We start from the raw sequence: 56,180 nt of genomic DNA, 5'->3' as shown, positions 1-56,180 counted from the left end.
CGCCGTGGCCGAAGCGGAGCCGCCCGTCGAGGCCGGCGAGCCCGAAGGTCAGGAGGACCTCGTCGAGGTGCCCGGTGCCCGGCTGGCGCACATCGACCCCCACGACATCGTTCCCAACCCGCGTCAGCCGCGCACGAATTTCGACCCCGAGCACTTCGCGGAGCTCGTGCACAGCGTGCGCGAGTTCGGCGTTCTTCAGCCCGTGGTCGTGCGGCTCAACGAGAAGGGCGACTACGAGCTCATCATGGGTGAGCGGCGCACCCGCGCCGCACGAGAGGCCGGTCTCACCTCGATCCCCGCGATCGTGCGCGACACCGCCGACGAGCACCTGCTCCGCGATGCCCTGCTCGAGAACCTGCACCGCTCGGAGCTGAACCCCCTCGAAGAGGCCTCGGCATACCAGCAGCTGCTGGAAGACTTCGGCATCACGCAGGAAGAGCTCGCGACGCGCATCGGACGCTCGCGTCCGCAGATCAGCAACACGATCCGCCTCCTCAAGCTCCCCGTGCCCGTGCAGCAGCGCGTCGCCGCGGGTGTGCTCACCGCAGGACACGCGCGCGCGATCCTGTCGCTCGAAGACGCGACGGCGATGCAGCGTTTCGCCGACAAGATCGTCAACGAGGATCTCTCGGTGCGCGCCGCGGAGGCTGCGGCGAAGCTCCCGGATGCCTCCCCCACCCGATCGGCGAAGCCGCAGGCCGGCTCGCGCCGGGCGCACCTCGATGAGGTCGCCGGACGACTGGGCGACCGGCTGAACACTCGCGTGAAGATCGCGCTGACGGCAAGAAAAGGCCAGATCAGCATCGACTTCGCGACGATTCAGGACCTCAACCGGATCCTCGCAGAACTCGGTGAGACCCAGTACGGGGCCCTCGAAGCGTCATAGCGGTCCGAGCGCAGCGGCGCGCCGCCGCAGCGCTTCGCCCTCGGCCGCGTTGCCCGGCAGCGCCGCCGCTGCGAGGAACTCGGCGGCCGCAGCATCCGTTCGTCCGAGACGCTCCAGAAGCTCCCCCCGCACCGCCGACAGGGGGCGGAAGCCCGAAAGCTCGGGGGCGAGCTCGTCCACCACGGCGAGAGCGGGCTCGGGGCCGCGCGCCATGGAGAGCGCGACGGCGCGATTGAGGCGGACGACAGCAGACGGCGCGAGCGACTCCAGACCGTCGTAGAGCCGGAGGATCTGCTCCCAGTCGGTCTCGGCGAACGTCGGGGCGATCGCATGGCACCGAGCGATCGCAGCCTGCAGCCCGTAGTAGCCGAGACCGCGGGTGGAGGACTCCGCGCGTCTCATCGCCTCGGTGCCGCGCGTGATCGCGGAACGGTCCCACCGGCGGCGATCCTGGTCCTCGAGGGTGACCGGCAGGCCGGCGTCGTCGATGCGGGCGGCGAAACGCGACGATTGGAACTCCATGAGCGCGATGAGCGACCAGATCTCGGTGTCACCCGGCTGCAGCGCAACCAGTTGGCGTCCGAGCCGCACCGCCTCGCGCGCGACGTCGGGGCGGATGAGCCCCTCCCCTGCCGCCGCCGAGTAGCCCTCGGTGAAGAGCAGGTAGATCACCTGCAGCACGCTGGCGAGCCGCGCCGGCCGCTCGGCCCGGTCGGGCACCTCGAACGGCACGCCTTCGGCGGCGAGGGTCCGCTTGGCCCGCACGATCCGCTGCTGCACTGTCGGCACGGTCATGAGCAAGGCTCGGGCGATCTGCTCGGTGGTGAGGCCGGCGACCGTGCGCAGCGTCAGCGCGAGACGCGCCTGTGCCGGAAGCACGGGGTGGCAGGCGACGAACACGAGTCGCAGCACGTCGTCGTCGATGCGGTCGGGGTCGGCGTCGTCGGGCACCGAGTCGATCGCCTCGGCCACGAGAGCCTCCGACACGAAGAGCGGCTCGCGCTGCGACATCCGTTCGCGTCGTCGCCATCCGTCGATCGCGCGCCGCTTCGCCACGGCCATGAGCCAGGCACCGGGATTGTCCGGGATGCCGCTGCCCGGCCACGTTGCGAGAGCCTCGACGAGCGCCTCCTGGGCAAGATCCTCGGCCCAGGCGAAGTCGCCGGTGTGCCGGGCCAGCGCCGAGACGATGCGAGCGGACTCGTCGCGCCACACGGCCTCGACGGCACGGCGGGCGTGGGCATCGTCGTCGGGGGTCATGCTGTCAGCGTAAACGGGTGGCCCCCGGCGTCGGGATCGCCCCGTACCCTGGATTGATGGTGAACGACGAGCAGAACCCGCGGCGACGTGCGAGCCTCGAGCTGCTCCGTGCCGAAGCCGCCGACGAGCTCTCGGTGCTGGTGCACGAGCGACTTCGCGCCGGCGAGGACCCGTGGGAGTTCATGGACGAACTGCCGTCCGTCGACGAACTCGTCGTCTACCTGCTCCGCGCCGAGAACATCGCGGCCGACGGCGGGTCGCGGCCGAATGCCAGCCGCCACTACCGGGTGTTGCGCCAGATCGCCCTGGACTATCCCCCGCTCACCCGTGCGGTGTGGGCGCTGCTCGGCGACGCGAACACGCACCGCCGGTGGGACCCGACGGTGCGTGCCGAAGCGAGCTGACGAACGCGGCTCGAGAGTCGGAGTCACGAATTGGCGGCGCGCCACTCCTTCTCCTTGGCGATCCACTCGTCGTTCTGGTCGAAGTCGCTGAGCTCGTTGACGCGACGCACCTCGAGCGCGCTGCCGGGTCCGAGCGGGCACTTGCGCGCCCAGTGCTCGGCCTCTTCGCGCGACGCCACCTCGAGGATCCAGTAGCCGGTGAAGACCTCGCGCGCCTCGGCGAACGGTCCGTCGGTCACGGCGGGCGGGACCGAGTCGAAATCGACGCGGAAGCCCTCGGAGGCATCGGAGAGCCCCTCGGCGCTCAGGAACACGCCGGCCTTCTGCAGGTCCTCGTTGTATCGACCCATTGCGGCGTACGCCTCCGCCATGTCGAAGGTCTCGGGGTCGAACGCCGCAGCAGCCTCGGCGCCCACCTGCATGATGAGCATGTAACGCATGGGATTCCCTTTCGTCGGGGCGATGATGGCCCGGTTCGAGGCCCGTTCGGCCCCTTCACCATGTGCGTCGAACAAGCCTCGCGCAAATCGACACCGCTCACGAAGAAAGTGAAGAGAATCTCGGATGCCGCCACCGGCATATTCGAGAAACAACCGGTGAAATGCGAAAACCCCGCCGAACGAGTCGGCGGGGTGTTCGAGAATGCGGGGAGGGAACTCAGCCGATGTAGGCCGCGAGATCCTGCTCGAGTGCGAACTTCGGCTTCGCGCCGATGATCGTCGTCTCGACGGCGCCCTTGTTGAACACCTTCATCGCGGGGATCGACGTGATCTGGTACTTCATCGCGAGGTCGGGGTTCTCGTCCACGTTGAGCTTGAGGATCGTGATCTTGTCGGGGTGCTCAGACTGGATCTGGTCGAGGACGGGCGAGACCATGCGACACGGGCCGCACCACTCCGCCCAGAAGTCCACGAGCACCGGTCCCTCGGCCTGGAGCACGTCCTGCTCGAACGTGGCGGAAGTCGTCGCCTTGGCGGTCATGTGTGTTTCTCCTTCTGTGGGAAGTCTGTCCACGCTCATTCAACGCGACACGCGCGAGAAGTGTTCCCGGCTTGCGCGGCGCAGGTCCTCGCGCTACGCCGCGTCGACCTTCGCGACCGGCTCCGCGCCGGGAAGCCCGTCGATCTCGGCCGCGTCGGGAGCCGGTGCCCCCGCCTCACCGAGGGCGGCGAGGAAGTGCTCCACGTCCAGGGCGGCGACGGTGCCGCTGCCCGCAGCGGTGACCGCCTGACGGTAGGTGGGGTCGATGACGTCACCGGCGGCGAACACACCGGGGATCGACGTGCGCGACGAGCGGCCGTCGACCCACACGGTTCCTTCAGGGGTGAGGTCGAGCTTGTCGTGCACGAGGTGCGTGCGGGGGTCGTTGCCGATCGCGACGAAGACGCCGTCCAGCGCGAGCTCACGACGCGAGCCGTCGACGGTGTCTTCGAGCACCACGCCGGTGACCGCTTCGTCGCCGAGGATGTCGACGACCTCGCTGTTCCACACGAACTCGATCTTGTCGTTCTTGAACGCGCGCTCCTGCATGATCTTCGAGGCGCGCAGCTCGTCACGACGGTGAATGATGTACACCTTCGACGCGAACTTGGTGAGGAACGTCGCCTCCTCCATCGCGGAGTCGCCGCCTCCCACGACCGCGATCACGCGCTCGCGGAAGAAGAACCCGTCGCACGTCGCGCAGTACGAGACGCCACGGCCCGACAGGCGGGCCTCACCCTCGATGCCGATCTTGCGGGGCGCCGAGCCGGTGGCGAACACCAGGGCGTCCGCCTCGTGCGACGCGCCGCTGCCGAGGGTGACCTTCTTGACCGGGCCGTCGATGTCGAGCGAGACGACGTCGTCGTACAGCACCTCGGCGCCGAACCGCTCGGCCTGCTCCTGCATCTTGGCCATGAGGTCGGGCCCCATGATCGCCTCGGGGAACCCGGGGAAGTTCTCGACCTCGGTGGTGTTCATCAGCTCGCCGCCGGCCTCGACCGAGCTCGCCACGACGAGCGGGCTCAGGTTGGCACGGGCGGCGTAGATCGCCGCCGTGTAGCCCGCAGGACCCGAACCGATGATGATGACCTGACGCACGTGCGCACCTTTCCTCGTGAAGCCTCGCGGAGTCTGTCATGACACACACGATGGCTCCGGATGCCTCAACACATGGTAACCGCGCGGCATTCCGCGACCCGTCCCCCGCGCCCCTTCGGGACACACGGGCCTGGGCGGGCTCAGCGTCGGCCGGGCAGGAAGCGGCGCACCAGGCCGGTGGCGACCGAGAGCTCGGGAGCGCGGAAGAGGGCGAGGATGCCGAGATACACGGCGATGACGACCGTGCCGATGATGGCGGCGCCCACGGCGCCGAGGATCTTGTCGGAAGCCGTCCAGCCGCCGACGCCGCCCAGCAGCTGGAACGTCAGCCAGCCGACGACTCCCGCGGGTATCGCCGCCAGTGCGAACCTTGCGAGCGCCCACAGCCACGATCCGACGTGGATGCTGCCCAGTCGACGATGCAGCAGCCAGGTGGCGACGATCACCTGCACGACGCTGGAGAGCGACTGCCCGAGGGCGACGACCGCGACGAGCTGCGACGCGGGAAGGATGCCGTCGTTGAACGCCCACAGGGCTCCCCACGCCGACGCGACGACGAGGGCGCACTGCAGGACGGTGAAGAGGAAGGGTGTGCGGGTGTCGTCATAGGCGTAGAACGTGCGTTGCACGACGAACAGCACCGCGAGGGGAATGAGGCCGACGAGGTAGCACAGCAGCACTCCCGCGGCGCCGACGGCTTCGGACGCGCTGCCGGTGAAGATGCGCGAGGCCGGGATCGCTGCGACCGCCATCGCCGCGGTCGCGACCACCACGAAGAAGCCGAGCGTGCGGATGCTGCGCCCGATGTCGCCCCGCACCTCATCGTCGCGTCCCGCCTTCGCGTGCTCGCTGAGCTGCGTGAAGTAGGGCGTCCCGATCGACAGCACGATGATCGAGTAGGGCAGCATGAACAGCAGCCAGGCGTTGGCGGCGACGAACATGCCCGGGTCGCCTTCCGGGACGTGCGACATCACCTGCGACTGGACGAGACCGGCGAGCTGGCCCGCCACGACCATCAGGAACGTCCAGCCGGCGAGCTTGCCGATCTGCCCGAGACCGACCCCGCGCCAGCGGAAGTCCGGGCGGATGTGGAGCCCGGTGCGTCGCCAGAACACGAAGAGGATCGCGGTCTGCGCCACGATGCCGAGCGTCGCCGTACCCGCGAGAACGGCGATCATCTCCGGCGTCCACGCCGTGGACGAGCCTGCAGGCCCGAACAGCCAGATGAAGGCGACGAAGCCCGCGATCGACACGATGTTGTTGACGATCGGAGCCCACGTGTACGGGCCGTACACCCGCCGTGCGTTCAAGGACTCGCCGACCATGGCGAACAGCCCATAGAAGAGGATCTGCGGCAGGCACCAGTAGGCGAACGCGGTGGCGAGCGCCTGCTGCGACGCGCTGAACTCCGGGGCGTACAGCGCCACGAGCAGCGGCGCCGCCAGTGTGGCGATCAGGGTCGTGCCGAGCAGCACGACAGTGCCGAGCGTGAACAGCTTCGACACGAAGGCTCGGCCGCCGTCATCGTGTGCGGCGGCCTTGACGATCTGGGGCACCACGACGGCGCTCAACAGGCCCGTCGAGATGATCGTGTAGATGTTGTTCGGCAGCTGGTTGGCCACGGTGAACGCGTTGCCGCCCGCAGTGGTCGCGCCGATGGCGGACACCAGCACCACGGAGCGAAGGAACCCGGTGAGGCGCGAGACGATCGTGCCCGCGCCGATGAGCGCGCTGGCGCGCCCGATCCCGCTCACTGCTCGTCCCCCTCGGTCACAGCGGGCACCTCGCCCTCGCCCTCAACGGCCGTCTCACCCTCGGCATCGCCCGGGGCGGCAGCATCCGTCCCCTTCCGTCGACGGCGCACGCGCAGCACGGTGCGGGCGATGCCGAACAGGAGGAGGATGCCGACGAGCACGGCGAGGGCGGCGATGCCGACGGCCTCCCAGTCGGCGTAGACGTTGACCTCGACGGATTCGGGCTCGCCGATGGCGACGAAGGCGGGGCTGCGCAGCTGCAGGGTCAGGGTGACGTCGCCGCGGCCGACGCGCGCCTGCACCGGCACCTCGACCCGCGTGTTGCTCTGCGGCGTCGCGACGATCGGGGTCTCGCCCTGCACGTCGAGGCGCAGGTTGTCGCGGGTCGTGTAGAGCACGAGGTTGACGGGGTACGGCAGGTCGTTGCGCACCCAGAACCGCAGGGCGGCGCTCGAGCCGTAGAGGTCGCTCGGGCTCGTGGGGAGCAGCGCGACGGAGTCCAGCGTGCCCGCGGTCGCGGCGCGGTGGTCGGCCAGCACGGTGGGCCAGGTGGCGTCGCCGACCCACGCGACACCGAGCAGCTGCAGGATGTCGGCGCGCTCGGGTCCGGTCAGCAGCGACGGCTGGTCGAGGATGGTCGCGAACCGCGCGAGCTCGCCTTCGTCTGCGACGAGAGCGGATGCTGCGGCCGCGCGCTCCGGGGAGGACTCGGCGTCGGTCAGCTCGACGTCGAACGCTTCGCCCGCGGCGACCGTCGCGATCGTGCGGGGCGTCACGTCGGGCGCGGAGAAGGCGGCGGAGATCGCCGCGCCGAGCGAGACCCGCGAGCGTCCGTCGCCGCGGCCGACCGTGACGAGGAGCGGTCCGTTCGTCTCGGCCGCCGCGAAGGCGAGGTAGGCGGTGGCGGTCGTCAGCGGTGCGCCGCGCAACCAGGGCTCCTCCTGCTGCGAGGCGTCGTCGAGGGCGTCGGAGACGTCGCTGTCGTAGACGAGCACCTCGCCGTCGCCGACCCGGCCGTGCGCCGACACGGTGCGTCCGTCGGAACCGGCGTCCGTCGTGGACGACGGGATGAGGGTCACCGGGGCGGTGCCGTCGTCGGTCGCGATGCCGGCGAGGCTCGAGACGATCTGGGCGTCCGCCGTGCCGTCGGCGGGCCAGTACACGCCCTGGCGCGTGGCGGGGCCCACCGCGAGCAGCGCCTCTGTGCTCGGCAGGGCGCTGTCGGGCTGGGGCGTGGGCTCGGTCGTCGGGGCGCCCGACGGGGCCGGGGTGGCTGTCGGCGTGGGAGTCGTCGCAGCGAAGTCCGACTCCGACATGTACGCGGTGAACGAGGTGGGCTGCAGCGGCCGGGGCAGGCCCGCCTGCAGCTGCGCGGTGACGTCGGCGTCGCCGAACTGCAGGGCGAACCGCGAGTTCTGGATGCTCTCCAGGCGCGTGAGCCACTCGAGCGCGGACTCGGGCGCTGACGTGCCCAGCACGCGGATCGACGCCGGCACGGCCGGGTCGACCGCGAGGATGGCCGCGGTTCCGGTGACTCCGTCGAGCTGATTGGTGAGGTCGCCGTCCGGCGCGGTGAGCTCGGCGAGCTGGTCCGCGGTGAGGAGACCGTCGCTGAGGGCGCCCGCGGTGATCGGCACGACGACGCCGATGCCGGCGTCCGTCGCCTCGGTGGGCGGGACGATCATCGTGCTCGTCGACGTGACGGTGCCGTCGGCCCCGGGGTACGACGCGGCGAGCGGGTAGACGCCGGGCGCGAGTCCCGCGAGGGCCGGGTCGTCGGCGGGGATCGTGATGCCGCGCACCTGGAACCCGCCGGGCTCGACCGCCGCGATCTCGTCGGTGCCGATCGCGTCGAGCGCCACGTCGGTGGCCGTGCCGTCGAGCCATGCCCCCAGGTCGTCGCGATCGGCGATCCGCGTGCGCCCGAGCGACAGCGTGACGGTGGCGGGCGCCGTCTCGGCGTCCGTGCCGTTCTGCATCGAGACCGACACGCTCAGCGCATCGCCCGGGTTCACGATGCCGTTCGACACGGGCGACAGGGTGAACACCGTGGTGCCCGCGGGGACGGCGGAGGTCGCGGTCGGCGACGGCGTCGGGGACGGGTCGGCCGCGATCGCCGGAGCGGGCAGCAGAAGCCCGGCGAGCACCGCCACGGCCGCCACGCCGGCGGTCACGAGGCGCGGTGCGCGGCGTGGGGCACGCCGCGGGGCTCGCGGTGAAGTCACGATCATCCTGTCGGGGGTTCGCTCCTGTGCGATGTCCTGACCGCACGATCGAGGAGATTCTACGGTCCGCGCCTCCGAGCCCGCCGGAGGGCGGGCGGCGCGGTTGAATGGAGCCGTGCTCCCCGAACCGGATACCGACCTCTGCCGTGACCTCGCCGCCGACCTGCACAGCGCAGGGTTCACCGCCGAAGCACTGCGCGACGCGTGGGGCGCCGCAGCCGACGATGCGATCGCGCGCGGCCTCCGGTCGCCGGCGTCGCGGGCCCTCGGCGACCGCGGCGACGCCCTCGCCGTGCTGGGCAGACTTCTCGTGCTCGGGATGCCGCAGGCCGCAGCATCCGTGGATCAGACCCTCTCGCGAGCCGGCGCAGCAGGGCTCGTGCGGCTGGGGCTCGCCGAGATCGACGGCGACGAGGTGCGCCCGCACGCGGTGGTGCGACCGCAGTCGTATGCCGACGCTTCGCGACCCGGCCAAGATGAGACGACGGCGCAGTGGTGGATCGCGAGCGACCTCGACGAGGCCGCACTCGGCGGGCCGCTTCCCGAGGATCACGTGCTCGGCGTCGGCGGAGCGTCGCTGACGCTCGCCGGGCTGCAGCTTCCGACCCCCGCGGAGCGCGCGCTCGACATCGGAGCGGGGTGCGGCATCCAGGCGCTCCGCGCCCGCGCGCATGTGAAGCACATCGTGGCGACCGACATCTCGCCGCGCGCGCTCTCGTTCACGCGCCTGAACGCCCTCCTCAACGGCATCGACGGCATCGAGGTGCGCCTCGGCAGCCTCTTCGAGCCGGTTGCCGGCGAGCTGTTCGACCGCGTCGTGTCGAACCCACCGTTCGTCATCACGCCGCGGGTCGCCGACGTGCCCGCCTACGAGTACCGCGACGGCGGCATGGTGGGCGACGACGTCGTGGCCGCCTTCGTGGCGGGCGTCGGCGCGCACCTCGCGCCCGGCGGGGTCGCGCAGCTGCTCGGCAACTGGGAGACGCGCGACGGCGTGCCGGGCCTCGAGCGCGTGCGCGAGTGGGTCGAGTCGTCGCCGGTGCCGCTCGACGCCTGGGTGGTCGAGCGCGAGAGCCTCGACCCGCTGTCGTACGCCGAGTTGTGGGTGCGCGACGGCGGCACGCTGCCCGGCACGCCCGGCTTCGCGAGACTCGTCGACGCGTGGCTCGACGACTTCGCGGCGCGTGCGGTGACGGAGGTCGGGTTCGGATACCTGCTGCTGCGGCGTCCGGCCGCCGGGTCTCCCACGCTCGACCGCTACGAGACCCTCCACACGGCGCTCGCGGGCGAGGGACTCGGCGCACACCTCGCGGCCGCCCTCGAGGCGCACGATCGCCTCGGCGCCCTCGACGACGCGGGGCTCGCAGCATCCGTCCTCCTCGTCGCCCCTGACGTCACCGAGGCGCGCCATCATCTGCCCGGAGCCGAGGATCCGACGGTCATCGAGCTGCGGCAGGGCGGCGGATTCGGGCGCGCGCTCGGCGTCGACCCGGGCCTCGCGGCCCTCGTCGGGGCGTGCGACGGCGACCTGCCCGTCGGCGTGCTCGTCGACGCGATCGCCGATCTGCTCGAGGTCGATGCGGCGGCACTCCGCGCGGACCTGCTGCCCCGCGTGCGCGAGCTGACGTTCACCGGCTTCCTCCGGTTCCCGTAGGGACCGCTCGGAAGGCCCCGCCCGCGCGCAGATAGGCTCGATGTCATGCTCAACATGGCCGAGGGCATCGCGCGCCTCGGCGCGCTCGCCGAGTCCCCCGTCGTCGCCACGCTCGCTCGCGCGTTCTCCGACGCCGGCTTCGACCTCGCGATCGTGGGCGGTCCGGTTCGCGACGCGCTGCTCGGCCGGCCGACGAACGACCTCGACTTCACGACGAACGCGCGCCCCGACGACATCCTCAAGATCGTCACGCCCATCTCGACCGCGCAGTGGGACATCGGCCGCGCCTTCGGCACGATCGGCGCGCGCGTGCACCGCGAGCAGGTCGAGATCACGACGTACCGCGCCGACAGTTACGACGGGGTCACGCGCAAGCCCACCGTCGAGTTCGGCGACACCATCGAAGGCGACCTCGTGCGCCGTGACTTCACCGTGAACGCGATGGCGCTGCGGGTTCCCGGGCAGACGCTGGTGGACCCCACCGGCGGCGTCGAGGACCTCGTCCGCGGCATCCTGCGCACCCCGACCGACCTCGCGGTGAGCTTCGGCGACGATCCGCTCCGGATGCTGCGGGCCGCCCGCTTCGCGTCGCAGCTCGGATTCACCGTCGACCCCGCCACCGAGGCCGCGATGGAGGAACTCCGCCGCACGCTCGAGATCGTGAGCCCCGAGCGCATCCAGGGCGAGCTCGTGAAGCTGCTGGCCACGAACGACCCGGTACGCGGCATCCGTCTGCTCGTCGAGACGGGGCTGATGGCCGAGTTCCTGCCCGAGATCCCCGCGCTGCAGCTCGAGGTCGACGAGCACCACCACCACAAGGACGTCTACGAGCACTCCCTCACGGTGCTGCGGCAGGCGATCGAACTCGAGAAGAAGCGGAATCCGGATGCCGCGCCCGACGTGGCCCTCCGGCTCGCGTCGCTGCTGCACGACATCGGCAAGCCCGCGACCCGCCGCCTCGAGCCCGGCGGCGGCGTCACGTTCTACCACCACGACCTCAAGGGCGCGCGGATGGCCCGCAAGCGCCTGCAGGAGCTGCGCTTCGACACCGCGACCATCGCCACGGTGTCTCGGCTCATCGAGCTGCACCTCCGCTTCTTCGGGTACTCCGAGGGCGCGTGGACCGACTCCGCCGTGCGGCGCTACGTGCGCGACGCCGACGCCGAACTCGATCGCCTGCACATCCTCACCCGTGCCGACGTGACCACCCGCAACGTCAAGAAGGCCACGCGTCTCGCGCGCGCCTACGACGACATCGAGCGCCGCATCGGCGAGCTCGCCGCCCAGGAGCAGCTCGACGCGATGCGCCCCGAGCTCGACGGCAACCGCATCCAGGAGGTGCTGGAGCTGAAGCCCGGCCGCGAGGTGGGCGAGGCGTACAAGTTCCTCCTCGACCTGCGCCTCGACGAGGGCATCGTCGGTGAAGAAGAGGCCGAGCGCCGCCTGCGGGAGTGGTGGGCCGCCCGCGCCTGATCGCGCGCGCACCTACACTGGACCCACGCTCCACCGACGTCGATCGGAGCCGCCGTGTCATCATCCTGGTCGCAGCGCCGCGAGGTGTCGCCCGAGACCTCCCGCCTGCTGATCGAGCGCGCCCACGAGGAGCTCGTCGCCGGCAACACCGCCGACGAGCGGCTGCGCGACGTCCGGCTGCTCGTGCGGGACTCGTGGCGCCGCTCCCTCGACAGCTTCGTCGGAGCCGAGGCGCTTCCGCCCCTCGACCTCACGGCCGAGGAGCTCGAGGCGTACCGTCGCGCCCACCCGCTCGCCGCGGTGATCGACATGGTGCGCGGCCTCCTGCTTCCGGGCGAGGCATCCGAATCCGGCGTCGTCGTCGCGGTGGGTGACGCCGCCGGACGCCTGCTGTGGGTCGAGGGCGACCGGAACGTGCGCCGGCTGACCGGAGACATGGGGTTCGTCGAGGGCGCGAACTGGTCCGAGGACGCCGTCGGCACCGCCGCCCCGGGCACCGCGATCGCCCTCGACCGGTCGGTGCAGATCACCGGCGCCGAGCACTTCAACCGGCTCGTGCAGCCGTGGTCGTGCAGCGCCGCTCCGGTGCACGACCCCGAGACGCGGCGCATCCTCGGCGTGATCGACGTGACCGGCGGCCTCGAAGCCGTCACCCCTCAGGCGCAGCTGCTGGTGGAGGCCACGGCCCGGGCGATCGAAGGCGAGCTCCTGGTGACGCGGCTCCGTGCCCGCGCCGAGCCGCCGCGACCCGCCCGTCGCGCGCCCGCCCGGCGCGTGGAGCCCACGCGCGCGACGTTGCGGGTTCTCGGCCGCGACCGGGCGCAGCTCGAGGTCACCGGCGAGGGGTTCGAGTCGGTGTCCGAGCTCGGCCCGCGCCATGCCGAGCTGCTGCTCATGCTCGCCGTGCACCGCCAGGGCCTGTCGGCCGAGCGGCTCGGCGACCTCGTGTACGGCGAGGCGGCCGGGGACGCGGCATCCGTCACCCTCCGCGCCGAGATGGTGCGCCTGCGCAAGGCGCTGACGACGGCCGCCCCGGCGCTCGTGCCCGAGTCGCGGCCGTACCGCCTCGGCGTCGAGGTCGAGACCGACGCGCACCAGGTGCTGTCGCTGCTGGATCGCGGCGCGCACCGCGTCGCGCTCGCGGCCTACCGCGGCGACGTGCTGCCCGACTCGGTGGCGCCGGGGGTCGAGGAGTTCCGCGACACGGTCCGCGTGGCGCTGCGCGAAGCACTCATGGCCGAGGCATCCGTCGACGTGCTCCTGGCATATGCGGAGACGGATGCCGCATCCGACGACGTCGAGCTGCTCCGGCTGTGCCTCTCGATGCTGCCGGCGCGCTCGCCCCGCCGCGCCGGCCTCGTCACCCGCATCGAGAGGCTCGAAGCCGACGCCTGAAGCCGGTCGCAACGTTGTGCAACGTTGCCCCGCCTACCTTCGATGGCACGCGACGAGGACCGTCGCGAAGCGTCGAAGGAGACCAGCAATGACCATCGTCGAAGAGGGCGTCTCGAGCGTCTACGCCGCACCCGGGCAGCGAGGATCGATCGCCGACTACCGTCCCCGCTTCGGCCACTACATCGGCGGCGAGTTCGTCGAGCCGATAAAGGGCCAGTACTTCGAGAACATCACGCCCGTCACCGGCAAGCCCTTCACCGAGGTCGGCCGCGGCACCGTCGAAGACGTCGATCGGGCGGTGGAGGTCGCATGGAAGGCCTTCGAGTCGTGGAAGCGCACGACTCCCGCCGAGCGCAGCGTGATCCTCAACAAGATCGCCGACCGCATCGAGCAGAACCTCGAGCGGATCGCCGTCGCCGAGACGTGGGAGAACGGCAAGCCCGTCCGCGAGACGCTGGCCGCCGACATCCCGCTCGCCGTCGACCACTTCCGCTACTTCGCCGGCGTGCTGCGCGGCCAGGAGGGCTCGCTCAGCCAGCTCGACGAGGACACCGTGGCGTACCACTTCCACGAGCCGCTGGGCGTCGTCGGCCAGATCATCCCGTGGAACTTCCCGATCCTCATGGCCACGTGGAAGCTCGCGCCGGCGCTCGCCGCGGGCAACTGCGTGGTGCTGAAGCCCGCGGAGCAGACGCCCGCGTCGATCCTGTACCTCTTCGAGATCATCGGCGACCTGCTGCCGGCCGGCGTCGTCAACATCGTCAACGGGTTCGGCATCGAAGCGGGCGCGCCGCTCGCGCAGCACAAGCGCATCCGCAAGGTCGCGTTCACGGGCGAGACCACGACCGGCCGCCTCATCATGCAGTACGCGTCGCAGAACCTCATCCCCGTGACACTCGAGCTCGGGGGCAAGAGCGCCAACGTCTTCTTCGAAGACGTCGCACGCTCCACCGACGACGCCTACTACGACAAGGCGCTCGAGGGCTTCACGCTGTTCGCCCTGAATCAGGGCGAGGTCTGCACGTGCCCGTCGCGGGCCCTCATCCAGCGGTCGATCTACGACGGCTTCCTCGGCGACGCCCTCGATCGCGTCGGCAAGATCGTGCAGGGCAACCCGCTCGACCCGGCGACGATGATCGGGGCGCAGGCGTCCAACGACCAGCTCGAGAAGATCCTGTCGTACATCGAGATCGGCAAGGCCGGCGGCGCGAAGCTGCTGGCGGGCGGTGAGCGCGCCGACCTCGGCGGCGAGCTGTCGGGCGGCTACTACGTCACGCCGACGGTGTTCGAGGGCACGAACGACATGCGCATCTTCCAGGAGGAGATCTTCGGACCCGTGGTCTCGGTCACGTCGTTCGACGACTTCGACGACGCCATCTCGATCGCCAACGACACGCTGTACGGCCTCGGCGCCGGCGTCTGGAGCCGCTCCGGCGACACCGCGTACCGCGCCGGTCGCGCGATCGAGGCCGGCCGCGTCTGGACGAACACGTACCACCAGTACCCCGCGCACGCCGCGTTCGGCGGCTACAAGCAGTCCGGCATCGGTCGCGAGAACCACCTCAAGATGCTCGACCACTACCAGCAGACGAAGAACCTGCTGGTGTCGTACGCCGACGGAGCCATGGGCTTCTTCTGATCCGGCCCTCCCCACAGGACCCGGGCGGAGGGAGCCCCACACCCTCCGCCCGGGTCGCATCACACCCCGAGGAGAACGCGATGGCCGAGACCCGCACCTACTCACGCGTGGCGGTGACGGATGCTGCGGCCGCCCTCCTGCGGCAGCTCACGACGCAGCACGGCACGCTGATGTTCCACCAGTCCGGTGGCTGCTGCGACGGCAGCGCACCCATGTGCTACCCGGTGGGGATGTTCCTCACCGGGCCCTCGGACGTGCGCCTCGGGGACCTGGACGTGGGCCTCGACGATCCGGTGGAGGTCTTCATCTCCGAGGCCCAGTTTGAGTACTGGAAGTACACCCACCTCACCATCGACGTGGTGCCCGGCCGGGGGGCGGGCTTCAGCGTGGAGGGTCCGACCGGCAACCGGTTCATCATCCGCAGCCGCATGCTCGACGAGGAGGAGCTCGTGCACTTCGGCCTGTCACCGAGCGCTTCGCCCGGCTGACCCGCGTTCACATCACCCGCTCGCACCGAGATCACCCGTTGCGCACGCGAACAACGGGTGATCTCGGCGAGATCACCCGTTGTGGACGCGGCTCAGGCGCTGTCGCGGATGTCGCGAGCGAAGCCCTCGGCGTGGGCGCGCAGCGCCTCGATGCGCCGCTGACGCGCGGCCATCACATCGAAGCCGAGGTACGCCGGCGGCATCGGCCGCCGGGCGTTCACCGAGCACTCGAACCTCTCGCACAGCAGGGTGCCGACGGTGTCGCCGTTGCGGCCGGCCTTGCCGGCGCGCTTCGCACCGAAGAGCACGACGTCGTTGGGCAGGGTGACGTCCTCGCACCACGAGCACTGCGCGCGGGTGCGCGTGCGCTGCTCGGTCTGGCGCAGCAGGATGCCGACGGCCTCGCCGTCGACCGGCACCACGATGAAGCCGGCGAGCGGCTGCTTCGGGTCGCGCCAGCCGAAGTAGTCGAGACCGTCCCAGCCCACCTGGGCGAGGTCCGGAACGATGACGGCGTTCCGCTCGCGCAGCGAAGCGTTGACGAAGGACGCGCGGATGTCCTTCTCGGAGAAGGCGTGCATGATTCCTCTTTCATAGAGCACAGTTCACAGGGGTCGCCGAAGGGTCGGCGAAGATCCGGATGCCGCGGACCGACCGGTCCGTGGAGAGCCGAGCCGCGTCGCAGCGGGCCTCAGGCCCGGCGACGCGCGCGGCTACCTCCTCTCGGCGCGTGGAGCGCCGAGTACCCCCTCACGCCCGCGGGGCGTCGTGAACGTCGAATGCACGCCCGACAGCATACGCTCGTCGGCCTGCACGCCGGCCTCGCGCTCAGCGGAGGAACGCCGGCCCGATCTGGGTGAAGATCCAGAACAGCACCACCACTCCGCCGACGATGACCGAGACCCACGGCACGCCGCGCTGCAGGCGTCGGCCCTCCGGGGCGACGCCGGGCGGCGGGCGCAGCGCATCGAGCGGCGGATGGAACGGCACGGATGCTGCGCCTCCCTGCCCTGCGCCGACGCCGGCCGCTGCGGAACCGAGGGGCGCAGCATCCGTCATCGAAGCGGCAGCGGCTGCGGCCAGCCGCTCGTCGCGCCACCGCGCCCACTGCGCGAACTTGTCGAGGAGGGCCCCCACGACCGAGAACAGCCACGCCCACGTCTGCGGGTCGAGGGTGGAGAAGTCGCGCTTGGCGTAGAGGAAGAGCCAGTCGTCGACGATCTCGACGTCGAGCGCGGCGGCGTTGTCGATGAAGCGCGCCATGATGTCGGGAGTGAAGAGGTACAGCGCGTCGCGCTCGTAGTCGGCGGGGCAGTACAGCGAGAAGTACTCGTCGAAGTCGCCCTCGAGGCTCAGGCGCTGATCCTTGTCGAACGTGAGCGGCAGGTTCGAGCCGAACAGCCCGTTGTTGCTCGTCGCGTCGAGCACGATGTGGGGCAGGGGCGTGTCGAGCTTCACGGCGACGTAGCCCCACTGGTGGGTCTGCCGGTTCTTGCCCGAGCCGGTCGTGTACCGGTAGTTCGCGAACTCCACGAAGCGCGGGCGGTCGCCGCGCACGAGGTCGATCGACTGGCGACTGCTGCCGATCGAGAAGATCATCCCCGGAAGCCCGGGTGCGTCGAGCCGGGGCTCGTATTGCATCGCATTCGCGCGCGCGAAGCGGTCGAGACGGTACATGCGCTCGCTGCTGCTGCTCGCGCTCCGCACGAACAGGGTGATGCCCACCGCCGCGATGATGCCGATGACAACGAGTGGCAGGAAGCCGAACAGGACGGCGAGCCCTCCGCCGTCGGCCCGCGCGGTCGCGGCGCCGACGAGGCTCGTGACGAGCGTGATCGTGACGGAGCCGAACATCACGATCACCACGAACGCGATGACGATGACGACGAGCACCCCGAACACGGGCGAGCCCGTGATGCGCCCCGTGCGCCGCAGCTCCTGCACGAAGGCGCGCGCGGCGCCCGGCGAGACGGGCTCCACCAGCGGGCGCGCGTCGAACGGGTACGACGCCGGCGCTGCGGGAAGACTCACGCGACCACGCTACCCGCGCCCGTCCGCGGCGGCGTGGGGGGTATCGGGGAGAATCGACGCAGACGCGCGTGAGCGCGCACCGACGCGAGGAGGCGCCGTGCCCGATGTCCGCCGTGACCCCGACGATCTTGCCGCACTGCGCGAGGCCTCCGACATCCTCGGCATCGACGGCCTGCTGAGCGCCGACGAGCGCGCGACCCGCGACCGCGTGCGCGCGTTCGTCGACGCCGAACTCCGCCCGCACATCGCGGACTGGTTCGACCGTGCGCACTTCCCCGTCGAGCTCGCGCCGGCGCTCGGACGCCTCGGCGTGCTCGGCATGGAGCTGGAGGGGTACGGATGCCCCGGCCGCAGCGCCGTCGAGTACGGCCTGGCTGCGCTCGAACTCGAGGCCGGCGACTCGGGCATCCGCACCTTCGTCTCGGTGCAGGGATCGCTCGCGATGGGCTCGATCCATCGTTGGGGCAGCGAGGCGCAGAAGCAGGAGTGGCTGCCGCGAATGGCGGCGGGAGAGGTGATCGGCGCGTTCGGGCTCACCGAGCCGGGTGCCGGGTCCGACCCGTCGAGCATGACGACGTTCGCCCGGCGCGACGCCGGCGACTGGGTGATCACGGGAGCGAAGCGCTGGATCGGCCTCGCCTCGATCGCGCAGCTCGCCGTGGTCTGGGCGCAGACCGACGACGGCGTCCGCGGCTTCATCGTCCCGACCGACGCCCCCGGGTTCGGGATCACGGTGCTCGAGCCGAAGGGCTCGATGCGGGCGTCGGTCCAGACGGCGCTGCACCTCGACGCGGTGAGGGTGCCGGCATCCGCCCTCCTTCCCGGAGCGCGAGGATTGCGCGGACCGTTCTCCGCCCTCAACGATGCGCGGTACGGCATCGTGTGGGGCGCGATCGGCGCCGGTCGCGACAGTTATGAGGCGGCCGTGCGCCATGCCCTCCGGCGAGAGCAGTTCGGGCAGCCGATCGCCGGATTCCAGCTCACGCAGCGCAAGCTCGTCGACATGGTCGTCGAGTTGCAGAAAGGCGCCCTGCTGGCGCTCCAGATCGGACGCGCGAAGGATGCCGGCACTCTGACGCCCACCCAGATCTCCCTCGGCAAGCTCAACAACGTGCGCGAGGCGATCGAGATCGCGCGCGAGGCCCGCACGATCCTGGGCGGCGACGGCGTGCTGCTGGAGAACTCGCCGATCCGCCACGCGGCCAACCTCGAGTCGGTGCGCACCTATGAGGGCACCGACGAGGTGCACACCCTCATCCTCGGGCAGCACCTCACCGGACTCGGCGCGTTCCGATGACGGATTCCGAGGAACGCTCGACCGGCCCGCTCGCGGGCGTCGTCGTCGCGGACTTCTCGCGCGTGCTGGCGGGGCCGTACTGCACGATGCTGCTGGCCGACCTCGGTGCGACCGTCGTCAAGGTCGAAGGCCCCGCGGGCGACGAGACGCGGCACTGGATGCCGCCGTCGCACGACGGTGACGCGACCTACTACCTGGCGATCAACCGCGGCAAGCGGGCGATCACCCTCGACTTCGACGTTCCCGATGACCTCGCCCTCGCCCGCGCACTCGCCCACCGCGCCGACGTCGTGATCGCGAACTTCAAGCCCGGCGGGCTCGACCGGTTCGGCCTCGACTTCGACAGCGTGCACGCCGTCAATCCCCGAGCCGTGTACGTCTCGATCACCGGCTTCGGCGCCGACTCGGCGCTCCCCGGCTACGACGTGCTCGCCCAGGCGCTGTCGGGGCTGATGAGCGTGACCGGCGCGCCTGGCGGCGAGCCCACGAAGGCCGGGGTCGCGATCGTCGACGTCGTGACCGGCCTCCACGCGGGTCTCGGCGCGCTCGCCGCACTCCGTCACCGCGACACCACCGGCGAGGGCCAGCACGTCGAGGTCAACCTGCTGTCGTCGGCGCTGTCGGCGCTCGTGAACCAGTCGGGGGCGTACGCGATCGCCGGCGTCGTCCCCGAGCGGCTCGGCAACGACCACCCGAGCGTGTACCCCTATGGTCCGTTCGCGACGGCCGACGGCGAACTCGTGCTCGCGGTCGGCAACGACGGCCAGTTCCAGCGTCTGTGCCGGGTGCTTCAGATCCCGGATGCTGCCACCGACCCCCGCTTCCTCCGCAACGCCGATCGCAGCACGGGTCGCGAAGCCCTGCGCCCCGTGCTCGTCCGGGCGCTCGCGGCCCGTCCGGCGACGGAATGGGAGGCGCTGCTCACGGCGGCCGGCGTCCCCTGCGCCCCGATCCTCACGATGGACGCCGCGTTCGACCGCGCCCGTGCGCTCGGCCTCGACCCCGTCGCCCACGCCGGCGACGCGCAGGTGCCGGGGGTGCGGCATCCGATCTCCCTCTCCGCCACGCCGCCCGCCTACCCGCTCGCGCCGCCGGCACCCGACGCCGATCGGGCCTGGGTTCGGCGTCTGCTCGGCGATCCGGTACCATAGGAGGGTTGTCCGTGTGAGTGCGCGCCTGCGCGCCGGCGGATGACGTGCAACACACCCTCCTGCTGCCGGGAAATGCCCGACAGCCGTTCTAGTCCGAAGGAGGTGGGTTAGTGACGCACCAGTACGAGCTCATGGTCATCCTGAACCCCGAGATCGACGAGCGCCAGGTCGGCGCCAACCTCGACAAGTTCCTGAAGGTCATCACGACCGACGGCGGCACCATCGAGAACATCGACATCTGGGGCAAGCGCCGCCTTGCCTACGAGATCCAGAAGAAGAACGAGGGCATCTACGCCGTCGTCAACTTCACCGCCACGGCTGAGACCACGCAGGAGCTCGACCGCCAGCTGAACCTGAGCGAGCAGATCATGCGTACCAAGGTCCTCCGCGCCGAGGAAGCGATCGCCATGATCGCCTCGGAGAAGCAGCGTGCCGACGAGCGCGCCGCCCGCAAGACCGCCAAGGCTGCGAAGGCGTAAGGACGATGGCCGGCGAGACGATCATCACCGTCGTGGGCAACCTCACGGCTGATCCCGAACTGCGGTACACGCAGAACGGTCTCCCCGTCGCGAACTTCACGATCGCGTCGACGCCTCGCAACTTCGACCGTCAGGCGAACGAGTGGAAGGACGGCGAAGCGCTGTTCCTCCGCGCGAGCGTGTGGCGCGAGTTCGCCGAGCACGTGGCCGGCTCGCTGACGAAGGGCATGCGGGTCATCGCGACCGGCCGCCTCAAGCAGCGCAGCTACCAGGACCGCGAAGGCAACAACCGCACCGCGATCGAGCTCGAGGTCGACGAGATCGGCCCGTCGCTGCGCTACGCGACCGCTCAGGTCACCCGCGCCGCGGGCGGCTCCGGCGGTGGCGGCGGCAGCTTCGGCGGTGGCGGCGGTCAGTCGCGTCCGCAGGTCGCCGACGAGCCGTGGTCGACCCCCGGTTCGCAGAACGCCGGCGGCGCCGGCGGCGGCGACGCGTGGGCTGCCCCGGGCGCCTACGGCGACGACACCCCGTTCTGATCGGTCAGATCTCAGCAACAGATTCCGGATGCCCCGTGACGAGGCATCCGATCAGCAAAACGTAAAGGAAACACCATGGCTGGAAAGGCAACCGGCGACCGCCGGAAGCCGCGGAAGGGCGCGAAGAACGCGGCCCCCGCGAAGGCGATCCGTGTCGGCGTCATCGACTACAAGGACGTCGCCACCCTCCGCAAGTTCATCTCGGAGCGCGGGAAGATCCGCGCCCGTCGTATCACCGGTGTCTCGGTGCAGGAGCAGCGTCTGATCGCCAAGGCGATCAAGAACGCGCGCGAAATGGCGCTCCTGCCTTACGCCGGCGCTGGCCGCTAAGGAGTACCCACATGGCAAAGCTCATTCTCACGAACGAGGTCGCCGGGCTCGGAAGCGCCGGTGACGTGGTCGAGGTCAAGAACGGGTACGCCCGCAACTACCTCATCCCCCAGGGCTTCGCGGTCGCGTGGACCCGCGGTGGCGAGAAGCAGGTGGCATCGATCCGCGCCGCCCGCGAGGCGCGCGCGATCCACGACCACGAAGAGGCCGTGGCCCTGAAGAACAACCTCGAGACCAACAAGGTCCGCCTGGCCGTCAAGGCCGGTGCCGAGGGTCGCCTGTTCGGCGCGGTCAAGACGACCGACGTGGCCGAGGCCGTCAAGGCCGCCGGTCTCGGCGAGCTCGACAAGCGCAAGATCCACATCACCTCCCCGATCAAGTCGGTGGGCGAGCACGAGGCGACAGTTCGTCTGCGTGACGACCTCACCGCCGTGATCACCCTGCAGGTGGTCGCCGCCAAGTAACACCTGGCGCGCACGAACGGATGCCGCAGACCTTCGGGTCTGCGGCATCCGTCGTTTCCGCGTCAGAGCCCGTACCGTTCTCAGGATCGGCGTCGCGGAGGGGCGGGTCCGAGCCGGAATCACGGGCATCGGCCGCCGCATACGGCCGAGCCGTCCTGAGAACGGAACACGGCGGACGGGTCAGAGCCAGCCGTTCTCCTGCGCGAGGCGTGCGGCGTCGGCGCGGTTGCGGGCTCCGGTCTTGCCGATCGCGGCGGAGAGGTGGTTCCGGACCGTCCCTTCGGACAGGTGCAGGAGGCGGGCGATGTCGGCGATCGAGCCGCCGGTCTGCGCCGCCGACAGCACGTCGGTCTCCCGCTCGGTGAGCGGTGACTCGCCCTGGGCGAGCGAATCCGCCGCGAGGACGGGATCGACGACGCGCAGCCCCTGGGCGACGCGGCGCACGGCGTCGGCGAGCTGGGCGGCGGGGGTGTCCTTCACCACGAAGCCCGATGCGCCGGCCCGCATGGCGCGCGTGAGGTAGCCGGGCCGGCCGAACGTCGTCACGATGAGCACGCGGCACGCCGGGAGCGCCGCACGCAGAGCCGCACCCGCCGCGATGCCGTCGAGCCCGGGCATCTCGATGTCGAGGATCGCGACGTCGGGGCGCGATCCGAGCGCCGCGTCGACGACCTCATCGCCGCGGCCGACCTCGGCGACGACCTCGATGTCGGACTCGAGCCCGAGCAGGGCCGACAGGGCGCCGCGCACGAGGGCCTGGTCGTCGGCGATCAGGAGCCGGATCACAGCGTCACCCGCAAGCTGAAGCCGCCGAGGTCGCTGCGCCCGACAGCCAGGCGTCCGCCGGCGGCCTCGACACGCTCGCGCAGGCCGCTCAGCCCCGACGAGCCGGCCGCGGTGTCCGACGGCCCGGCGCCGTCGTCGGCGATCTCCACCTCGTGGGTCCCCAGCGTCACGCGGCAGACCGACGCGCCGGAGTGCCGCACGACGTTCGTGACGCCCTCGCGCACGACCCACCCCGCGAGTTCGCGGCGAACCGGGGGCACAGCATCCGTCGACGAAGGCAGCTGGGCAGCGATGCCCGCGGCCTCCAGTGCCGCCCGGGCTGCGGCGAGCTCGCCGCTCACGTTGACGGACCGCACCCCGGCGACGGTCGCCCGCACGTCGGCGAGGGCGCCTCGGGCGAGCGACTCCACCTCGGCGATCTCGGCCTTGGCGCGCTGCGGGTCGACGTCGACGAGCCGGCCCGCCAGCTCGGCCTTCACGGTCACGACGGTGAGCGAGTGGCCGAGGATGTCATGGATGTCGCGTGCCACCCGCCCGCGCTCACGCTCCACGGCCAGGGCCTCGAGCTGCTTCTGCGCGTGGCGCAGCTGACTCATCGCGGCCGTGGTGCGGGCGAAGGATGCCAGCATGATCGAGATCGAGACGATGATCGCGGGAACCCAGAGCACGTTCGCGTCCCAGCCCTCGCTCAGGCCGCCGGTCACGAGAGCGAGCGCTCCGAGGCCGAGAATCGTCGGCCACGTCCAGCGCCAGGGGAAGACGCACATGCCGAACGTGACGCCGACATAGGTCCAGGTGGCGGCGATTCCCCAGCCGAGCCAGGGGAACAGGGTGAACGACAGGGCGAACAGGCCGATACACACCGCGAGCCGGCCGCGGGTGCGCAGCGTCCAGGCGACGGGCGCCGACACGAGGAACGCGACCGCGAACACGACGACCACGACCACCCCGATCGTCGCCGTCGCGGCGGAGGGTGACTGCGTGAGAACCCCCCGCACGATGTCGGCGAGCCACAGCAGGGCGACACCGGCACCGATGTACCAGCCGGCGGCCTGTCGTGACCACAGAGCGCGTGGCAGAGTGCCGCTCGCGCGGATCGTCGCGTCGAGACGCCGTGCCGGCCCTCCCTGAGGACCGGCATCGAAGCCGTCGTCACGCCGCGTCGCGTGCATGGCACTCACCCTAGGGCCCTCAGACGCGCTTGGTGTCGCGGCGGAAGGCCCACGCCGCACCCGCGATGAAGATCCCGAACCAGGCGACGGCGTTCACGAACCAGAGCAGGTCGACTCCCGCACCGGTGAGCGGCGCCCGCGCGATCTGACTGATGCCGTACACCGGCGTGAACTGCGCGATCACCTGGACGAAATCGGGCATCGCGCGGAGCGGGGTGAACAGCCCGCCGAGGAACGACAGCAGCACGATCGCGAGGCTCGTGATCTGCGCCGCGCCCTCGCCCGGCACGAGGTAGCCCATCATGAGGCCGAGCGTCGTGAAGACGGCGCTCGCGAGCAGCCAGGCGGCCAGTCCGGTCGCGATCCACTGCGCGGCCGAGAGCTGGATGCCGCTGAGCGACCCAGCCAGGTAGGTTCCGACGACGGCGAGGAGGCCCAGCAGCATGCCGGCGATCGTCTTGACGATCACGTTCACCAGCGGATTCAGCGGGGTGAGTCGCAGCTGGCGGCTCCATCCCTGCGCCCTCTCGATCGCGATGGCCGCACCGGTCTGCGTGGCCGACATCATGGCGCCGTACATCGCCATCGACACCATGATGTAGGCGGCCACCGACGGCCCGCCCTGCGAGAGCGGCGTGGCCGTGAGCGGCTGGTCGCGCAGCGGCAGCCCGATGATGACGAACATCACGATGGGGAACGCGACGATGAAGAGCAGGACGCGGCGGCCCCGGAGCTTGCGCTTGAGCTCGATGCCCAGGTAGGTGAGCGTGAAGCCGCCGAGCGGGGGGATCCGTCGCTCGAGCGATACCCGGTCGGTCTGCGTGGCAGTGGTCATGATGCCGTTCCTTCGGAGGTGAGGGCGAGGAAGACGCTCTCGAGTGTCTGTGCGGCGATCTCGATGTCGCGCGCATCGGTGCGGGTCAGCAGGTGCCGGGTGACGGCATCCGAGTCCCGCGTGAAGATGCTGAGCCGGTCGCCCAGCGCCTCGACGCTGTCGACGCCGGGAAGCGCCGCCAGCGCGGCCGGATCCGCATGGGTGACCGTCGCGGTCACGGTGCGGCCCGACACCATGTTCTTGATGGCGGCGGTCGGCCCGTCGGCGACGATGCGCCCCCGGCTCATCAGCACGATCCGGTCGGCGTACTCGTCGGCCTCGTCGAGGTGGTGCGTCGCGAACAGCACGGTGCGACCGCGCGCGGCGTCGGCCCGGATGGCGTGCCAGAACGAGCGCCGGCCTTCGACATCCATGCCGGTGGTCGGCTCGTCGAGGATCAGCACGCCCGGGTCTGAGAGCAGCGCCATCGCGAAGCGCAGGCGCTGCTGCTGCCCGCCCGAGCAGAGGCCGACCCGACGGGCTGCGATCTCGGCGATGCCGGCGCGCTGCAGCACTTCGTCGACGGGTCGGGTGTCGGCGAACAGGCTGGCCGTCAGATCGAGCGTCTCGCGGACCGAGAGGTCCTTGAGCAGTCCGCCCGTCTGCAGCACCGCCGACACGAGGCCGTGCGCGATGGCCGCTCGCGGCGACTCGCCGAACACGCGCACCGCTCCGGAGTCGGGCTCCGACAGGCCGAGCAGCAGGTCGATCGTCGTGGTCTTGCCCGCGCCGTTCGGCCCGAGGAACGCGACGATCTCGCCGGGGTTCACGCGGAGCGTCACCCCGTCGACCGCGTGCACCTTGCCGAATGACTTGCGCAGGTCGGTCGCGACGATGGCGAGAGGAACGGCGGATGCGGCGACCGCCGCCGGCGCCGGCCGGGCGAGGGGTTGTGTGGTTTCCATGCCCTCAGCGTCGCGCCGGCGGGGTACGCGACCCTCACACAGGCGTCACGATGTGCCCGTGACAAACGTCACGGGTCAGAAGATCCAGTTCGCGCCGGCCGCGACCGGCCAGGACCACGCGACCGAGGCCGCGCGCAGAGCGTCGGGCGCGCGGACCTCGATGAGCCCCGCCTGCGCGAGCGCCGCGAGCGAGATCGACCCGAGGTGCGCGGCGCCGAGCTCGCGGATGTCGAGAACGAGGTCGGGTTCGGAATCGGATGCTGCCACCTCCGCGTGCTCCCACGCCCGGGCCCGCACGCGCCAGCGGCCGGCGTTCGCGGGCAGCATCGCGTCGGTCACCTCGAGCACGACGTCGACGTCGCCGGCGAACCGGCGTTCCGCGAGCGCGGTGGACAGGTCGAGGATGCGGATCCATGAGTTGTCCTGGTAGTCGGGGACTGCCGGCCGGATGTCGACGAGCAGCGACACGATCGGGTCGTCGACGGGCAGATTCGAGATCTTGACGCGGCTGGTGAGGTCGAGATCGAGCAGCACCGACCACATGCGGTGCGCCGCGGCCGCGGTGAGTGCGACCGCTTCCCGTACGTGCACGGTGCCTTCGGCGCCGGCGCGCTCCCACGACGTCGCACGACGGAACGTCGCGTACGCGAGCGTGTTGTCGGCCGCGTCGCGCACGAGCAGGAGCCGCAGCGACTCCTTTCCGCCGCGGTACGAGGGCGGGTCGGCCTCGCGCGCGGTGCGCTGCTCGGGCGTCTCGCGCGTCGCCCACCCCGGGCGGCCGAGCCCGGCGGGCTGCCGCGCGTAGCCGCGATGGATCGAGGCCAGGAGGTCGCCGTGGGCCTCAGCATCCCATTCCTCCAACTCGACCTCGAGCTCGGACGCCCCAGTCACCGGGCGCAGGGCAGCGCCGCGCGGAATCGTGAGGTTCAGCTGCGTCGCGGCCATGCCGTACCCGAAGCGGCCGTAGATCGGGGTCTCGGCGGCCATCAGGCCCGAGATCGCCTCGCCGTTCGCGAGGCAGTCGGCGAAATGGTGCTCGACCATGCCGCGGAGGATGCCGCGGCGCCGGTGCCCGGGGTGCACGCCGACCCAGGTGAGCCAGCCGCACGCGACCTCAGCGCCGGGGACCGGGTAGGCGCGCAGCGGATACGCGCCGTGGAAGCCGGCGAGCACCTCGTCGTCATCTACGCGGGCGACACCATACGTGCGATCCCAGCTGAGCGGGCTCGGCAGTTCGCGCAGCGCCTCGACCGAGCGTTCGGTGGGGAACGCCCATGTGTCCAGGCGCAGGACGTCTTCAAGCCGGTCGGCGTCGACGGCGGTGAGGCGGTAGGGCTCGGGAAGCGGCATCCCTCCACTCTGGCGAGGAGGGCACGGACGCGCAACGCGCCGGCGTGACGAGTCGGATGCCGCGAGCCCCCCGGTCGCGGCATCCGCTCGTGGCATCTCCGGGTGCGGTGCCCCGATCCAGGCACTGCCGGGAAACCGCACGGCGGAGATGGCTTGTGGGGCCCCCGATCGCGAGACCCGACGCCAGGCAGAGCCGGCGCTCGCGATCGGGGGCGTTCAGGGCGGGAGGGCCGCTGGGGTTCGGCCCTCCCGCGTGCTCACGCGGGTCGGGGTGAAGGACGCCTGGGGAACGTCGACTCGCCCGGTCGACTCACGCGGAGCGCCGCCGCGACGCGCGTGCGATGGCGCCCGCTGCGAACAGCGAGAGCCCGAGCAGCAGGAACGGCATCACACCCGTCCCTCCCGTCGCGGCGAGCTGAGTGGCGGTGCCGGCCGCAGCCGCCGAGCCGGTGACGGTGGCCGCCGCGGCGGTCGTGCCGTCCGTGCCGTCGTCACCGGGCGTCCCGTTGTTCCCCGGAGTGGTGGGGTTCGTCGGGTCCGTCGGATCGGTCGGGTCCGTCGGATCGGTCGGGTCCGTCGGGTCGGTGGGATCGGTCGGGTCCGTCGGATCGGTCGGGTCCGTGGGGTCCGTCGGATCGGTCGGGTCCGTGGGGTCCGTCGGCACCACGGCGTCGACCGTGGTGCTGTCGCCGATCACCGAGACCGCGTTGCCGCCGATCGTGACGGGCAGCGAGATCGGCGCGAGGATCTGCGTGCCGCCGAGGATCGAGTCCGAACCGCTGGTGGTTGCGGTGGTGCCGCCCGTGCCGGCGCCGGGTGCCGCGACGGCGCCGGTCGACTCGCTGTCACCGACACCCGAGATCGCGTTGCCGACGACCGTGACGGGCGCGGCGATCGGTGCGAGCACCTGGGTGCCGCCGAGGAGCGAGTCCCCGCCGTCGGTCCAGACGTCACCGCCGGTCGAGCCCGCCGAGGGTGCCGTGGCGGCGTCTTCGCTCGAGCTGTCGCCGAGGACGGAGACGGCGTTGCCGACCGCGGTGATCGGGGCGGTGACGGGTGCGAGCACCTGGGTGCCGCCGAGGACCGAGTCCTCGCCGCCCGTCGTGCCCGTGGCCCCGCCGCTAGCGGAGCCCGCCGCCGGAGCCGTGGTGGCAGCATCCGCCGACTCACTGTCGCCGATCACGGAGATCGCGTTGCCCGCGACGGTGACCGGCGCGGTGACGGGTGCGAGCACCTGGGTGCCGCCGAGGACCGAGTCCCCGCCGTCGGTCCAGGCGTCGGCCCCGGCGGCGGAACCCGAAGAGGGCGCTGTGGTCGCGCCTTCGCTCGAGCTGTCGCCGACCACCGAGATCGCGTTGCCCGACAGGGTCACCGGCGCGGCGACCGAGACGACCCCTTGCGTGCCCGAGAGCACGCCGTCCTCGCCCGACGTCTCGGCAGCCGGGGCCGGGGCGGGAGCGGGAGCGGCGGTGGAGGCATCCATCGATGAACTGTCGCCGACGACAGCGACCGAGTTGCCGCTGACCGTGATCGGGACGTCCACCGACACGAGCGCCTGCGAGCCCGAGCCGACGCCGTCGGCACCACTGGTGGACGCGGCGGCCGGAGCCGATGCCGGAGCGGGAGCAGCGGTCGTCGCGCCGCTCGACGAGGAGTCGCCGAGGACGGAGAGCGACGTGCCGCTCACCGTGACCGGGACGGTGATGTCGATGACGGCCTGGCTGCCCGAGAGCAGTCCGTCGTCACCGGTGGTCTCGGCCGCGTTGGCGACCGTCGCGCCGAGCAGCGTGATGCCGCCGGCCAGGAGCGTGCCCCAGAGGGCGCGCTTGTAGAAAGTGCGCATGATGTTCCCCTTTTGTGGATTGATCGGTTCTCAGCGCGGGAAGGAGTCGCGCTGTTCAGCGCGGAGGGCGCGCTGATGCTCTGGCGCCCAGGCTCGGATGAGCAGGGCGGCCGAGGCCCGATCAGTCGGGGGAGACGTCGGTGGATCCGGCAGGCGCCGGCGGGGCGTGCTCGTCCTCCGGTCCGGCACGGCGCACCCAGGCACGGTGTGCGGCGAGCGGAAGGAGGGCAGCGAGCGCCCAGGCGCCGGGACCCGCACCACCGGGTCCCGCGGAAGACAACGACAGGCAGAGTCCGCCTGCAGAGGCGAGGAGTCCGCCCGCGACGAGCGCGGCGGACGAGACGACGACGGCGGCACGCGTGGCCGCTTCGGAGACGGATGCTGCGGCCCAGTGGCCGAACGCACGCGCTGTCGTCGTGAAGAGGGTGGCGGCGGCATCCGTCTGCGCGGTGAGGAGCGCGACGGCGCTCGGCACCGACGAGTCGACGGTGCTGCCGAGGAGGTCGGGAAGCTGCGGAACCACGGGGAGAGCAGGCAGTCCCGGGCCCGTTGCCGGCGGCTGACCGATGGTCGCGCCCGTCTCGTCGACGGCGCCGACGAGACCGCCGACCGTCTCGTCGACCGTGCCGCCGAGGTCGGTGACGGCGTCGTCGAGACCGGTGCCCGAGACGATTCCGCCGACGACCGGCACCTCGGTGACGAGCTCGACGACCGGCTCGGCGATGTCGCTCACGACCCCGCCCGAGACGACTTCTGTGACCGGCTGGGTCACCGTCGTGACGACGGTGCCGACGGTCTGCACGACCTGGCTCACCGGCTGCTGCACGGGAGCGGGAGTCGTGGCGACAACGGTGTTGACGGCTTCGGCGACGCCGGTCGTGACGGTCGAAACGGTGCCGGTGACGGTCGACGCGGTCGTGTCGACCAGCGATGTCACTGCTCCGAGGGCACCCCCGAGTGCTCCTGCGTCATCGGCTTCGTCGGCGTGCGCCTGTCCGAGGCCGAGGCCGAGGACCAGCGAGACGACGATCCAGGCGAACGCGGTCCCGACCCCGATGAGGGCCAGCCGCACGATCCTCGGCAGCTGCGAGGTTGCGATCTCCACGTTCACCTCCCACGACGAAAGAGCCGCACGTTCCGGACGGATCGTGCGTGAGGGTGCCTGGAGTTGAGAGAGTACTCCCTCGCGATTCGCTCTGTCCAGACCCCTGTGGACGGTGAGTCCCGTTGTCCCGACTGGCGAGCGCCGGCGACGGCGAACGGCGCGCAATTGTGCACAGGACAGTGTTCGCGTCCAAACCTTCAACCCCGACTTCAACCACATCTCTCTCCACAGGGTGTGAATTACGCAGCACCTGGTCAGATGCAATTTCGGGGACATAACCCCCAGAAAGGGGGTGAGTTCTCCACAGGGGTTGCTCACAGGTGTGACGGCGTTTCTCCCCCGCTCTCCACAAAGTTATCCACAGGGTGTGTTGCGACTGTCGGAGCCCATCCTTAGCGTGGGGTGCGGCCCATTCGGGCGTCGCGCCTCCGTGCTGGGTTCGGTGACGCGACGGCGGCCGGAAGCGCACGACAGAGCAGGTGGGGAAGGCGGGATGCCGTGGCATCCCGCTATTCGCTCGTGCCCAGGCACGCCGACTCGGCGAGCCGTCAGGATGCCGCCGAGAGAGCTCGGATGATGTGAACAAACGGTAGGGAGGACGCGCAGCCTATGTCGATCGCCGACATCTCCGAAGAGCGCATGGGGGGTCCTCGCGACTTCGAGCGCACTCCCCCGCACGACCTGCTCGCCGAGCAGAGCGCGCTGGGCGGAATGCTGCTCTCGAAGGACGCCGTCGCCGACGTCATCGAGACGCTGCGCGGCACCGACTTCTACGTGCCCAAGCACGAGCTGATCTTCGAGGCGATCCTCACCCTCTACTCGCACGGCGAGCCGACGGATGTCGTGGCCGTCACCGACGAGCTCATCAAGACGGGCGAGCTGCAGCGCGCCGGCGGCGCCGACTACCTGCACACGCTCACCTCGATCGTGCCGACCGCCGCCAACGCCGGCTACTACGCCTCGATCGTGTCGGAGCGTGCGCTGCTGCGCCGGCTCGTCGACGCCGGAACCCGCATCGTGCAGATGGGGTACTCGGGTCAGGGCGAGGCGCTCGACCTCGTCAACAACGCCCAGGCCGAGATCTACTCGGTGACGGGTGCGGAGCAGGCCGAGGACTACGTGCCGCTCACCATCGCGGTCGACGCCGCCGTGGAAGAGATCGAGGCCGCGCGCGGTCGCGACGGCCAGATGACCGGCATCCCGACCGGCTTCTCGGGACTCGATGCGCTGACCAACGGCCTGCACCCCGGCCAGATGATCATCATCGCGGCGCGACCCGCGATGGGTAAGTCGACGCTCGCGCTCGACTTCGCGCGCTCCGCGGCGATCAAGGCCAACATGCCGACGATCTTCTTCTCGCTCGAGATGGGGCGCAGCGAGATCGCGATGCGCCTGCTGAGCGCCGAGGGCGCGATCCCGCTGCAGTCGATGCGCAAGGGCACGCTCGACTCGCGCGACTGGACCACCGTCGCCGCGACCCGCGGCCGCATCAACGACGCGCCGCTCTACATCGACGACAGCCCCAACATGACGCTCGTCGAGATCCGCGCGAAGTGCCGCCGCCTCAAGCAGCGCGCGGGCCTCAAGCTCGTCGTCATCGACTACCTGCAGCTCATGACCTCGGGCAAGCGCGTCGAGTCGCGTCAGCAGGAGGTCTCGGAGTTCTCGCGCGCGCTCAAGCTCCTCGCGAAGGAGCTGGGCGTGCCGGTCATCGCACTCTCGCAGCTGAACCGTGGTGCCGAGCAGCGCGCCGACAAGAAGCCGGCGCTGAGCGACCTGCGTGAGTCGGGCTCGATCGAGCAGGACGCCGACATGGTGGTGCTCCTGCACCGCGAGGCCGCCTACGAGAAGGATTCCCCGCGCGCCGGCGAGGCCGATCTCATCGTCGCCAAGCACCGCAACGGCCCGACCGACACGATCACGGTGGCGTTCCAGGGCCACTTCTCCCGGTTCACCGACATGGCCCCGGGGGACTTCGGGTAATCCGGGTCTGGAGGTTTACACGGCAGAGCCGAGGCGGCGCACCGGATAGCGCAGGTGAAGCACCCGAAGACTGGTCCTGGCGCCGCAGGCCGGAGTGATGGTGCAATCGGCGCATGGGGGAAAGTCGTGTGACGTTCATCGACCGATCGCGGCCCTGGCGCGCGGCGATCGCCGGCCTCGGGGGACTGTGGTCGCTCGTGATCCTGCCGTTCCCGGCGACGGACTTCGGAGTGACGCTTTGGAGCTGGGTCTTCCGCTACCGTGCGTACTTCTGGGCACGCGAAGCGGTCCACGATCCGTACATCGTCTTCGGGGCGCTCGCGGCGGTTTCCTTTCTGGCGATCGGACTCGCGCTGCTCCCGGACCTGCGGAGAGCGGGATGGGGCGGAGCTGTCATGGCATGGCTGGTCATCGCCGGGGCGCCGGTCACCGCGCTCAGCTACCTCAACACCCCCACCGAAGCGCCGCTGCACTTCCTGTGGGGCGCAGAGGCGTTCGTCCTCATCGCCGTCGGGCTCGCCGGTGTGGTCGCCGCCGTGACGGCCGGATCACGCTGGCGTCTGTGGGTGCGGATCGTGCTGGGACTGACCCTGCCGCTCCTCGTCGCGGGCACGATTGCCACGGGTTACTGGCCGCACGGCCCTCTCGTGGTGCTCGCCGTCGAGGCGATCGCGGTCATCCTTGCTGCGCCGAAGGCTGCGGAATGGGCGGAGGCAGCACCCGAAGCACGACCGGCGCCTGAGACCGCGCGTGAGTAGGATCTCGCCATGACCACCTCCGGCCGGCACTTTCCCGTCTGCATCCGGCGTGCGACGCTCGGACTGCGGCGCCTTGCGACGCAGCGATGAAACTGCTCCTCACCTCCGGCGGAGTCACGAACGACAGCATCCGCTCCGCGCTCGTCGAACTGCTCGGCAAGCCGATCGAAGAATCGAGCGCCCTCCTCGTGCCGACGGCGCAGTGGGGGCAGCCGATGTGCTCGCCCGAGAGCGTCTGGCGCTCCGTAGCCGGCCGGTGGGACGGCGAAGTCGGTCTCGTCGATCTGGGATGGAAGTCGGTCGGGGTTCTCGAGCTCACGGCGCTGCCGACCATCGGCGAAGACCGCTGGGTCCCCTGGGTCCGCGAGGCCGACGTTCTGCTCGTCGACGGCGGCGAAGCCGTCTATCTCGCGCACTGGATGCGGGAGTCGGGCCTCGCCGACCTGCTCCCGTCGCTCGATGACACCGTCTGGATCGGCGTTAGCGCAGGGAGCATGGTGATGACGCCGCGGGTCGGCCCGGAGTTCGTCGATTGGCGACCCGGTGGCACCGACGAGACACTCGGAGTCGTCGACTTCTCGATCTTCCCGCACCTGGATTACCCCGGCTGGTCGTCCAACACGACCGAGAGCGCGCGGCTCTGGGCTACGAACATCCCGGGTCGCGCCTATGCCATCGACGACCAGACCGCGATCTCTGTCGTCGACGGCACGGTGGACGTCATCTCCGAAGGCAACTGGGAGTACTTCGACTGAAGCGGCCGACCGGGTAACCCCGCCTGCTCCCTCGCTCAGTTGGGAAGCGCCTCAGTCGTTCCCGTTCCCGTTGCCGTTCCCATTCCCGTTCCCGGGGCCGCTGTTGTCCGCCGGCTGTTCGGGGGCGGGAGCCGGCCCGGGGGCCGGGGCTTGGCGCGGCGGCGGCGCGGCGCGCCGCACCAGGTTGGCGGGCGGAGCGGGGAAACCGCCGCCCGGGTAGAGCTGGTTGGCCGCGGCCTGGATGTCGCGCGTCATCGGCAGGCGGATGGTCGACAGCGCCCTGCCGTTGTAGAACGACCGGAACACGTCGCCGAACCCGGTCGTGTTCCCGACCCACACCGCGGTCGTCACACGGGTGCTCGACTCGACGAGCCACGTCTGGATGTTCTCGTGCGTTCCCGTCTTGCCCATCACCGGCGTGCCGTCGTTCGGGTTGCCGCCCGACCCGGTGCCTCCGGGGCGCATGACGCCCTGCAGTGCGAACGCCGTCGCGGCTGCCACTTCGGGGCTGATGACCTGCGCGCACCGGTCGCCCGGCACCGGAAGCTCGGTGCCGTCGGCATTGACCACGCGCTCGATCACGCGAGGTTTGCAGTAGACGCCGTTGTTCGCGACAGTCGCGAACGCCCCGGCCAGGGCGACGGGCGCGATGTTCTTGGTGCCGATGATCGACGCGGAGCCGTCGAGGTTCACCGGCGCGCCGTCGCCGAGAGTGACGCCCATGCGGGCCGCGACTTGTTCGATGTCGCAGAGGTCGAGCTGCTCCGCCATGCCGAGGAAGCCGCTGTTGAGAGATTGCGCCGTGAACTGCATGGGCGTCCCCACGTACCCGGGCGCACCCCCGAAGTTGCGCACGACGTGGTTCTCGCGGTTGACCCAGGTTCCCCCGCAGCGATCGCGGAGGCGCGGAATGGCCCGCAGGGTTCCGTTGACGGAGTCGGACAGGGTGTGCCCCGTCTCGAGCCAGTCGACCAGGGTGAACAGCTTGAACGTCGATCCGGTCGGGAATCCCGTGGAGACACCGTGCATCATGTCCCCCGCGTAGACCAGCGACGTGTACGCCGGGTCGGTGAGAGCGAGATCGCGGTCTTCCGTGAACCGGTTGTTCTGGCTGATCGCGAGGATGCGGCCGGTGGGGGCCTCGATGCTCACCGATGCCGAACCGAACGACATCGCTGCCACGGTTTCGGGGGCGTAGCGGTGCATCGCATCCTGCGACGCGTTCTGCAGCTGCCAGTCCAGCGTCGTGTAGATGTTCAGGCCTTCGCGCGTCAGCGACTTCTGCCGGTCTTCCGAGGTCTCACCGAACGCGCTCGCGTAGTCGGGGTCCAGTCGCACGGTGTTCACCACGTACTGGCAGAAGAAGGGGGCGGCGCTGGACCCGCACCTCGTGGGCGGCGGCTGAAGCGCCGGGGTGATCGGCTCGATCGCCGCGGCGACATACTGTTCGGCGGTGATGCGGCCGTCTTCGCGCATCCGGTCGAGCACGTACAGCTGCCGGCCCTTGGTCGCGCTGTAGGCGTCACCGGCGGCGAGGTACTGCTCCTGCGTGATCGACCCGTCGGCGAGGAGGGTGTCCAGGCCCGCGAGTGTGCCGGGGGTGACGTCATCGACCAGCCCGTCGGCGGCCTTGTTGTACCGGGTGCCGTCGGCCCCGAAGATCGAGCCCGCGGACCGGTCGATGCGGAACGTGTTCGGGTTCTGCACGATGCCCGCGAGCGTCGCCGCCTGCGTCAGAGTGAGGTTCGATGCCGTGGTGCTGAAGTAGTAGCGTGCCGCCGCTTCGATCCCGTAGGTCGTGCCGCCGAAGTTCGCGATGTTCAGGTAACCCAGGAGGATGTCGTTCTTCGAGTACTTCTGCTCGAGCTGGACGGCGAAGCGGATCTCCTGGAGCTTGCGCTCATATCCCTCGACACCGTCCGCCTGCGTCGCGTCTCTCCAGCACTCCTGCAGCACCTGGTCGCGACTCATCTTCACCACGGCGGCGCCGTTCTCGTCGAGGACGGCCTCTCCGGCTTCGTTCGTCTCGTACACCGTCTCCGCGTCGCGTTCGCAGCGCTGCACCAGCACGTTCTTCACGTACTGCTGGCTGATCGAGGAACCGCCCTGGGTCTGACCGCCCTGGGCGTTCTTGATGAGAGCACGGGTCGTTCCGAGGATGTCTACCCCGCCGTGCTGGTAGTACCGGGGATCCTCGGAGGCCAGGATGGCGTCGTACATGACGAGCGAGACCTGGTCGAACTCGACGGGCTCGCGATTCTGGTCGTAGAACGAGGTCAGCTCGACGTCCTGCCCGCTGGCGGGGTCGCGGGCGTAGATCGTGGTCGGCAGCATCAGCTGGTCGATCTCGAGGTAGCTGGGCATGCCGTCGAACAGCGACACTGCGGAACTGGCCGCGTGCCCTGAGATGGCGATGGCCGGGGCGAGCGGGGCGACCACGAGCACGCCGGCGACGACACTCAGCACCAGCAGTCCCATGAGACCGCCCAGCACCCCGGCGAAAGTGCGCCGGTAAGGCGGCAGGGACGAGTCCTCTGCCGAGACCTCTCGCGACCGCTTCATGCTGCTTCCCTCCGCGGTTGGAGGAATCATGTCACGACCCGTCGCGATTGCGCGACGGGTTCCGCAACCTCGTATCGGCGCATAGGGTCGGGCACGCAGCATCCGTTCGAGAACGAGTCAGGCGCGAACGCGCCGAACCGGACACGAAGGAGAGTCCCATGCAGACCCTGACGGTCGACTTCATCATCTCGCTCGACGGCTACGGCGCCGCGGAGGGGTGGCCCGGCTTCTGGGGGATGGAGGGCCCGGAGTATCTGCGCTGGCTCGCGGAGTCGCCCGAAAAGGACGATCCGCTCCTCATGGGCGCGACGACGTACCGCCTCATGTCGGAGCTCACCGCCGGCGGCGAGGAGGGCACCGACATGCTCGGGGGCATCGAGAAGTACGTCTTCTCGTCGACCCTCGAGGAGCCGCTCGCGTGGGAGAACTCCACGCTGGTCCGCGAGGACGCGGTGGAGTTCGTGCGCCGGCTGAAGGAGGAGTCCGACCGTGCGCTGCGCACCCTCGGCAGCGTCGCGCTCTGCCGGTCGCTGCTCTACGCCGGGCTCGTCGATCGCTACCGCGTCGGCGTGTTCCCGGTGATCACCGGAGCGACCGGACAGGACCGCATCTTCGACGGCTACCCCGACGTCCGGCTGGATCTGGTGGAGTCGCGCACATTCGACGGGCGCATCCAGCTGCTCGAGTACGTCCCGACGGTGCTCGACGGCCCGCCCGGGGCGTGATCGGGCACACCTGAGCGGGGGACGGATGCTGCGGCCGCAGCATCCGTGCCATCACATCGTGCGCGCGTGCTCGACGAACGCATCGAGCGTGGTGCGCAGCGCGGGGGAGTCCTCCTGCGAACGGCGATGGACCGCGAGCACGTCGCGGGTCGACGCCGGCGCGACGGTCGGGATCGCGACCAGATCGGGTCCGAGGTCGCCGCGGCCCAGGCGCGGCACGAGCGCGACCGCGCGGCCGGCGCGCGCGAATTCGAGGTGGTTCTGGAACTCCATCGACTCGTGCACGATGCGGGGCGCGTTCGGGACGCCGTCGAAGAGCCGGCGCAGCCACTGCCGGCAGATGGTGGCCTCGAACGTCGCGACCCACGTCTCCCCCGCGAGCTCCTCGGGGTGCAGCTCTGCGCGACCGGCGAGCGGGTGGTCGCGATGCAGGATGACGTCGGCGACATCCGTGAACAGCGGGGTCGTGACCAGGTGGTCGGGCATCGCGAGGGCGACCCCGCCCCACCGGTGGACGATCCCGAGGTCGCGCTGGCCCGACGCGACGAGGGCGATCGTCTCCCACGGCTCGCTCTCGCGCAGCGGCAGCGAGAGATCGGGGTGGCGCTCGGCCAGCTCGCTCAGCACCGGGATGACCAGTCCGCGCACCACGGTCGAGAACGCGGCGAGCCTCATCTCGCCCACCACCCGGTCGTCGATCCCGGCGGTGAGCTGCAGATCCGCGCGGAGCCGCTCGAGGTCGGCGAGGATCGGCGTCGACGCGACGACGAGGCGCGTGCCCGCCTCGGTGAGGATCACTCCGCGCCCAGCACGTTCGAGGAGGGCGATGCCGGTCTCGCGCTCGAGGCGCTTGACCTGCTGCGACACCGCGGACGGCGTGTAGCCGAGGCTCGTCGCCGCGGCGACCACGCTGCCCTGCGTGGCGACCGCGCGAAGGGAGAGCACCGCTTCGAGGTCGATCATGAAGCAACGCTACATCGTTTCATGGAGAAAGCATCGCTGGTGCTTCATCCATCGTTCGGGTGGAGTGGAACTCGTGAACAGACGCGACATGATGCTGGCGGCGGCCGTGGCATCGCTCTGGGGGTTCAACTTCGTCGTGATCGACTGGGGGATGACGGGCGTGCCGCCGCTGCTGTTCGTCGCGATCCGCTTCCTGGTGGTCGCCCTCGCGGTCTTCGTCGTCCCGCGGCCCCGCACCTCCTGGCGCACGGTGATCGGCGTGGGCCTGTTCATGAGCCTCGGACAGTTCGGGCTGCTCTACACCTCGATGGCGCTGGGTCTGCAACCGGGGCTCGCCGCGCTCGTGCTGCAGGCGCAGGCGGTGTTCACGATCCTCATCGCCGCCGCGGTGCTGCGGGAACGCCCCACCGTGCCGCAGATCGCCGGCGTCGCACTCGGTGTGGTCGGGCTCGCCATCGTCGCGACCGGCCGCGGGGGTGATGCCCCCGCCCTCGCCGTGGCGTTGGCGCTCGCGGCGGCGTTCTCGTGGGGCATCGGCAATGTGATCTCCCGTCGTGCCGGGGCCGTCGGCGGGCCGGGTCGCCTGGGCTCGCTGTCGCTCACCGCATGGTCGGCGCTCGTGGTGCCCGTCCCGGCGTTGATGCTCTCGTTCCTCGTCGAGGGTCCGTCCGCGATCGCCGCGGGCATCGCCGCCTTCGGATGGCAGTCGCTGCTGTCGACGCTCTACACCGCGGTGCTGTGCACGATCATCGGCTACTCGATCTGGAACGGCCTGCTGGCTCGGAACCCGTCCGCGGCCGTCGTGCCGTGGGTGCTGCTCGCACCGGTCGTGGCGATGGCCGCGGCCGCGCTCCTCCTCGGCCAGTTCCCCACGCCCGCGGAGCTCGTCGGCGGCGTCCTCCTCGTCGGGGGCGTGCTCGTCACGGGGCTGCGCCGTATATCGATTCGCCGGAAGGTTTTGCGCAAGAACTTGACATGAGGATGGCGCTGCCGAATCGATTCGATACACTGGCCCGTGCCACTCGGCACCTCTCCGTCGCCTGCGGGCGCGGCATCCGTCCCCTCCTCGTCTTCTCGTTCGAGAGCCGCCCTCATGACCACCGCCCTGACGACGGGCCGCCCGTGGCGCGTCATCGTCCTGTTCTCCGTCCCGCTGCTCATCGGCAACGTGGTGCAGCAGCTGTACCACTTCGTCGACGCCGTCGTCGTGGGGCGCCATCTCGGCGTCGACGCGCTCGCCGCGGTGGGCGCGACGGGCAGCATGCTGTTCCTGCTGCTCGGGTTCGCGTGGGGTCTCACGTCGGGCTTCGCGATCCCGACGGCGCAGGCGTTCGGGGCGCGGGACTACGCGGCGGTGCGGCGCTCCGTCGCGGCGGGCACGATCCTCACCGGCATCTGCACCCTGCTGCTCACCGTGGGCGCGCCGCTGCTCACCGCGCCCCTGCTCGAGCTGCTGCAGACCCCCGCCGAGCTGATGGACGACGCCATCGTCTTCGCGCAGATCAGCTTCCTCGGGGCCGGCGCGATGATGTTCTTCAACTACCTGTCGGCGATCATCCGCGCGATCGGCGACTCGCGCACGCCGCTCGTGTTCCTCACGCTGGCGTGCGCGCTCAATGTCGTGCTCGTCATCGTCATGGTCGGCCCGTTCGGCTGGGGCGTGGGCGGCGCGGCGCTCGCGACGGTGGTGTCGCAGGCGATCTCGGTGCTGCTCTGCCTCGAGTTCGTACGGCGACGGATGCCGGTGCTCCACGTCCGCCGCAGCGACTGGCGTATCAGCCGGGCCGAGCTCGCGGAGCACCTCCGCCTGGGGCTGCCGATGGGCTTCCAGGCATCGATCATCGCGATCGGAACCCTCTCGGTGCAGGTCGCGCTGAACGAGCTCGGGGCGGACGCGGTCGCCGCGTACACCGCGGCCTCCCGGGTCGACGGTCTCGCAGTGGCTCTCCTGCAGTCGCTCGGCCTCGCCGTGTCGATGTTCGTCGCCCAGAACCACGGCGGCGGCCGGCCCGACCGCATCCGCCGCGGGGTGATCCAGGCGACGTGGATGTCGGTGGGCGCCGCCATCGTGCTCGGCGCCCTGCTCATCGCCTTCGGTGCGATGACGGTGCAGCTGTTCATCGACGAGGGGTCGGCCGAAGTCGTCGACCTCGCCGCGCAGATGCTCGCCATCAACGGCGCGACCTACTGGATCCTCGGCATCCTGTTCGTCCTCCGTGGTGCGCTGCAGGGACTCGGCCACACTCTCATCCCCACCGTGACCGGCGTGATCGAACTCGTGATGCGCGTCGGCGCCGCGGTCGTGCTGGGCAGCATCTTCGGCTTCATCGGCGTCGCGGCGAGCAACCCGCTCGCGTGGCTCGGCGCCGTGGTCGTGCTCGTGCCCGCGTACATGGTGGCGCACCGGCAGCTCGCCAACGCCCCGGTCACGCCCATGGTCGCGACACCCACCACCCCCATCGCCGTCATCGGGCCCACCGACGGCTCCATGGTCGTCGACGCGATCGTCACGCAGCCCATCGTGCTGCCGACCGTCGCGCAGGGCGGCGCGCCCCGGCGCCCGCGCCGGTTCCGGTCCGCGCCGTCCCGCGACAAGCGCCGCACGCGCGGCTGACTGGCCGGGTGGTGAGCCGGGTGCGAGCCGCAGCATCCGTCCCTCCCATCGCCGCAGTCGGCCCGTGCGGTCGCGTCGGCCGTGTGATGCGACCTTACGGGCCGACTGGCCGGGTGGTGAGCCGGGTGCGAGCCGCAGCATCCGTCCCTCCCGCCGCCCGAGTCGGCCCGTGCGGTCGCGTCGGCCGCGTGATGCGACATTTCGGGCCGACTGCGCTGCGTCGGTACGGCCGGCTGCCCGGGGCGTGGCGAGAGGATGATCGGCCGGCGCCTGAGATCGGCTGGTGTCGTATTATCTGCGTATGGGTGCAGATAAGCAGGGATGCGGATACGCGGTCGACAGCCCGTTCGTCGAACTCGCTGTCGAGGTCTTCGCGATGCTCGCCGACGCCACGCGGGTGCGGATCGTGCTCGCGCTCCAGGACTCGGGCGAACTGTCCGTGAATCACCTCGCCGACATCGTCGACAAGTCGCCCGCGGCGGTGTCGCAGCACCTCGCCAAGCTCCGGCTCGCCCGCATCGTCTCGACCCGCCAGGAGGGCCAACGGGTGTTCTACCGCCTCGAGAACGAGCACGCCTCGCGACTGGTCGCCGACGCGATCTACCAGGCCGAGCACTCACTGGGCGGGACGCCGCGCCACCACCGCGCCGAGAAGGGCGCCGAATGAGCGCGCAGACCGCCGGACATCACTCCCACGACCAGGACCGGCATCACGCCGAGCACGGGCATCCGCACGAGCACGGCCACCCGCACGAGCGCGGCTACCCGCACGACCACAGCCACGACCACGGCGGCCACGACCACTCACACCCCGGCGGATTCCGCGGCGTGCTCCACGAGCTGTTCGTGCCGCACTCGCACGATGCCGCGGACTCGATCGACGACGCGATGGAGGCGCACTCCGCCGGTATCCGCGCCCTCAAGATCAGCCTCGTGATCCTCCTCGCGACGACGGCGGTCCAGGCGGTCGTCGTCGCGTTCAGCGGTTCAGTCGCGCTCCTCGCCGACACCGTGCACAACCTCTCCGACGCTCTCACGGCGGTCCCGCTGTGGATCGCGTTCGTCCTCGGCCGCCGCGTGGCGTCCCGCCGCTACACCTACGGACTGGGTCGCGCCGAAGACCTCGCGGGCCTGTTCATCGTGTTCGTCGTGGCGCTGTCAGCGATCGTCGCGGCGTGGCAGGCCATCGACCGCATCCTGCACCCGCAGCCCCTCGAGAATCTCGGGTGGGTCATCGCCGCCGGCGTCATCGGCTTCGCGGGGAACGAGGCGGTCGCGGTCTACCGCATCCGCGTCGGCAAGCGCATCGGCTCTGCCGCGCTCGTCGCCGACGGCGTGCACGCCCGCACCGACGGCTTCACCTCGCTCGCGGTCGTGCTCGGCGGCATCGGCGTGCTCCTCGGCTTCCCGCTCGCCGACCCGATCGTGGGGCTCATCATCGCGGCCGCGATCTTCGTGCTCCTCATCGGCACGGTCCGCAGTGTCGGCAGGCGCCTCCTCGACGGCGTGGAGCCCGAGCTCGTCGATCGGGCCGAGCACGCGCTCGAGCACGTCGACGGACTCGCGCGGATCGATCGCGTCCGCCTCCGCTGGGTCGGCCACCGGCTCCAGGGCGACGCGCTCGTCATCGCTGCGGCGGACACGGATGCTGCGGCCCTTGCCGCTGCGGCGGAATCCAGCATCCGCGCCCACCTGGGAAACGTCGACGACTTCACGGTCACCGTCCGTCCAGCCACCGGCGTCGGCGGCCCGGCATAGGCTCGGAGCCATGTCCGTGACGACGCGCCGCATGCAGGATCTGACCATCGACGACCACTTCCTCACGGTCCCCCTGGCGTGGGGCGATCCGGCGGACGCCCGCACGATCGACATCCACGCGGCAGCCGTCACGCGCGAGGGCGGCGAGAACCTGCCGTACCTCGTGTTCCTCCAGGGTGGTCCGGGCCACGAAGCGCCGCGAGCGTTCCACTCGCCTTCGGGGCCGTCGTGGCTCGATGCAGCGCTCGAGCACTACCGCGTCGTGCTGCTCGACCAGCGCGGCACGGGGCTCTCGACGCCCGTCGGCGACGACGACCTCGAGCGCGACACGTCCGAGCTCGCCGAGTACATCACCCACCTGCGCGCCGACGCGATCGTGCGCGACTGCGAGGCGGTGCGCCAGCACCTCGGCGCCGAGCGGTGGAGCGTGCTGGGGCAGTCGTTCGGCGGGTTCACCACGCTGGCGTATCTCTCGACGGATGCTGCGTCCCTCGCGCACGTCTACATCACCGGCGGCCTGAGCGCCGTGGGTCGCCATCCCGACGACGTCTACGCCCTCACCTACGACAAGATGCGCGACGAGTCGGAGAAGTACTATCGCCGCTTCCCCGCGCATCGCGATGCCATGCGGCGGGTCGTCGACCTCGCGGTCGATGGTGAGCTCGTGCTCCCGGGCGGCGAGGTCGCCTCGGTCTCGCGCGTGCGATCGATGGGGTCGGCGCTCGGCACCAACGACGGCTGGCAGAAGGTGTGGGGCCTGCTCGAGCGCGACCCGCGCTCCAACGCGTTCCGCCACGACCTCGCCGCGGCGATGCCGTTCGACACGCGCAACCCGCTGTACTACGTGTTCCACGAGTCCAGCTACGCCGACGGCCACGCCACACGCTGGTCCGCCGAGCGCACCGAGCCCGCCGACTTCCGCGAAGACCCGACGCTCTTCACCGGCGAGCACGTGCGCCGGGAGTGGCTCGACACCGTGCCCGGGTTCCAGCCGTGGCGCGACGTGACCCTGGCGCTCGCCGAGTTCGAGTGGCCGTCGCTCTACGACGCCGGCGCGCTCGCCGCGTCCGACGCGCGCGGCGCCGCCGCCGTGTACGTCAACGACGTGTACGTGCCGTTCGAGTTCTCGATGGACACCGCGCGCCTGCTCCCGGGCGTCACCCCGTGGATCACGAGCGAGCACGAGCACAACGGCCTCCGCGCCGGCGACGTGCTCTCGCGCCTCATCGACCTCGCCCACGCCCGCCGCGTGCGCTGACGCTCGGGGAAGACGGATGCCGCGGACCGCGGCATCCGTCCCCTCCACGTGCATCGGCGCGGTGTCAGCTCTCGCGGACGAGCTCGGGGAGCTGCCACGTCTTGTCGAACCAGGGCTCGAGCGGGCCGTAGAGACGCAGCATCGGGAACCACGACTTGCCGGGGATCGTCGGGATCCAGTTCGACTCCTTGCCCTCCGGAGCCGTCGGCGAGAACCACAGGATGTATGAGCCGTCGTCCTCGGCCTGCACCGTGCCCGACAGGCTCGCGAGCGCGGGGTACGCCGTCGATTGCAGGAGCGACCGGGTCTGCGTGTCGTAGAGGTCGATTGCCCAGAAGTTCTTCGCCGGCGGATCCGCAGGAATGCGGAGCGAGTACGTGCCGGCACCGTCGAGCACGTGGCCGTCGGCGTCCTCCGCCGTGTACGCGTAGGCGGAGCCGGCGCCCACCTGCGCGTGCGCCATCGCCGGAGTGATCACGGTGGCGAAGTAATGGAACTGCGTGCGGGCGTCGAGGTTGCGGGCGCCGCCCCGCAGGAATTCGTAGCTGCCGCCGATGAACGCGTTCTTCCACGACGAGCCCTCCCAGAAGAAGGCGCCGGGATCGCGCGGCTTGTAGACGAGCGTGCGCGAGATGGCCGCACCGATGCGGGCGGCGTCGTCGAGGATCGCGCGCAGCCGGCCGTCGGGCTCGAACGAGGCGCCGTGCTCGATGCCGATCGCCGCGAGCGTGCCCGCACGTTCAGGGTCGAGTGCCGAGGTCGGCTCCTCGGAGACGAGCTGCGCGAGCTCCTCGAAGAACGTGAAGTCGTTCGCGTGCACGGTGTTCTGCAGGACGGGCGCGATGTTCAGGAAGGTGTTCTCCCGGGGCGAGCCGGCCTCGCTCAGCGGGTAGATGCGCGTCTGCTTCATCGCGGGGACGCCGCCGAGGGTGCGCAGCACGACCCAGTTCGTGTACGTCGGCGACTCGTAAGTGAAGTAGCCGTCGGGGCGCTCGCCGTCGTAGCCCGGTGGCAGGAACAGGTACTTTCCGCCGGCGCCCTGGTCAGGACCGGCGATGCCCATGTCGGCGACGTACCGGAACCAGAAGTCGTCGACGACGCACAGCGACTGCGGCGGTGCCTCGATGACCGTCGGCCCCCAGGCCTTCAGGTCGAGGAACGTCGTGCCGTACGTCGTCTCGGTGTTGGGCGTCAGGAAGATGCCGCCCGAGTTCGCACGCGGGTCGGTGTACCCGATCTTGTCGGGCGCGTCGACGCCCGCCGTCCGCAGACCCTTGCGCATCGCGACGAGCGAGGCACCGGGTACCGCGGTGAGGAACGCGTCGATGCCGCGCAGCAGGTCGAGCGCGTCGAAGATCGTCTGCACCGAGTCGGTCTTCGGCACGCCGTCGAAGAACTCGAGATCGCCGAACGGCGTCTTCAGCAGATCGGGCGTGGAGAGGTGCGTCACCTCCTCCGCAAGCTGCTCCTTCGTCAGTCCCGCCCCCGGGGCGCCGTCGATCGCCATGCTTATCCCTTCATCGGAAACGCTGCCCCCCGGCAGCGTCCACCCTCCGCATTGTGCCAGGTGGCGGTGTCGCGGAATGCGAAGGGCGGAGGATGCGGCAGCATCCCCCGCCCGGATCGGCGATGTCGTACGAGCTCAGCCCGCGAGCGTCACCGTGTCGATGGTCACCGCGGCGATGCCGGGGTGATCGCTGAAGACGCCGTCCATGCCGGCGGCGACGAACACGCGGATCTCGCCGTCCAGGTCGCCGTAGGCGGCCGGGTCGACGCTCGAGCGGAAGTCCAGCGGCAAGAACTGGTTCTCGGCGCGGAACGTCCAACCGTGCACGGTCAGCCCGGCGGCGTGCGCGTCGGCGATGACCGCGGTGGGCGTGCCCAGGCGGCCGTCGGCGGTGCGCGGGATCATGACGGACTTCTCGAGGCCCACGCCGTCGGCATAGGTCGCGATCTCGCTGAGGCCGGCCGGCGTCACGAGGTCCTTGTAGGTGCGCGTGTCACCGGCGAGCGTGAAGTCGTACGGGCGGCCCGACCCGTTCACGAGCTGCGCGAGCGTGACATCGGTCATGCCGTCCAAGTCACGCAGGTTCGCGGTCTCGAAGCTCTGCAGGATCACCGGCGCGTTCGCGCGGTCGAGTCCGTTCGCCTGCAGGGCCGCGACGAGCGGCTCCTCGAGCGACAGCCCGATCGCGTCGAAGTACGACGGATGCTTCGTCTCGGGGTACACGCCGACGGGCCGGCCGTCGCAGCTCACCGAGTGGCGGGCGAGGTCCATGACCTCGTCGAGAGTCGGGATGACGTAGAGCCCGTCGAACGCCGTGTTCGCCGGACGCACCTGCGGCAGCCGCTCCTTGGCGCGGAGCGTCCGGAGCTCGGCGAACGTGAAGTCCTCGGTGAACCAGCCGGTGATCGAGGTGCCGTCGATGAGCTTCGTGGTCTTGCGCGCCGCGAACTCGGGTCGGGTCGCGACATCCGTGGTGCCACTGATCTCGTTCTCGTGACGGGCGACGAGCACGCCGTCCTTCGTCGACACGACGTCGGGCTCGATGTAGTCGGCGCACTGCACGATCGCCGTCTCGTACGCCGCGAGCGTGTGCTCGGGACGCGAGCCGCTCGCGCCGCGGTGACCGATGAGGCTGACCGTCGACGGCTCGATCTTCGTCTTGTCGAGGTCGATGATCGCGAACTCGGTGTCGTCGGGCGTGCCGGGGATGCGCGCGTCGTTGCCGGGGTAGTTGTTGTCGTTGCCGATGAGCAGGCTGCCGTCCTTCAGCTGCACGACGGTCTCGAACGACTGCACGGGCAGCGAGTAGATCTCGCCGGTGCCGTAGCCGTCGCCCGCGCCGATGCCGCTCGGGTTGGCGATGCGGAGGGCGTCGAGCACGAGGGTCTTCTCGAGGTAGCCCTCGGCGTCGGTGCGGCGCAGGTCCACCTCGTACACGCGCTTGGTGACGGACTGCTCGCCCTCGAGGTCGTCGCGCTCGATGAGCAGCAGCACGTCATTGCGCACGGTGAACGCGTCGCCGATCACGTTCGGCTCCTGGTCGGTCTGGTAGCTCCATGTGCGACCGGTGTAGGCGCCGGCGCGCGTGTCGAACTCGAGGATCTCGCGGCGACGGAGGTCGCTGTCGTCCGCGTACGAGCCCTCGACGACCGGGTAGAGGTAGCGACCGTTCACCGAGGCGGCGAGTGCCTCGAAGCCGCGGCTGGCGCGCACGCGCGGGGTCTCGCCGGGCTGCAGGTACGGGTTCTGCGGCGACTTCGCGCCGTCGAGCGAGTACGGCTTCTCGAGCAGCGTGCCCTCGGCGTCGAAGTGCAGCAGGAACGGGCCGAACTCCTCGCCGACCCAGAACGTGCCGTCCTTCGCCTTGACGACCGACTCGATGTCGAAGTCGCCGCCGGTGAGAAGGCGCTCGGAGGTGCCGTCGTTCACGATCGGGAAGTCGAGCACGTTGTTGCGGTCGTTGTACGACACGAACCGCTCGATCTGGATCTCGCCGGCGCCGCCGGCGGCCGTCTGCCAGGCGGGGCGCACGAGGTAGTTGCGCAGCAGGAAGTCGGCCGAATTGCCCTTGGCGCCGAAGCCGTTGTCGGGCTGCGCCCAGAACGTGCCGTCGCCGTTGTCGATCGCGGCAGAGAAGCCGGGGATGACCTGGCCGTCCCACGGCCCGGTGCGGCCGTTGGCCGAACTGGCGAGCGCGCCCGACGCCGGGCCCGGCTCGAGGTGGTCGGCCGACAGCGTGGCGCGCGCGACCAGCGTCGGTACGTGGGTCTGCACGTACGGCGACTGCGAGTTCGCGGATGCGGCGGCGATCGGCTGGGCGGAGGCGGCCGTGGCGGGGAGGAGGGCGACGGCGATGGCCGTCGCTGCTGCCGCGGCGAGAAGGCGCGGCAGGACGCGTCGCGTGGGGATTCGACTCATGCCTCGACGCAACCGGTGCCGATCAGCCGCACGCTGACGAGCGGGCGACCGACCCGCGACGGCCCGATGAACGGGCGGCGAGCGGCGGGTGAGAACGGTCTCATGACCCGCCAGGAAGATGGATGCCGCCGCACAACCCCTGATCAGAGGCCTGCGCCATCCCGGTCAGAGCGCAGCGAGCAACGCCGCGAGCGGCGGCGGCACTCGCTCGAGCGGCACAGCCTCGGCGAGCAGCCGCGCATAGCGCGCCTTGTTTCCGCTGCGTCCGCCGAAGAAGCGCGCGAGCTGTGCCTCGACCGGGCGGTCGCGCTGGAACGGCTGCCGCTGCAGGCTCCGGAACGAGTCGAGCTCGCCCTGCTCGGCGATCACCGCCTCGACTCCTTCGATCCCGAGTGCGCGCACGAACTCCGCCTCGAGGTCGGGGTCGCACACGAAGACCGTCTCGAGTACCCGCTCGAAGTCAGCGCGCTCCCCCACGTCGACGAGTCCGACGAGTCGTTCCCCGGCGAGCTCTGCGATCACCCGGCGAGCGCCCTTGGACCCGCCGACGACGCGGATCCGCGGCATCCGTATCCCCGTCCGCGACGCGAGGGTCTCCAGAGCGATCCGGTCGCTCTCGCCCTCGACCAGCACGACGGTCATGCTGCCTCGGCTTCGGCACGCTCCTCGTCGAGGATCTCGAGCAGGCGGGGCGCGAGCGAGGCGGTGCCGGCGACAAGTCTCGACACGACCCACTCCGGGGCGCCGGCGGGGACCGGCAGGGCGACCAATCCCCGTGCCTGTGGCTTGTTCGCGACATGCTGCGGCACGATCGCGACGCCGAGTCCGCGCACCACGAGGTCGAGGAGGGTGTGAACGTCGTCGACACTGCAGCGCACGCGCCGCTCGACGCCGTGCCGCTGGAACGCGTCGTCGTTGATGGTGCGCAGGGCCCACGCCGGGCGGAAGTCCACGAAGTCGGCGTCGCGGAGGTCCTTCCAGCGCGAGACCGGGCGCTCGGCCAGCGCGTGGCCGGGCGGGACGAGCAGCACGAGCGGAATCCGCGCGAGCTCCGCGACGGCCGGCGCCGGCGTCGGGTCGGCGCTCGCCACGAAGGCGACGTCGAGCTCGCCGGCCGTGATGTGGTCGACCAGCTGGTGCGACCCCGCCTGCACGAACTGGATGTCCACGGCGGGGTGGCGGCGGTGGAAGCGCTCGAGAAGCAGATTCACGTCGATGGCGCCCAGGCACTGCTCGGCTCCGACACGCAGCGACCCGGCGAGCTGGTGCGAGGCGCGGATGACGGCGTCGCGCCCTGCAGCCGCCTGGGCGAGGATCTCGCGGGCGTGCGGCAGGAGCGCGAGGGCCGCCGGCGTCGGCTCGACCGAGCGGGTGGTCCGCTCGAACAGCTTCGCGTCGAGCTCCTGCTCGAGGCGGCGGATCGCGGCCGACAGCCCCGACTGCGAGACGCGGCACCGTTCCGCGGCGCGCGTGAAGTGCCGCTCCTCGGCGAGGGTGACCAGGTACTCCAGCTGGCGGTGCTCCATGACGCCTCCTGTCTCACCGAGCCGCGGGCCGCGGCATCCATTCGTTCTGCTTCTCAATCGCAGAATATACAGTTGTTGGACTTCTTTGTGGGCGATGCCTAACGTGGAGCGGGCAGTACCGCCCCTACCCGAGAGCGAACCCATGAAGACCATCGAACTCAGCGGCATCGAGCGTCCGGCACCCAACGTCGTGCTCGGCCTCATGCGCATCCAGGACCTCGACGACGACGCGGTGCGCACGCTCGTCCGCACCGCGCGCGACGCGGGCATCGACTTCTTCGACCACGCCGACATCTACGGCAGCTCCCTCCACGGCTGTGAGCTCCGCTTCGCCGAGGCGATGCGGCTGTCGCCCTCAGAGCGGGCGCAGATCACGATCCAGACGAAGGCCGGCATCGTGGGCGACGGGCCGTACTTCGACTTCTCGTACGAGCACATCGTCGAGTCGGTGGAGGGATCGCTGCGCGCCCTCGACACCGACTACATCGACATCCTGCTGCTGCACCGCCCCGACGCTCTCGTCGAGCCCGACGAGGTCGCGCGGGCGTTCGACGAGCTCGAGGCCGCGGGCAAGGTGCGGGCGTTCGGCGTCTCGAACCACACGCCGCGCCAGATCGACCTGCTGAAGAAGTCGGTGCGTCAGCCGATCGTCGCGAACCAGATCCAGCTGTCGATCACCCACTCCCCGGCCATCGCGCAGGGTGTCGCGGCGAACATGCAGGGCGAGGAGCAGTCCCTGACGCTCGACGGCGGCGGGATCATCGACTATTGCCGCCTGCATGACATCGCGGTGCAGGCGTGGTCGCCGTTCCAGGCGGGCTTCTTCACCGGCGTGTTCCTCGACTCGCCCGACTACCCCGAGCTCAACGCCGTGATCGACCGGCTGGCTGCGACCTACGACGTGCCGCCCATCGCGATCGCGGTGGCGTGGATCACGCGCCATCCCGCGCGCATGCAGGTGGTGCTCGGCACGACGAACCCCGAGCGGGTGAGTGGAGCCGCCGAGGGCTCCGACATCCCTCTCACGCGCGCCGAGTGGTACGAGCTGTTCCGGGCCGCGGGCTACCGCGTTCCCTGACGGGCCCCCGGGCCCATCGAGGCAAGGCGTTTCCGCCGAGACCGAGGACACGACCCTCGGTCTCGGCGGGAATCCCCTGGTTCGCGGTCGAGAGCGGGCGGGCCTACTGCCGGGAGAACTCCGAAGCGCGCTGGATCTGGTCGAGTGTCGGGGTGACGCCGGTGTACCGCTCGAACTGGCGGGCCGCCTGCAGCGCGATCACCTCGGCACCCGTGATCACCGGGATGCTGCTGCTCCGCGCCGCCTGGATCAGCGGCGTCTCGGCGGGGTAGGCGACGACGTCGAACACCGTCTGCGCCGCCTCGACGTGCTCTCGGGAGAACGACAGGGCGTCGGCATCCGCACCCGCCATCCCGAGCGGGGTGACGTTGACCAGCACCGCGTGCCCGGGGGCGGGATCCGTCGTGACGCTGCGGTAGCCGTACTTCGACGCGATCTGCTCTCCCGCCTCGGCGTTGCGGGCGACCACGGTCACGTCGTCGAAACCCGCACCGCGGAACGCGGCCACGACCGCCTTGCCCATGCCGCCGGATCCGCGCACCAGCACCGGAAGGGCGGGGTCGATCGCGTGACGCTCGAGCAGCTCGGCGACGGCCTCGTAGTCGGTGTTCGAGGCGATGAGCCGCCCGTTGTCGTTCACGATCGTGTTCACCGACTCGATCGCGGCGGCGGACGGCTCGATCTCGTCGACGAGCGGAATCACCGCCTCTTTGAACGGCATCGACACCGAGCAGCCGCGGATGCCGAGCGCCCGCACCCCGCCGATCGCGGCCTCGATGTCGTGGGTCGTGAACGCCTTGTAGATGAAGTTCAGCCCGAGCTCGTCGTAGAGGAAATTGTGGAATCGCGTTCCGATGTTCGACGGACGTGCGGCAAGGGAGATGCAGAGGACCATGTCCTTGTTCAGAATGGGCACGGTGCCATTGTGCCGCGCCGCCGATGTCGGAGCCCCCGACGATGATGCGAGCGGCGAAACCGCACGCGCGCCGCCCGACCTCGAAGGAGAGCACAGGATGACCGCCATCGAATACCGCCGGCTCGAACCCGTCACCGTCTACGCGGCCTCGGGCGTGGCGCCCGGCGGCGAGGACGTGCCCGCCGTGGTCGACCGGATCCTGCCGCCGCTGCACGACGCCCTCGAGGCCGCGGGCGTCGAGTACCGCGAGCCCGGCACGTTCTGGTACGAGTCGCTCGACGGCGGCGACCTGCGTGTGTGGGTGTCGTGGATCGCCGGCGACGAGCCGGCCGAGGGTGACGGCTGGCAGGTCGTGGAGCTGCCCGCCGCCGCGCGCGCCGCCGTCACGACCTACCGGGGCGAGATGAGCGGCATCGGCGACGCGTGGGGCGCGTTCATGCAGGCCGTCGCGGCCGACGGCGGCGAGTTCGACGGACCCTGCCGCGAGGTGTACCTCCAGGCGGACGGACCGCAGTCGACCTGGGTGACCGAGCTGCAGCAGCCTGTCGCCTGACGCGTAGGACCGACAGGGAGACGGCTGCCGCGACGCGCGGCAGCCGTTCCCCCGGCCGGCGCGCACGACGACGCCCCGGGTCCGCCGGGAGCCCGGGGCGTCGTCGCCGATTCGTCAGCGGTCGTCGGTGAACGCGTCCTTGATGTCGTCGCCGGCCTTCTTGATCTTGGCGCTGGCCTGATCGGCCACGCCCTCGGCCTGCAGCTTCTCGTTGTCGGTCGCGTCGCCGACCTTCTCCTTCACCTTGCCCTTCAGGTCCTCGGCATTGTGCTTGATGTCGTCATCCAGACCCATTTTCGGATCCCCTTCTCTTCGTGGTCTTTCGTGAGGCGAGGCTCATGCCCCGAACGTAGGCGGCGGACCGCAGGTCGCTCAGCCGGTTGCCATTCGGTGCGCAGCGGCGTAACCTGTGCCGCCTTCCGCCCGGGCGGAAAGGACTGGGGAGCGCTTCCCGGGCCGCCGGTGCGGATCCGCGCGCGGGTGCGGGAGCAGAATGGCGATATGGATGCCGTCGCCCCGATCCTGCGCACCGAGATGCCGTCGCCGAGCTACATCATGTCGGCCGAGGGATATCAGCTCGCCACGTATGCGTGGGGCGAGCCGGACGCCGAGACCGTGCTGTGCGTGCACGGCTTCGCGTCGAGCTGCCGCGACAACTGGGTCGAGACCGGCTGGGTGCGCATGCTCACGAACGCCGGTTACCGCGTGATCGGCGTCGATCAGCGCGGCCATGGCGCGAGCGACAAGCCCGACGACCCGCTCGCCTACTCGATGGGCTCGTTCGTCGCCGATCTCATCGCCGTGCTCGACACCTATCTCGTGGATGCCGTCCGCTACGTCGGCTACTCCCTGGGCGCCCGCGTCGGATGGCAGCTCGCGGTCGACGCGCCCGAGCACGTGAGCCGCGCAGTGCTGGGCGGCATCCCCGACGGCCGCCCGCTCGGCCGGCTGCGCATCGATCAGGCGCGCGCGTATGCCGAACAGGGCATACCCGTCGAGGATCCCGTCACCCAGAACTACGTGAAGCTCGCCGAGCGGGTGCCCGACAACGACCTGCGCGCCCTCATCGCACTCGCCGAGGGCATGCGATTCGGAGACGCCGACCCCGATCCCGAGCGGCCACCGCGGCAGGGGGTGCTGTTCGCCACAGGATCGGAGGACGCGATCCTCGAGCGCTCGCGAACCCTCGCCGCGACGGCGCCGAACGGCACATTCCTCGAGATCCCGGGGCGCCACCACTTCAACGCCCCGGGGTCGCGGGTGTTCCGCGAGGCGGCCCAGGAGTTCCTCGCGACGGAAGGGACGGCACGATGACGCACACGATCCGCGTCGTCTACTGCACGCAGTGCGCGTGGATGCTCCGCGCGGCATGGATCGCGCAGGAGCTCCTCACCACCTTCCAGGACGAGCTCATGGGCGGCGGCGCGACCCTCGAGCCCGGCACCGGCGGGATCTTCGAGGTCTACGCCGACGGCGAGCTCGTGTGGTCGCGCAAGGCCGACGGCGGCTTCCCCGACATCGTCGCGCTCAAGCGCCGCGTGCGAGACCGCATCGCCCCCGGCCGCACCCTCGGTCACGCCGACCGCGCGGCCGCGACGCCGACCGACCCCGACCGCTGACCCGCGCACAGCGGCGGGGCGCAGCATCCATCATTCGAAGGATGCCGCGCCCCGAAGTGCGTCGCTCGTACCGGGGTCAGGCGACCGCTGTCGCGACGAGCTCGCTGATCTTCTTCTCGACCGCGGGGGTCCAGCCGAGCACGGCGAAGCCGGTCGACCAGATGTCGCCGTCGTCGAGGTGGGCGGGCTCGTCGAAGTTGATCGTGGCGTAGCGGGTCTTGAACTTCGAGGCGGGCTGGGTGAAGACCACGACCTTGCCGTTCGCGTTCGCGTAGGCGGGGAAGCCGTAGAACGTCTTGGGTACGAGGTCGGGGGCGACCTCGCCGACCACCTTGTGCAGGCCCTCGGCGATCTCCTTGTCGGTGCCGTCGAGCTTCGCGATCGCCTCGAGCACCTGCTTCGTGCCCGCCTCGCGGCTCTTGCCCGCCTTGGCCTGGTCGCGCAGTTCCTTCGCGCGCTGCTTGACCGCCTCGCGCTCCTCCTGCGACAGGCCGTCCGATGTCGTCTTCGCCATGATGCTCCTCCTCACGCTGGTGGGCGCCTTCGCGTCCCGTGATCCTCACGCTACCCACGCGGTTTCGGCGGCGCTTCTCCATTCCTGCTTGATCGTGGCGGGGCGGCACGACACAGGGGCGAGGCATCCGCCCCGCCCCTGCTCCCGCGTCACCCCCGCGGCGTCACTCGAACTGCATCACGATGCGGCCGTCGATCTTGCCGTGCTCCATGCGCTCGAAGATGTCGTTGATGTTGTCGATCGACTCGACCGCGACGGTCGGGTGGATCTGGCCGCGCGCGTAGAAGTCGAGCGCCTCGATCATGTCCTGCCGCGTGCCGACGATGGATCCGCGGATCGTGATCGCGCGGAGGACGATGTCGAAGATGTCGGCAGGGAAGTCCCCCGGCGGGAGGCCGTTGAACACGATGGTCGCGCCGCGACGGGCGACGCCGAGGGCCTGGCCGAAGGCCTTCGGGTGCACCGCGGTGACGAGCACGCCGTGCGCGCCGCCCGTGCGCTCCTGGACGACCGCGGCGGGATCCTGCGTGAGCGCGTTGACCGTGAGCTCGGCGCCGTGCTGACGGGCGAGCTCGAGCTTCGCGTCGTCGATGTCGACGGCGGCGACGCGCAGGCCCATGGCGCGGGCGTACTGCACCGCGATGTGGCCGAGACCGCCGATGCCCGAGATCACGACCCACTCGCCGGGGCGGGCCTCGGTCATCTTGAGCCCCTTGTAGACGGTGACGCCCGCGCAGAGGATCGGGGCGACCTCGACGGGGTCCGCGCCGTCCGGGATCCGGGCGGCGAAGCGCTCGTCGACGAGCATGTACTGGCCGAAGCTGCCGTCGACGGAGTAGCCACCGTTCTGCTGGTCGGGGCACAGCGTCTCCCACCCGGTGCGGCAGAACTCGCAGACGCCGCAGGCACTCCACAGCCACGCGTTGCCGACGAGGTCGCCGATCGCGAGCGAGGTGACGCCGTCGCCGAGGGCCACGACGCGGCCGTAGCCCTCATGGCCGGGGATGAGGTCGGATTTCGGCGCCACCGGCCAGTCGCCACGGGCGGCGTGGAGGTCGGTGTGGCAGACGCCGGTGGTCAGCACCTTGACCAGCGCCTGGCCGGGACCGGGGGTGGGGATGGGCACGTCGCGCACTTCGAGCGGCCGGTCGGGCGCGGTGACCACAGCTGCGCGCATCGTGCCGGTGGGGGTCGCGGCGCCGTGTGCTGCGTGCGAGTCGGTCAGGATCGTCATCGATATCACTTCCCTGGGGCGGGCGTTCGCCGCCCTCTGATCCGACGGTAGGCGCGGGCACGTTGCACGACGTTGCGGTCCGGGGCCCGCGGCGGTTCCCTCCCTTGAACGCGGTCGTCCGCCCCTCTAGCGTGAGGTGTCACCCGACCGGCAGGAGCACCCCATGACCTCGCCCAGCGCCCCCGAGCAGATGCACGCGATCTCGGCCGACACCCGTCACACTGTCGAGGACGTGCTCGAGTACGCGCGGCGCCGGGCGCTGTACGAGAACGTGCCGCTCGACAAGCCGATGACCCCGCGCGACCTGGAGCGCCTGGCGTCCGGTTCGATCACGCCCGAGGGCATCGGCTCGCGGCGTGCGATCGCCCTCTTCGAGAACGTCCTCGCGCCCGCGTGCGTGTCGACCGACCACCCCGGGTACCTGTCGTTCATCCCCTCGGCACCGAGCAAGGCCTCGCTCGCGTTCGACGTCGTGGTGTCGGCATCCGCCATCTACGGCGGCTCGTGGATGGAGGGCGCGGGGGCGGTGTACGCAGAGAACGAGGTGCTGCACTGGCTTGCGAAGGAGTTCGGCCTGCCCGCCGGCGCGGGGGGAGTGTTCGTGCAGGGCGGCACGATCGGCAACCTCTCGGCCCTCGTGACGGCACGGGATGCTGCGCGCCGCCGCGCGGCGGACGAGGGGCGCCAGGTCCCGCCCCGGTGGGTGGTCGTATGCAGCGCAGAGGCGCACTCGTCCATCGCGTCGGCCGCCGCGGTCATGGACGTCGACGTCAGGACGGCCGAGGTCGATGCGGACGGACGCCTGCACGGCGACGCCGTGGCGCGCGTGCTCGACGAGCACGGCGACGCGGTGTTCGCGGTGGTCGCCACCGGCGGCACCACCAACTTCGGCATCGTCGACGACATCGCGAGCGTCGGGGCGGTCGCGCGCGAGCGCGGCATCTGGTTCCACGTCGACGGCGCCTACGGACTCGCGGCGATGCTCGTCGAGAGCATGCGACCCGCCTTCGCGGGCGTCGAGCTCGCGGACTCGGTCATCGTCGACCCGCACAAGTGGCTGTTCGCCCCCTTCGACGCGTGCGCGCTCATCTATCGCGAGCCCGCCCTCGGGCTGTCGGCCCACACGCAGAAGGCCGAGTACCTCGACACCCTCACCGGCAAGCCCGACTGGAACCCGTCCGACCTCGCGATCCAGCTCACCCGCCGCGCGCGCGGCCTGCCGCTGTGGTTCTCGCTCGCCACGCACGGCACCGCGCAGTACCGGGCGACGATCGAGTACGGCATCGACCTCGCCCGGCGGATCGCCGGCGAGATCGAGTCCCGCGACGGGCTGTCGCTCGTGCGCGACCCGCAGCTGTCGGTCGTGGTGTTCCGCCGTGAGGGCTGGACGCTCGCCGAGTACGAGGCGTGGTCGGCCCGCCTCCTCGACGACCAGCAGGGCTTCGTCGTGCCGAGCTCGCACGCCGGCGAGCCCGTGCTGCGGTTCGCGATCATCTCGCCGCTGACCACGTTCGAGCTGCTGACCGCGATCCTCGACACCCTGGAGTGAAAGGGCGGATCGTGCCCGGAAGCTCCCAGGCGCGACGCACGTAGACTGGAGGCATCCGTTCCCACATCTGGGAACCCTCCGCTCCGCAGGAACACCGTGACCTCAGCCGCTTCCCGCACGTTCGCCGTGCGCCACGTGCAGCTCGCACGCGCCGCGTTCGCGGCGCTCGCCGCGCTCATGATCACGTTCTCTCCCGACCACTCCGCCCTGGTCGGCAGCTCGGTGTTCAGCGGCTTCACGATCGCGACCGGACTCGTGCTGCTGCTCGCGGTGTGGCTGGTCTACCCGAAGGGACTCCGCTGGCCGTCGG

Annotated in this window: 53 protein-coding genes (2 of these 53 running past the window's edge); 28 read left to right on the top strand and 25 right to left on the bottom strand. The window is 70.7% G+C overall.

Annotation, left to right across the window (positions count from 1 at the left end; all coding sequences use genetic code 11):
- Nucleotides 1-886, top strand: partial view of a ParB/RepB/Spo0J family partition protein gene (locus ACVN90_RS20880; RefSeq protein ID WP_475100109.1) — the 3' portion only. It extends 104 nt beyond the left edge of the window; the window shows 886 of its 990 coding nt (coding positions 105-990); its start codon lies beyond the left edge, outside the window; the stop codon is at nt 884-886.
- On the opposite strand, the gene ACVN90_RS20875 is transcribed toward ACVN90_RS20880, so the two are convergent.
- The gene (locus ACVN90_RS20875; protein WP_475100108.1) at nt 881-2,146 is read right to left on the bottom strand and encodes an RNA polymerase sigma factor; all 1,266 of its coding nucleotides are present in this window, start codon (nt 2,144-2,146) and stop codon (nt 881-883) included. The genes ACVN90_RS20880 and ACVN90_RS20875 overlap by 6 nt on opposite strands.
- Before the next feature lie 56 nt (nt 2,147-2,202).
- Here ACVN90_RS20875 and ACVN90_RS20870 point away from each other — a divergent pair, with 56 nt between their 5' ends.
- Nucleotides 2,203-2,550: a tryptophan synthase subunit alpha gene (locus tag ACVN90_RS20870; protein ID WP_475100107.1), complete on the top strand. Its 348-nt coding sequence runs from the start codon at nt 2,203-2,205 to the stop codon at nt 2,548-2,550.
- 23 nt (nt 2,551-2,573) lie between these two features.
- On the opposite strand, the gene ACVN90_RS20865 is transcribed toward ACVN90_RS20870, so the two are convergent.
- The 5 genes from ACVN90_RS20865 to ACVN90_RS20845 form a co-directional block, all read right to left on the bottom strand.
- Nucleotides 2,574-2,990 carry a YciI family protein gene (locus tag ACVN90_RS20865; RefSeq protein WP_475100106.1) on the bottom strand — a complete coding sequence of 139 codons (417 nt, stop codon included), beginning with the start codon at nt 2,988-2,990 and terminating at the stop codon, nt 2,574-2,576.
- 217 nt (nt 2,991-3,207) lie between these two features.
- A complete protein-coding gene (trxA, locus tag ACVN90_RS20860; RefSeq protein ID WP_045301944.1) occupies nt 3,208-3,531 on the bottom strand; it encodes a thioredoxin in 324 nt (107 codons plus the stop codon).
- A gap of 93 nt (nt 3,532-3,624) precedes the next feature.
- Nucleotides 3,625-4,629, bottom strand: a complete 1,005-nt coding sequence (trxB, locus tag ACVN90_RS20855) for a thioredoxin-disulfide reductase (protein WP_475100105.1) — start codon at nt 4,627-4,629, stop codon at nt 3,625-3,627.
- Between the two features lie 140 nt (nt 4,630-4,769).
- On the bottom strand, nt 4,770-6,383 hold the full coding sequence (gene murJ / locus ACVN90_RS20850; protein ID WP_475100104.1) for a murein biosynthesis integral membrane protein MurJ: 1,614 nt from the start codon (nt 6,381-6,383) through the stop codon (nt 4,770-4,772).
- Nucleotides 6,380-8,608, bottom strand: coding sequence for a DUF6049 family protein (locus tag ACVN90_RS20845; protein WP_475100103.1), 2,229 nt, complete (start codon nt 8,606-8,608; stop codon nt 6,380-6,382). The genes murJ and ACVN90_RS20845 overlap by 4 nt, the downstream gene beginning before the upstream one ends.
- Nucleotides 8,609-8,723: 115 nt before the next feature.
- On the opposite strand from ACVN90_RS20845, the gene ACVN90_RS20840 reads away from it, so the two are divergent.
- From ACVN90_RS20840 to ACVN90_RS20820, 5 genes are all read left to right on the top strand, one after another.
- Entirely contained in the window at nt 8,724-10,262 is a 1,539-nt protein-coding gene (locus ACVN90_RS20840) for a DUF7059 domain-containing protein (protein WP_475100102.1), read from the top strand.
- Between the two features lie 45 nt (nt 10,263-10,307).
- A complete protein-coding gene (locus tag ACVN90_RS20835; protein WP_475100101.1) occupies nt 10,308-11,735 on the top strand; it encodes a CCA tRNA nucleotidyltransferase in 1,428 nt (475 codons plus the stop codon).
- Nucleotides 11,736-11,789: 54 nt separating this feature from the next.
- The gene (locus ACVN90_RS20830) at nt 11,790-13,130 is read left to right on the top strand and encodes a GAF domain-containing protein (RefSeq protein WP_475100100.1); all 1,341 of its coding nucleotides are present in this window, start codon (nt 11,790-11,792) and stop codon (nt 13,128-13,130) included.
- Between the two features lie 88 nt (nt 13,131-13,218).
- Entirely contained in the window at nt 13,219-14,769 is a 1,551-nt protein-coding gene (gene exaC / locus ACVN90_RS20825; protein ID WP_475100099.1) for an acetaldehyde dehydrogenase ExaC, read from the top strand.
- A gap of 80 nt (nt 14,770-14,849) precedes the next feature.
- The gene (locus ACVN90_RS20820; protein WP_475100098.1) at nt 14,850-15,257 is read left to right on the top strand and encodes a DUF779 domain-containing protein; all 408 of its coding nucleotides are present in this window, start codon (nt 14,850-14,852) and stop codon (nt 15,255-15,257) included.
- 92 nt (nt 15,258-15,349) lie between these two features.
- On the opposite strand, the gene ACVN90_RS20815 is transcribed toward ACVN90_RS20820, so the two are convergent.
- Together ACVN90_RS20815 and ACVN90_RS20810 are read right to left on the bottom strand one after the other, a co-directional pair.
- Nucleotides 15,350-15,838, bottom strand: a complete 489-nt coding sequence (locus tag ACVN90_RS20815; protein ID WP_475100097.1) for an FBP domain-containing protein — start codon at nt 15,836-15,838, stop codon at nt 15,350-15,352.
- Nucleotides 15,839-16,085: 247 nt separating this feature from the next.
- Nucleotides 16,086-17,288, bottom strand: coding sequence for a hypothetical protein (locus ACVN90_RS20810; protein WP_475100096.1), 1,203 nt, complete (start codon nt 17,286-17,288; stop codon nt 16,086-16,088).
- A gap of 97 nt (nt 17,289-17,385) precedes the next feature.
- On the opposite strand from ACVN90_RS20810, the gene ACVN90_RS20805 reads away from it, so the two are divergent.
- The 6 genes from ACVN90_RS20805 to rplI all read left to right on the top strand — a co-directional run bounded on the left by ACVN90_RS20805 (nt 17,386) and on the right by rplI (nt 21,545).
- Nucleotides 17,386-18,585 (top strand): acyl-CoA dehydrogenase family protein, encoded by a 1,200-nt coding sequence (locus tag ACVN90_RS20805; RefSeq protein ID WP_475100095.1) that lies wholly within the window; start codon nt 17,386-17,388, stop codon nt 18,583-18,585.
- A complete protein-coding gene (locus ACVN90_RS20800; protein WP_475100094.1) occupies nt 18,582-19,736 on the top strand; it encodes a CaiB/BaiF CoA transferase family protein in 1,155 nt (384 codons plus the stop codon). Before ACVN90_RS20805 ends, ACVN90_RS20800 begins: the two co-directional genes overlap by 4 nt.
- Before the next feature lie 110 nt (nt 19,737-19,846).
- Nucleotides 19,847-20,215 carry a 30S ribosomal protein S6 gene (gene rpsF, locus ACVN90_RS20795; protein ID WP_018173635.1) on the top strand — a complete coding sequence of 123 codons (369 nt, stop codon included), beginning with the start codon at nt 19,847-19,849 and terminating at the stop codon, nt 20,213-20,215.
- 5 nt (nt 20,216-20,220) lie between these two features.
- Nucleotides 20,221-20,751 carry a single-stranded DNA-binding protein gene (locus tag ACVN90_RS20790; protein ID WP_116195174.1) on the top strand — a complete coding sequence of 177 codons (531 nt, stop codon included), beginning with the start codon at nt 20,221-20,223 and terminating at the stop codon, nt 20,749-20,751.
- A gap of 75 nt (nt 20,752-20,826) precedes the next feature.
- Nucleotides 20,827-21,081 carry a 30S ribosomal protein S18 gene (gene rpsR, locus ACVN90_RS20785; RefSeq protein WP_005054609.1) on the top strand — a complete coding sequence of 85 codons (255 nt, stop codon included), beginning with the start codon at nt 20,827-20,829 and terminating at the stop codon, nt 21,079-21,081.
- Nucleotides 21,082-21,092: 11 nt separating this feature from the next.
- Nucleotides 21,093-21,545 (top strand): 50S ribosomal protein L9, encoded by a 453-nt coding sequence (gene rplI / locus ACVN90_RS20780; protein WP_116195175.1) that lies wholly within the window; start codon nt 21,093-21,095, stop codon nt 21,543-21,545.
- Between the two features lie 180 nt (nt 21,546-21,725).
- Here rplI and ACVN90_RS20775 read toward each other — a convergent pair whose 3' ends face one another.
- The 7 genes from ACVN90_RS20775 to ACVN90_RS20745 all read right to left on the bottom strand — a co-directional run bounded on the left by ACVN90_RS20775 (nt 21,726) and on the right by ACVN90_RS20745 (nt 29,580).
- A complete protein-coding gene (locus ACVN90_RS20775; RefSeq protein ID WP_475100093.1) occupies nt 21,726-22,331 on the bottom strand; it encodes a response regulator transcription factor in 606 nt (201 codons plus the stop codon).
- Nucleotides 22,328-23,503: a sensor histidine kinase gene (locus ACVN90_RS20770; RefSeq protein ID WP_475100092.1), complete on the bottom strand. Its 1,176-nt coding sequence runs from the start codon at nt 23,501-23,503 to the stop codon at nt 22,328-22,330. Before ACVN90_RS20770 ends, ACVN90_RS20775 begins: the two co-directional genes overlap by 4 nt.
- A 19-nt stretch (nt 23,504-23,522) precedes the next feature.
- Nucleotides 23,523-24,338, bottom strand: a complete 816-nt coding sequence (locus tag ACVN90_RS20765) for an ABC transporter permease (RefSeq protein ID WP_475100091.1) — start codon at nt 24,336-24,338, stop codon at nt 23,523-23,525.
- On the bottom strand, nt 24,335-25,282 hold the full coding sequence (locus ACVN90_RS20760) for an ABC transporter ATP-binding protein (RefSeq protein WP_475100090.1): 948 nt from the start codon (nt 25,280-25,282) through the stop codon (nt 24,335-24,337). Before ACVN90_RS20760 ends, ACVN90_RS20765 begins: the two co-directional genes overlap by 4 nt.
- 75 nt (nt 25,283-25,357) lie before the next feature.
- Nucleotides 25,358-26,632 carry a GNAT family N-acetyltransferase gene (locus ACVN90_RS20755; RefSeq protein WP_475100089.1) on the bottom strand — a complete coding sequence of 425 codons (1,275 nt, stop codon included), beginning with the start codon at nt 26,630-26,632 and terminating at the stop codon, nt 25,358-25,360.
- Nucleotides 26,633-26,942: 310 nt separating this feature from the next.
- The gene (locus ACVN90_RS20750) at nt 26,943-28,475 is read right to left on the bottom strand and encodes a chaplin family protein (RefSeq protein WP_475100088.1); all 1,533 of its coding nucleotides are present in this window, start codon (nt 28,473-28,475) and stop codon (nt 26,943-26,945) included.
- A 121-nt stretch (nt 28,476-28,596) separates the two neighbouring features.
- Nucleotides 28,597-29,580: a hypothetical protein gene (locus tag ACVN90_RS20745; RefSeq protein WP_475100087.1), complete on the bottom strand. Its 984-nt coding sequence runs from the start codon at nt 29,578-29,580 to the stop codon at nt 28,597-28,599.
- A gap of 609 nt (nt 29,581-30,189) precedes the next feature.
- On the opposite strand from ACVN90_RS20745, the gene dnaB reads away from it, so the two are divergent.
- From dnaB to ACVN90_RS20730, 3 genes are all read left to right on the top strand, one after another.
- Entirely contained in the window at nt 30,190-31,563 is a 1,374-nt protein-coding gene (gene dnaB / locus ACVN90_RS20740) for a replicative DNA helicase (protein ID WP_056365645.1), read from the top strand.
- Between the two features lie 113 nt (nt 31,564-31,676).
- Entirely contained in the window at nt 31,677-32,321 is a 645-nt protein-coding gene (locus ACVN90_RS20735) for a hypothetical protein (protein WP_475100086.1), read from the top strand.
- Between the two features lie 86 nt (nt 32,322-32,407).
- Nucleotides 32,408-33,076, top strand: a complete 669-nt coding sequence (locus ACVN90_RS20730) for a Type 1 glutamine amidotransferase-like domain-containing protein (protein WP_475100085.1) — start codon at nt 32,408-32,410, stop codon at nt 33,074-33,076.
- A gap of 51 nt (nt 33,077-33,127) precedes the next feature.
- On the opposite strand, the gene ACVN90_RS20725 is transcribed toward ACVN90_RS20730, so the two are convergent.
- Complete coding sequence (locus ACVN90_RS20725) at nt 33,128-35,638, bottom strand: transglycosylase domain-containing protein (protein ID WP_475100084.1); 2,511 nt, start codon at nt 35,636-35,638, stop codon at nt 33,128-33,130.
- A 158-nt stretch (nt 35,639-35,796) separates the two neighbouring features.
- Here ACVN90_RS20725 and ACVN90_RS20720 point away from each other — a divergent pair, with 158 nt between their 5' ends.
- Nucleotides 35,797-36,363, top strand: coding sequence for a dihydrofolate reductase family protein (locus ACVN90_RS20720; RefSeq protein ID WP_475100083.1), 567 nt, complete (start codon nt 35,797-35,799; stop codon nt 36,361-36,363).
- 51 nt (nt 36,364-36,414) lie between these two features.
- On the opposite strand, the gene ACVN90_RS20715 is transcribed toward ACVN90_RS20720, so the two are convergent.
- Nucleotides 36,415-37,326, bottom strand: coding sequence for a LysR family transcriptional regulator (locus ACVN90_RS20715; RefSeq protein ID WP_475100082.1), 912 nt, complete (start codon nt 37,324-37,326; stop codon nt 36,415-36,417).
- A gap of 73 nt (nt 37,327-37,399) precedes the next feature.
- Here ACVN90_RS20715 and ACVN90_RS20710 point away from each other — a divergent pair, with 73 nt between their 5' ends.
- From ACVN90_RS20710 to ACVN90_RS20690, 5 genes are all read left to right on the top strand, one after another.
- A complete protein-coding gene (locus ACVN90_RS20710; RefSeq protein ID WP_475100081.1) occupies nt 37,400-38,305 on the top strand; it encodes an EamA family transporter in 906 nt (301 codons plus the stop codon).
- Between the two features lie 114 nt (nt 38,306-38,419).
- Nucleotides 38,420-39,940, top strand: a complete 1,521-nt coding sequence (locus ACVN90_RS20705; RefSeq protein ID WP_475100080.1) for an MATE family efflux transporter — start codon at nt 38,420-38,422, stop codon at nt 39,938-39,940.
- Nucleotides 39,941-40,241: 301 nt separating this feature from the next.
- A complete protein-coding gene (locus ACVN90_RS20700; RefSeq protein ID WP_475100079.1) occupies nt 40,242-40,607 on the top strand; it encodes an ArsR/SmtB family transcription factor in 366 nt (121 codons plus the stop codon).
- Nucleotides 40,604-41,698 (top strand): cation diffusion facilitator family transporter, encoded by a 1,095-nt coding sequence (locus ACVN90_RS20695; RefSeq protein ID WP_475100078.1) that lies wholly within the window; start codon nt 40,604-40,606, stop codon nt 41,696-41,698. The genes ACVN90_RS20700 and ACVN90_RS20695 overlap by 4 nt, the downstream gene beginning before the upstream one ends.
- A gap of 10 nt (nt 41,699-41,708) precedes the next feature.
- On the top strand, nt 41,709-42,956 hold the full coding sequence (locus tag ACVN90_RS20690) for an alpha/beta fold hydrolase (protein WP_475100077.1): 1,248 nt from the start codon (nt 41,709-41,711) through the stop codon (nt 42,954-42,956).
- A gap of 64 nt (nt 42,957-43,020) precedes the next feature.
- On the opposite strand, the gene ACVN90_RS20685 is transcribed toward ACVN90_RS20690, so the two are convergent.
- From ACVN90_RS20685 to ACVN90_RS20670, 4 genes are all read right to left on the bottom strand, one after another.
- A complete protein-coding gene (locus tag ACVN90_RS20685) occupies nt 43,021-44,463 on the bottom strand; it encodes a DUF1254 domain-containing protein (protein ID WP_475100076.1) in 1,443 nt (480 codons plus the stop codon).
- Between the two features lie 135 nt (nt 44,464-44,598).
- Nucleotides 44,599-46,881 (bottom strand): esterase-like activity of phytase family protein, encoded by a 2,283-nt coding sequence (locus ACVN90_RS20680; protein WP_475100075.1) that lies wholly within the window; start codon nt 46,879-46,881, stop codon nt 44,599-44,601.
- 165 nt (nt 46,882-47,046) lie between these two features.
- On the bottom strand, nt 47,047-47,523 hold the full coding sequence (locus tag ACVN90_RS20675; protein WP_475100074.1) for an ATP-dependent endonuclease: 477 nt from the start codon (nt 47,521-47,523) through the stop codon (nt 47,047-47,049).
- Nucleotides 47,520-48,407: a LysR family transcriptional regulator gene (locus ACVN90_RS20670; RefSeq protein ID WP_475100073.1), complete on the bottom strand. Its 888-nt coding sequence runs from the start codon at nt 48,405-48,407 to the stop codon at nt 47,520-47,522. Before ACVN90_RS20670 ends, ACVN90_RS20675 begins: the two co-directional genes overlap by 4 nt.
- Before the next feature lie 142 nt (nt 48,408-48,549).
- Between ACVN90_RS20670 and ACVN90_RS20665 the strand changes: the two genes are divergently transcribed.
- Nucleotides 48,550-49,485, top strand: a complete 936-nt coding sequence (locus tag ACVN90_RS20665) for an aldo/keto reductase (protein WP_475100072.1) — start codon at nt 48,550-48,552, stop codon at nt 49,483-49,485.
- Nucleotides 49,486-49,588: 103 nt separating this feature from the next.
- Here the strand turns inward: ACVN90_RS20665 and ACVN90_RS20660 are convergent, their stop codons facing one another.
- On the bottom strand, nt 49,589-50,401 hold the full coding sequence (locus ACVN90_RS20660; RefSeq protein ID WP_475100071.1) for a shikimate 5-dehydrogenase: 813 nt from the start codon (nt 50,399-50,401) through the stop codon (nt 49,589-49,591).
- A gap of 97 nt (nt 50,402-50,498) precedes the next feature.
- Between ACVN90_RS20660 and ACVN90_RS20655 the strand changes: the two genes are divergently transcribed.
- Nucleotides 50,499-50,954 carry a GyrI-like domain-containing protein gene (locus ACVN90_RS20655; RefSeq protein WP_475100070.1) on the top strand — a complete coding sequence of 152 codons (456 nt, stop codon included), beginning with the start codon at nt 50,499-50,501 and terminating at the stop codon, nt 50,952-50,954.
- A 114-nt stretch (nt 50,955-51,068) separates the two neighbouring features.
- Here the strand turns inward: ACVN90_RS20655 and ACVN90_RS20650 are convergent, their stop codons facing one another.
- Nucleotides 51,069-51,248, bottom strand: a complete 180-nt coding sequence (locus ACVN90_RS20650) for a CsbD family protein (RefSeq protein WP_475100069.1) — start codon at nt 51,246-51,248, stop codon at nt 51,069-51,071.
- Nucleotides 51,249-51,455: 207 nt separating this feature from the next.
- Between ACVN90_RS20650 and ACVN90_RS20645 the strand changes: the two genes are divergently transcribed.
- Nucleotides 51,456-52,268 (top strand): alpha/beta fold hydrolase, encoded by an 813-nt coding sequence (locus ACVN90_RS20645; protein ID WP_475100068.1) that lies wholly within the window; start codon nt 51,456-51,458, stop codon nt 52,266-52,268.
- Entirely contained in the window at nt 52,265-52,573 is a 309-nt protein-coding gene (locus ACVN90_RS20640) for an Rdx family protein (RefSeq protein ID WP_475100067.1), read from the top strand. The genes ACVN90_RS20645 and ACVN90_RS20640 overlap by 4 nt, the downstream gene beginning before the upstream one ends.
- A gap of 76 nt (nt 52,574-52,649) precedes the next feature.
- Here ACVN90_RS20640 and ACVN90_RS20635 read toward each other — a convergent pair whose 3' ends face one another.
- Nucleotides 52,650-53,087 (bottom strand): hypothetical protein, encoded by a 438-nt coding sequence (locus ACVN90_RS20635; protein WP_475100066.1) that lies wholly within the window; start codon nt 53,085-53,087, stop codon nt 52,650-52,652.
- A gap of 163 nt (nt 53,088-53,250) precedes the next feature.
- Nucleotides 53,251-54,321 carry an alcohol dehydrogenase AdhP gene (gene adhP / locus ACVN90_RS20630; protein WP_475100065.1) on the bottom strand — a complete coding sequence of 357 codons (1,071 nt, stop codon included), beginning with the start codon at nt 54,319-54,321 and terminating at the stop codon, nt 53,251-53,253.
- Nucleotides 54,322-54,484: 163 nt separating this feature from the next.
- Here adhP and ACVN90_RS20625 point away from each other — a divergent pair, with 163 nt between their 5' ends.
- Nucleotides 54,485-55,870 (top strand): pyridoxal phosphate-dependent decarboxylase family protein, encoded by a 1,386-nt coding sequence (locus ACVN90_RS20625; protein WP_475100064.1) that lies wholly within the window; start codon nt 54,485-54,487, stop codon nt 55,868-55,870.
- A 96-nt stretch (nt 55,871-55,966) separates the two neighbouring features.
- Nucleotides 55,967-56,180, top strand: the beginning of a protein-coding gene (locus ACVN90_RS20620; protein ID WP_475100063.1) for an acyl-CoA synthetase. Its footprint extends 515 nt past the window's final position; 214 of the gene's 729 nt are visible here — the first part of the coding sequence; it begins with the start codon at nt 55,967-55,969; its stop codon lies off the right edge, out of view.

It is taken from the genome of Microbacterium sp. F01 (assembly GCF_056156365.1).
This window is presented reverse-complemented; position numbering and strand designations above follow the sequence as displayed.

Bases quoted from the DNA above. Each gene is read 5' to 3' on its own strand.
- ACVN90_RS20875 (WP_475100108.1), bottom strand. From the start codon at position 2,146: ATGACCCCCGACGACGATGCCCACGCCCGCCGTGCCGTCGAGGCCGTG.
- ACVN90_RS20870 (WP_475100107.1), top strand. From the start codon at position 2,203: ATGGTGAACGACGAGCAGAACCCGCGGCGACGTGCGAGCCTCGAGCTG.
- ACVN90_RS20865 (WP_475100106.1), bottom strand. From the start codon at position 2,990: ATGCGTTACATGCTCATCATGCAGGTGGGCGCCGAGGCTGCTGCGGCG.
- trxA (WP_045301944.1), bottom strand. From the start codon at position 3,531: ATGACCGCCAAGGCGACGACTTCCGCCACGTTCGAGCAGGACGTGCTC.
- ACVN90_RS20835 (WP_475100101.1), top strand. From the start codon at position 10,308: ATGCTCAACATGGCCGAGGGCATCGCGCGCCTCGGCGCGCTCGCCGAG.
- exaC (WP_475100099.1), top strand. From the start codon at position 13,219: ATGACCATCGTCGAAGAGGGCGTCTCGAGCGTCTACGCCGCACCCGGG.
- ACVN90_RS20820 (WP_475100098.1), top strand. From the start codon at position 14,850: ATGGCCGAGACCCGCACCTACTCACGCGTGGCGGTGACGGATGCTGCG.
- ACVN90_RS20815 (WP_475100097.1), bottom strand. From the start codon at position 15,838: ATGCACGCCTTCTCCGAGAAGGACATCCGCGCGTCCTTCGTCAACGCT.
- ACVN90_RS20800 (WP_475100094.1), top strand. From the start codon at position 18,582: ATGACGGATTCCGAGGAACGCTCGACCGGCCCGCTCGCGGGCGTCGTC.
- ACVN90_RS20790 (WP_116195174.1), top strand. From the start codon at position 20,221: ATGGCCGGCGAGACGATCATCACCGTCGTGGGCAACCTCACGGCTGAT.
- rpsR (WP_005054609.1), top strand. From the start codon at position 20,827: ATGGCTGGAAAGGCAACCGGCGACCGCCGGAAGCCGCGGAAGGGCGCG.
- rplI (WP_116195175.1), top strand. From the start codon at position 21,093: ATGGCAAAGCTCATTCTCACGAACGAGGTCGCCGGGCTCGGAAGCGCC.
- ACVN90_RS20770 (WP_475100092.1), bottom strand. From the start codon at position 23,503: ATGCACGCGACGCGGCGTGACGACGGCTTCGATGCCGGTCCTCAGGGA.
- ACVN90_RS20765 (WP_475100091.1), bottom strand. From the start codon at position 24,338: ATGACCACTGCCACGCAGACCGACCGGGTATCGCTCGAGCGACGGATC.
- ACVN90_RS20760 (WP_475100090.1), bottom strand. From the start codon at position 25,282: ATGGAAACCACACAACCCCTCGCCCGGCCGGCGCCGGCGGCGGTCGCC.
- ACVN90_RS20755 (WP_475100089.1), bottom strand. From the start codon at position 26,632: ATGCCGCTTCCCGAGCCCTACCGCCTCACCGCCGTCGACGCCGACCGG.
- ACVN90_RS20750 (WP_475100088.1), bottom strand. From the start codon at position 28,475: ATGCGCACTTTCTACAAGCGCGCCCTCTGGGGCACGCTCCTGGCCGGC.
- dnaB (WP_056365645.1), top strand. From the start codon at position 30,190: ATGTCGATCGCCGACATCTCCGAAGAGCGCATGGGGGGTCCTCGCGAC.
- ACVN90_RS20735 (WP_475100086.1), top strand. From the start codon at position 31,677: ATGGGGGAAAGTCGTGTGACGTTCATCGACCGATCGCGGCCCTGGCGC.
- ACVN90_RS20730 (WP_475100085.1), top strand. From the start codon at position 32,408: ATGAAACTGCTCCTCACCTCCGGCGGAGTCACGAACGACAGCATCCGC.
- ACVN90_RS20725 (WP_475100084.1), bottom strand. From the start codon at position 35,638: ATGAAGCGGTCGCGAGAGGTCTCGGCAGAGGACTCGTCCCTGCCGCCT.
- ACVN90_RS20720 (WP_475100083.1), top strand. From the start codon at position 35,797: ATGCAGACCCTGACGGTCGACTTCATCATCTCGCTCGACGGCTACGGC.
- ACVN90_RS20715 (WP_475100082.1), bottom strand. From the start codon at position 37,326: ATGATCGACCTCGAAGCGGTGCTCTCCCTTCGCGCGGTCGCCACGCAG.
- ACVN90_RS20705 (WP_475100080.1), top strand. From the start codon at position 38,420: ATGACCACCGCCCTGACGACGGGCCGCCCGTGGCGCGTCATCGTCCTG.
- ACVN90_RS20700 (WP_475100079.1), top strand. From the start codon at position 40,242: ATGGGTGCAGATAAGCAGGGATGCGGATACGCGGTCGACAGCCCGTTC.
- ACVN90_RS20695 (WP_475100078.1), top strand. From the start codon at position 40,604: ATGAGCGCGCAGACCGCCGGACATCACTCCCACGACCAGGACCGGCAT.
- ACVN90_RS20690 (WP_475100077.1), top strand. From the start codon at position 41,709: ATGTCCGTGACGACGCGCCGCATGCAGGATCTGACCATCGACGACCAC.
- ACVN90_RS20685 (WP_475100076.1), bottom strand. From the start codon at position 44,463: ATGGCGATCGACGGCGCCCCGGGGGCGGGACTGACGAAGGAGCAGCTT.
- ACVN90_RS20680 (WP_475100075.1), bottom strand. From the start codon at position 46,881: ATGAGTCGAATCCCCACGCGACGCGTCCTGCCGCGCCTTCTCGCCGCG.
- ACVN90_RS20675 (WP_475100074.1), bottom strand. From the start codon at position 47,523: ATGACCGTCGTGCTGGTCGAGGGCGAGAGCGACCGGATCGCTCTGGAG.
- ACVN90_RS20670 (WP_475100073.1), bottom strand. From the start codon at position 48,407: ATGGAGCACCGCCAGCTGGAGTACCTGGTCACCCTCGCCGAGGAGCGG.
- ACVN90_RS20665 (WP_475100072.1), top strand. From the start codon at position 48,550: ATGAAGACCATCGAACTCAGCGGCATCGAGCGTCCGGCACCCAACGTC.
- ACVN90_RS20655 (WP_475100070.1), top strand. From the start codon at position 50,499: ATGACCGCCATCGAATACCGCCGGCTCGAACCCGTCACCGTCTACGCG.
- ACVN90_RS20650 (WP_475100069.1), bottom strand. From the start codon at position 51,248: ATGGGTCTGGATGACGACATCAAGCACAATGCCGAGGACCTGAAGGGC.
- ACVN90_RS20645 (WP_475100068.1), top strand. From the start codon at position 51,456: ATGGATGCCGTCGCCCCGATCCTGCGCACCGAGATGCCGTCGCCGAGC.
- ACVN90_RS20640 (WP_475100067.1), top strand. From the start codon at position 52,265: ATGACGCACACGATCCGCGTCGTCTACTGCACGCAGTGCGCGTGGATG.
- ACVN90_RS20635 (WP_475100066.1), bottom strand. From the start codon at position 53,087: ATGGCGAAGACGACATCGGACGGCCTGTCGCAGGAGGAGCGCGAGGCG.
- adhP (WP_475100065.1), bottom strand. From the start codon at position 54,321: ATGACGATCCTGACCGACTCGCACGCAGCACACGGCGCCGCGACCCCC.
- ACVN90_RS20625 (WP_475100064.1), top strand. From the start codon at position 54,485: ATGACCTCGCCCAGCGCCCCCGAGCAGATGCACGCGATCTCGGCCGAC.